This is a genomic window from Mesorhizobium sp. M8A.F.Ca.ET.057.01.1.1, assembly GCF_003952565.1.
In the GTDB taxonomy this organism is placed as follows: Bacteria; Pseudomonadota; Alphaproteobacteria; order Rhizobiales; family Rhizobiaceae; genus Mesorhizobium.
In genome coordinates, this window is record NZ_CP034454.1 from 5,177,491 (window position 1) to 5,233,593 (window position 56,103).

Annotated in this window: 54 protein-coding genes and 1 pseudogene (1 of these 55 only partly in view); 30 read left to right on the plus strand and 25 right to left on the minus strand. The window is 64.9% G+C overall.

Features of this window, described 5'->3' with window-relative positions; genetic code table 11:
- Positions 1–43: 43 nt before the first annotated feature.
- The 3 genes from EJ077_RS24670 to EJ077_RS24680 all read right to left on the minus strand — a co-directional run bounded on the left by EJ077_RS24670 (position 44) and on the right by EJ077_RS24680 (position 2,634).
- Positions 44–709 (minus strand): 5'-methylthioadenosine/S-adenosylhomocysteine nucleosidase, encoded by a 666-nt coding sequence (locus EJ077_RS24670; RefSeq protein WP_208697018.1) that lies wholly within the window; start codon positions 707–709, stop codon positions 44–46.
- Between the two features lie 4 nt (positions 710–713).
- Entirely contained in the window at positions 714–1,172 is a 459-nt protein-coding gene (locus EJ077_RS24675) for a PaaI family thioesterase (protein WP_023686843.1), read from the minus strand.
- Positions 1,173–1,344: 172 nt separating this feature from the next.
- A complete protein-coding gene (locus EJ077_RS24680; RefSeq protein WP_208697019.1) occupies positions 1,345–2,634 on the minus strand; it encodes an RsmB/NOP family class I SAM-dependent RNA methyltransferase in 1,290 nt (429 codons plus the stop codon).
- A gap of 322 nt (positions 2,635–2,956) precedes the next feature.
- Here EJ077_RS24680 and EJ077_RS24685 point away from each other — a divergent pair, with 322 nt between their 5' ends.
- A complete protein-coding gene (locus EJ077_RS24685) occupies positions 2,957–3,634 on the plus strand; it encodes an MIP family channel protein (RefSeq protein WP_208697020.1) in 678 nt (225 codons plus the stop codon).
- Between the two features lie 68 nt (positions 3,635–3,702).
- On the opposite strand, the gene katG is transcribed toward EJ077_RS24685, so the two are convergent.
- Positions 3,703–5,904, minus strand: a complete 2,202-nt coding sequence (katG, locus tag EJ077_RS24690) for a catalase/peroxidase HPI (RefSeq protein ID WP_208697021.1) — start codon at positions 5,902–5,904, stop codon at positions 3,703–3,705.
- Positions 5,905–6,083: 179 nt separating this feature from the next.
- On the opposite strand from katG, the gene EJ077_RS24695 reads away from it, so the two are divergent.
- Entirely contained in the window at positions 6,084–6,992 is a 909-nt protein-coding gene (locus EJ077_RS24695) for a hydrogen peroxide-inducible genes activator (protein WP_208697023.1), read from the plus strand.
- Between the two features lie 19 nt (positions 6,993–7,011).
- Here EJ077_RS24695 and EJ077_RS24700 read toward each other — a convergent pair whose 3' ends face one another.
- The 4 genes from EJ077_RS24700 to EJ077_RS24715 all read right to left on the minus strand — a co-directional run bounded on the left by EJ077_RS24700 (position 7,012) and on the right by EJ077_RS24715 (position 10,762).
- The gene (locus EJ077_RS24700) at positions 7,012–7,818 is read right to left on the minus strand and encodes an amino acid ABC transporter ATP-binding protein (RefSeq protein WP_281040181.1); all 807 of its coding nucleotides are present in this window, start codon (positions 7,816–7,818) and stop codon (positions 7,012–7,014) included.
- The gene (locus EJ077_RS24705) at positions 7,815–8,756 is read right to left on the minus strand and encodes an amino acid ABC transporter permease (RefSeq protein ID WP_208697024.1); all 942 of its coding nucleotides are present in this window, start codon (positions 8,754–8,756) and stop codon (positions 7,815–7,817) included. The genes EJ077_RS24700 and EJ077_RS24705 overlap by 4 nt, the downstream gene beginning before the upstream one ends.
- A gap of 56 nt (positions 8,757–8,812) precedes the next feature.
- A complete protein-coding gene (locus EJ077_RS24710) occupies positions 8,813–9,670 on the minus strand; it encodes an ABC transporter substrate-binding protein (protein ID WP_208697025.1) in 858 nt (285 codons plus the stop codon).
- A gap of 78 nt (positions 9,671–9,748) precedes the next feature.
- The gene (locus EJ077_RS24715) at positions 9,749–10,762 is read right to left on the minus strand and encodes an isopenicillin N synthase family dioxygenase (protein ID WP_208697026.1); all 1,014 of its coding nucleotides are present in this window, start codon (positions 10,760–10,762) and stop codon (positions 9,749–9,751) included.
- Positions 10,763–10,865: 103 nt separating this feature from the next.
- Between EJ077_RS24715 and EJ077_RS24720 the strand changes: the two genes are divergently transcribed.
- Both EJ077_RS24720 and EJ077_RS24725 read left to right on the plus strand, forming a co-directional pair.
- Entirely contained in the window at positions 10,866–11,810 is a 945-nt protein-coding gene (locus EJ077_RS24720) for a nucleoside hydrolase (RefSeq protein WP_208697027.1), read from the plus strand.
- Positions 11,811–11,913: 103 nt separating this feature from the next.
- Positions 11,914–12,588 (plus strand): TetR/AcrR family transcriptional regulator, encoded by a 675-nt coding sequence (locus tag EJ077_RS24725; protein ID WP_208697028.1) that lies wholly within the window; start codon positions 11,914–11,916, stop codon positions 12,586–12,588.
- A gap of 15 nt (positions 12,589–12,603) precedes the next feature.
- Here the strand turns inward: EJ077_RS24725 and EJ077_RS24730 are convergent, their stop codons facing one another.
- Entirely contained in the window at positions 12,604–13,245 is a 642-nt protein-coding gene (locus EJ077_RS24730; protein WP_208697029.1) for a class I SAM-dependent methyltransferase, read from the minus strand.
- A gap of 192 nt (positions 13,246–13,437) precedes the next feature.
- Between EJ077_RS24730 and EJ077_RS24735 the strand changes: the two genes are divergently transcribed.
- Positions 13,438–15,000, plus strand: coding sequence for an alpha/beta hydrolase (locus EJ077_RS24735; protein ID WP_245458543.1), 1,563 nt, complete (start codon positions 13,438–13,440; stop codon positions 14,998–15,000).
- A 7-nt stretch (positions 15,001–15,007) separates the two neighbouring features.
- Here EJ077_RS24735 and EJ077_RS24740 read toward each other — a convergent pair whose 3' ends face one another.
- The 4 genes from EJ077_RS24740 to hisS form a co-directional block, all read right to left on the minus strand.
- A complete protein-coding gene (locus EJ077_RS24740) occupies positions 15,008–16,780 on the minus strand; it encodes an AMP-binding protein (protein ID WP_208697030.1) in 1,773 nt (590 codons plus the stop codon).
- Positions 16,781–16,877: 97 nt separating this feature from the next.
- Positions 16,878–17,576: an ATP phosphoribosyltransferase gene (hisG, locus tag EJ077_RS24745; RefSeq protein WP_208697031.1), complete on the minus strand. Its 699-nt coding sequence runs from the start codon at positions 17,574–17,576 to the stop codon at positions 16,878–16,880.
- Positions 17,573–18,694 carry an ATP phosphoribosyltransferase regulatory subunit gene (locus EJ077_RS24750; RefSeq protein ID WP_208697033.1) on the minus strand — a complete coding sequence of 374 codons (1,122 nt, stop codon included), beginning with the start codon at positions 18,692–18,694 and terminating at the stop codon, positions 17,573–17,575. The genes hisG and EJ077_RS24750 overlap by 4 nt, the downstream gene beginning before the upstream one ends.
- A gap of 176 nt (positions 18,695–18,870) precedes the next feature.
- The gene (gene hisS, locus EJ077_RS24755; RefSeq protein ID WP_208697035.1) at positions 18,871–20,376 is read right to left on the minus strand and encodes a histidine--tRNA ligase; all 1,506 of its coding nucleotides are present in this window, start codon (positions 20,374–20,376) and stop codon (positions 18,871–18,873) included.
- 251 nt (positions 20,377–20,627) lie between these two features.
- On the opposite strand from hisS, the gene EJ077_RS24760 reads away from it, so the two are divergent.
- Positions 20,628–20,879 (plus strand): hypothetical protein, encoded by a 252-nt coding sequence (locus EJ077_RS24760; RefSeq protein ID WP_208697037.1) that lies wholly within the window; start codon positions 20,628–20,630, stop codon positions 20,877–20,879.
- A gap of 51 nt (positions 20,880–20,930) precedes the next feature.
- Positions 20,931–21,320 carry a hypothetical protein gene (locus EJ077_RS24765; RefSeq protein ID WP_208697040.1) on the plus strand — a complete coding sequence of 130 codons (390 nt, stop codon included), beginning with the start codon at positions 20,931–20,933 and terminating at the stop codon, positions 21,318–21,320.
- Positions 21,321–21,401: 81 nt separating this feature from the next.
- Here the strand turns inward: EJ077_RS24765 and EJ077_RS24770 are convergent, their stop codons facing one another.
- Complete coding sequence (locus EJ077_RS24770; RefSeq protein ID WP_208697042.1) at positions 21,402–22,040, minus strand: DNA-3-methyladenine glycosylase I; 639 nt, start codon at positions 22,038–22,040, stop codon at positions 21,402–21,404.
- Between the two features lie 213 nt (positions 22,041–22,253).
- Between EJ077_RS24770 and EJ077_RS24775 the strand changes: the two genes are divergently transcribed.
- Positions 22,254–22,979 carry a L,D-transpeptidase gene (locus EJ077_RS24775; RefSeq protein ID WP_208697044.1) on the plus strand — a complete coding sequence of 242 codons (726 nt, stop codon included), beginning with the start codon at positions 22,254–22,256 and terminating at the stop codon, positions 22,977–22,979.
- Between the two features lie 289 nt (positions 22,980–23,268).
- A complete protein-coding gene (locus tag EJ077_RS24780; protein WP_208697046.1) occupies positions 23,269–24,189 on the plus strand; it encodes a bifunctional 5,10-methylenetetrahydrofolate dehydrogenase/5,10-methenyltetrahydrofolate cyclohydrolase in 921 nt (306 codons plus the stop codon).
- Between the two features lie 15 nt (positions 24,190–24,204).
- Here EJ077_RS24780 and glcF read toward each other — a convergent pair whose 3' ends face one another.
- From glcF to EJ077_RS24800, 4 genes and pseudogenes are all read right to left on the minus strand, one after another.
- Positions 24,205–25,470: a glycolate oxidase subunit GlcF gene (gene glcF / locus EJ077_RS24785; RefSeq protein ID WP_208703122.1), complete on the minus strand. Its 1,266-nt coding sequence runs from the start codon at positions 25,468–25,470 to the stop codon at positions 24,205–24,207.
- Between the two features lie 69 nt (positions 25,471–25,539).
- The gene (locus EJ077_RS24790; protein ID WP_208697048.1) at positions 25,540–26,745 is read right to left on the minus strand and encodes an FAD-binding protein; all 1,206 of its coding nucleotides are present in this window, start codon (positions 26,743–26,745) and stop codon (positions 25,540–25,542) included.
- Positions 26,746–26,901: 156 nt separating this feature from the next.
- On the minus strand, positions 26,902–28,398 hold the full coding sequence (locus EJ077_RS24795) for an FAD-linked oxidase C-terminal domain-containing protein (protein WP_208697050.1): 1,497 nt from the start codon (positions 28,396–28,398) through the stop codon (positions 26,902–26,904).
- A gap of 156 nt (positions 28,399–28,554) precedes the next feature.
- A pseudogene (locus EJ077_RS24800) lies at positions 28,555–29,792 on the minus strand (DUF3422 family protein).
- Positions 29,793–30,019: 227 nt separating this feature from the next.
- Here EJ077_RS24800 and EJ077_RS24805 point away from each other — a divergent pair.
- The 3 genes from EJ077_RS24805 to EJ077_RS24815 are packed head-to-tail and all read left to right on the plus strand — an operon-like array spanning position 30,020 to position 32,814.
- On the plus strand, positions 30,020–30,844 hold the full coding sequence (locus tag EJ077_RS24805; protein ID WP_208703123.1) for a FadR/GntR family transcriptional regulator: 825 nt from the start codon (positions 30,020–30,022) through the stop codon (positions 30,842–30,844).
- Positions 30,845–30,869: 25 nt separating this feature from the next.
- Positions 30,870–32,006: an alpha-hydroxy acid oxidase gene (locus EJ077_RS24810; RefSeq protein ID WP_208697052.1), complete on the plus strand. Its 1,137-nt coding sequence runs from the start codon at positions 30,870–30,872 to the stop codon at positions 32,004–32,006.
- 34 nt (positions 32,007–32,040) lie between these two features.
- Complete coding sequence (locus EJ077_RS24815) at positions 32,041–32,814, plus strand: metallophosphoesterase (protein WP_208697054.1); 774 nt, start codon at positions 32,041–32,043, stop codon at positions 32,812–32,814.
- A gap of 79 nt (positions 32,815–32,893) precedes the next feature.
- Here the strand turns inward: EJ077_RS24815 and EJ077_RS24820 are convergent, their stop codons facing one another.
- Entirely contained in the window at positions 32,894–33,034 is a 141-nt protein-coding gene (locus EJ077_RS24820) for a hypothetical protein (protein WP_023782442.1), read from the minus strand.
- 278 nt (positions 33,035–33,312) lie between these two features.
- Positions 33,313–34,011, minus strand: coding sequence for a type 1 glutamine amidotransferase (locus tag EJ077_RS24825; protein WP_208697056.1), 699 nt, complete (start codon positions 34,009–34,011; stop codon positions 33,313–33,315).
- An 88-nt stretch (positions 34,012–34,099) separates the two neighbouring features.
- On the opposite strand from EJ077_RS24825, the gene EJ077_RS24830 reads away from it, so the two are divergent.
- From EJ077_RS24830 to EJ077_RS24845, 4 genes are all read left to right on the plus strand, one after another.
- Complete coding sequence (locus tag EJ077_RS24830; RefSeq protein ID WP_208697058.1) at positions 34,100–34,747, plus strand: hypothetical protein; 648 nt, start codon at positions 34,100–34,102, stop codon at positions 34,745–34,747.
- A gap of 31 nt (positions 34,748–34,778) precedes the next feature.
- On the plus strand, positions 34,779–35,513 hold the full coding sequence (locus tag EJ077_RS24835; RefSeq protein ID WP_208703124.1) for a 16S rRNA (uracil(1498)-N(3))-methyltransferase: 735 nt from the start codon (positions 34,779–34,781) through the stop codon (positions 35,511–35,513).
- Between the two features lie 144 nt (positions 35,514–35,657).
- Complete coding sequence (locus tag EJ077_RS24840) at positions 35,658–37,031, plus strand: glutamate--cysteine ligase (protein WP_208697060.1); 1,374 nt, start codon at positions 35,658–35,660, stop codon at positions 37,029–37,031.
- Positions 37,032–37,120: 89 nt separating this feature from the next.
- Positions 37,121–38,152, plus strand: coding sequence for a DUF937 domain-containing protein (locus EJ077_RS24845; protein WP_208697062.1), 1,032 nt, complete (start codon positions 37,121–37,123; stop codon positions 38,150–38,152).
- 170 nt (positions 38,153–38,322) lie between these two features.
- Here EJ077_RS24845 and EJ077_RS24850 read toward each other — a convergent pair whose 3' ends face one another.
- Entirely contained in the window at positions 38,323–38,613 is a 291-nt protein-coding gene (locus tag EJ077_RS24850; RefSeq protein WP_208697063.1) for a DUF1127 domain-containing protein, read from the minus strand.
- Positions 38,614–38,792: 179 nt separating this feature from the next.
- Between EJ077_RS24850 and EJ077_RS24855 the strand changes: the two genes are divergently transcribed.
- The 3 genes from EJ077_RS24855 to EJ077_RS24865 all read left to right on the plus strand — a co-directional run bounded on the left by EJ077_RS24855 (position 38,793) and on the right by EJ077_RS24865 (position 42,587).
- Positions 38,793–39,749: a LysR substrate-binding domain-containing protein gene (locus tag EJ077_RS24855; protein ID WP_208697065.1), complete on the plus strand. Its 957-nt coding sequence runs from the start codon at positions 38,793–38,795 to the stop codon at positions 39,747–39,749.
- Positions 39,750–39,832: 83 nt separating this feature from the next.
- On the plus strand, positions 39,833–41,464 hold the full coding sequence (gene xseA / locus EJ077_RS24860; RefSeq protein ID WP_208697068.1) for an exodeoxyribonuclease VII large subunit: 1,632 nt from the start codon (positions 39,833–39,835) through the stop codon (positions 41,462–41,464).
- 4 nt (positions 41,465–41,468) lie between these two features.
- Positions 41,469–42,587 (plus strand): P1 family peptidase, encoded by a 1,119-nt coding sequence (locus EJ077_RS24865; RefSeq protein WP_208697070.1) that lies wholly within the window; start codon positions 41,469–41,471, stop codon positions 42,585–42,587.
- Positions 42,588–42,642: 55 nt separating this feature from the next.
- Here EJ077_RS24865 and EJ077_RS24870 read toward each other — a convergent pair whose 3' ends face one another.
- The 4 genes from EJ077_RS24870 to EJ077_RS24885 all read right to left on the minus strand — a co-directional run bounded on the left by EJ077_RS24870 (position 42,643) and on the right by EJ077_RS24885 (position 45,288).
- Entirely contained in the window at positions 42,643–42,894 is a 252-nt protein-coding gene (locus EJ077_RS24870) for a DUF768 domain-containing protein (protein ID WP_208697073.1), read from the minus strand.
- A 400-nt stretch (positions 42,895–43,294) separates the two neighbouring features.
- Positions 43,295–43,984, minus strand: coding sequence for an SDR family NAD(P)-dependent oxidoreductase (locus EJ077_RS24875; protein ID WP_208697075.1), 690 nt, complete (start codon positions 43,982–43,984; stop codon positions 43,295–43,297).
- Positions 43,985–44,041: 57 nt separating this feature from the next.
- Positions 44,042–44,248, minus strand: coding sequence for a hypothetical protein (locus EJ077_RS24880; protein ID WP_208697077.1), 207 nt, complete (start codon positions 44,246–44,248; stop codon positions 44,042–44,044).
- Between the two features lie 20 nt (positions 44,249–44,268).
- Positions 44,269–45,288, minus strand: a complete 1,020-nt coding sequence (locus tag EJ077_RS24885; protein WP_208703125.1) for an isopenicillin N synthase family dioxygenase — start codon at positions 45,286–45,288, stop codon at positions 44,269–44,271.
- A gap of 536 nt (positions 45,289–45,824) precedes the next feature.
- Between EJ077_RS24885 and EJ077_RS24890 the strand changes: the two genes are divergently transcribed.
- The 11 genes from EJ077_RS24890 to EJ077_RS24940 form a co-directional block, all read left to right on the plus strand.
- Complete coding sequence (locus tag EJ077_RS24890; RefSeq protein ID WP_208697078.1) at positions 45,825–46,886, plus strand: hypothetical protein; 1,062 nt, start codon at positions 45,825–45,827, stop codon at positions 46,884–46,886.
- A 33-nt stretch (positions 46,887–46,919) separates the two neighbouring features.
- Positions 46,920–48,212 (plus strand): hypothetical protein, encoded by a 1,293-nt coding sequence (locus EJ077_RS24895; protein ID WP_135930437.1) that lies wholly within the window; start codon positions 46,920–46,922, stop codon positions 48,210–48,212.
- Positions 48,213–48,223: 11 nt separating this feature from the next.
- On the plus strand, positions 48,224–49,984 hold the full coding sequence (locus EJ077_RS24900) for a hypothetical protein (RefSeq protein ID WP_245458544.1): 1,761 nt from the start codon (positions 48,224–48,226) through the stop codon (positions 49,982–49,984).
- 23 nt (positions 49,985–50,007) lie between these two features.
- Complete coding sequence (locus tag EJ077_RS24905) at positions 50,008–50,682, plus strand: hypothetical protein (protein ID WP_208697080.1); 675 nt, start codon at positions 50,008–50,010, stop codon at positions 50,680–50,682.
- Positions 50,683–50,720: 38 nt separating this feature from the next.
- Positions 50,721–51,824: a hypothetical protein gene (locus EJ077_RS24910; protein WP_208697082.1), complete on the plus strand. Its 1,104-nt coding sequence runs from the start codon at positions 50,721–50,723 to the stop codon at positions 51,822–51,824.
- A gap of 73 nt (positions 51,825–51,897) precedes the next feature.
- Positions 51,898–52,731, plus strand: a complete 834-nt coding sequence (locus tag EJ077_RS24915) for a hypothetical protein (protein ID WP_208697084.1) — start codon at positions 51,898–51,900, stop codon at positions 52,729–52,731.
- A complete protein-coding gene (locus EJ077_RS24920) occupies positions 52,728–53,762 on the plus strand; it encodes a DUF4438 domain-containing protein (RefSeq protein WP_208697086.1) in 1,035 nt (344 codons plus the stop codon). The genes EJ077_RS24915 and EJ077_RS24920 overlap by 4 nt, the downstream gene beginning before the upstream one ends.
- 47 nt (positions 53,763–53,809) lie before the next feature.
- On the plus strand, positions 53,810–54,514 hold the full coding sequence (locus EJ077_RS24925) for a hypothetical protein (RefSeq protein WP_208697088.1): 705 nt from the start codon (positions 53,810–53,812) through the stop codon (positions 54,512–54,514).
- Between the two features lie 16 nt (positions 54,515–54,530).
- Positions 54,531–54,881, plus strand: a complete 351-nt coding sequence (locus EJ077_RS24930) for a hypothetical protein (RefSeq protein WP_208697089.1) — start codon at positions 54,531–54,533, stop codon at positions 54,879–54,881.
- Positions 54,878–55,693: a trypsin-like serine peptidase gene (locus EJ077_RS24935; RefSeq protein WP_208697090.1), complete on the plus strand. Its 816-nt coding sequence runs from the start codon at positions 54,878–54,880 to the stop codon at positions 55,691–55,693. Before EJ077_RS24930 ends, EJ077_RS24935 begins: the two co-directional genes overlap by 4 nt.
- A 178-nt stretch (positions 55,694–55,871) precedes the next feature.
- On the plus strand, positions 55,872–56,103 hold the start of the coding sequence (locus EJ077_RS24940; protein ID WP_208697091.1) for a helix-turn-helix transcriptional regulator. 257 nt of this gene lie beyond the right edge of the window; 232 of the gene's 489 nt are visible here — the first part of the coding sequence; its start codon is at positions 55,872–55,874; the stop codon falls past the right edge of the window.

The window sequence follows — 56,103 nt, forward strand, 5'->3', positions numbered from 1 at the left end:
GAGAAAGAAATGAGTCTGCGCAATGGGTTGCGTAGCCTGACTTTCAGACTGGTCTGGGCTGATCGTTGGATGAAGCCGCCCGCAGCAAACCCGAACCGATCGCCTGTTCAAGGCGCATGACAGCGTCGGCCAGCTTCTCGTCAATGACATGGAGATATTCGGTCCAGTCGCCGACGTGCCTCAGATCAGCCGCACCGTCGGAAATGCCGCGCAGCCCGATGAGAGGGATGTCGAAGAGCTGGCAGGCACGCAAGCAGGCGAAGGTCTCCATGTCGACCATATCGGCGGCGATGGCATCATAGGCCGCGCCGGTGATGATGGCGCCGCCGGTCGACAATGTCGCCTGCTTGACTTCGGGAATACGCAGCGGCAGCGGTACGGTCACCGGCAGGTCGAGGAACGGCGTGGCGCCCTTCTCGAAGCCCAGCGGCGAGGCATCGATGTCGCGATAGGCGACCGAGACCGCCTGGTAGATTTCCGTCTGTTCCAGGGTCCGGCTACCGGCCGAGCCGAGCGATACGACAAGGTCCGGCAACGCCTTCTCGGATTTCAACCAGGAGAGCTCGGCACCCAGCCGTACGCCGGCTTCGACCGGGCCGACACCCGTCATGAGCGGGGTGAACAGCCGCTGCAAATGCGGCCCGTATTCGGCCTTCGCCGCCATGACGAAGAGGACATCCTTGCCACCAATTCGCACGACGTTGCTCATCGGATCAGCCAGCTATCCCGTCACGCCCAACCACCGTCATCATCGTCCCGGTCATGGTTGCGATCAGCTTGGCCTCGCCGTCGGCGGCGAAGGCATAGGCCTGGCCGTCGGCAACGATGATGGTGCGGCCGGGTTTGGTCACCGAACCACGAAACAGAAAGCGTTCGCCCCGGCCTGGCGCCAAAAGATTGACCTTGAACTCGATGGTCAGCACGCCGGAATTTTCCGGCATCAGCGAGAACGCCGCATAGCCGCAGGCCGAGTCCAGCGCCGTCGAAATGACCCCCGCATGCAGGAAGCCATGCTGCTGGGTCAGCGCCGCCGAATAGGGCATCTCGATCTCGATGATGCCGGGTGTCACCAATGTCAGTTCGGCGCCGATCGTCGCCATCGCCTGCTGGCGCGCGAAAGACGCCCTGACGCGATCCTCATAGTCCGGAGCCGGTACGATCTTCGCTGCCATCGCCATTGCCTTCACGTTTGCCGGGAAAGCTTATCGCAGAGGCATGGGCGGCAGGCAAATGCTTTTGCTGCACTGCAACAAAACGACATCGAGGCGTGCAAGTATTAACCCCCCGTGGCGGCGAGATTCCGCGCACCTGCAACTGGAGCGTTGCCGGTCCCTGTCAACGGCGTCAGTTCGCCCGGCGCATGGCGCAGAAGTAAAATCCGTCAGTGCCACTCAGCGCCGGCGAGAGCGAAATGCCGCCTAGCGCACCGATCCGCATCGCGGCGGCATGGCCTGGAAAGTGGCTGTCCCAAAGCTGGCGATGATCGACCGGGGCAAAGCCGCCGTGTCGCTCGCGAAACGCGGCGACCTGTTCGCCATTTTCCTCGTCGAACACGGAGCAGGTGATGTAGACCAGCAGGCCGCCGGGTTTGACGTAGGTTCTGGCGGCATCGAGGATCGTCGACTGCTCGCCCTTGCGGGCGTCGAGCTGTCTCTGTGTCAGCCGCCATTTGGCGTCGGGACGCCGCCGCCAGGTGCCGCTGCCGGTGCAGGGCGCGTCGACCAGAACGATGTCCATATGATTGGCGAGCGGGGCAAGCTCGGCCGGCTTGGTGGCGACCTGCACATTGCGGTTTTCCGAGCGGCGGATGCGGTCGAAGATCGGCGCCAGCCGCGCCTTTTCGGCATCATGAGCAAAGATCTGACCGTGATTGCCCATCGCAGCCGACAGCGCCAGCGTCTTGCCGCCGGCGCCGGCGCAAAAGTCGAGCACCTGCATGCCAGCCGTCGCGCCGGCAAGCGCCGCCGCAATCTGCGACCCCTCGTCCTGGACCTCGAACCAGCCTTTCTGGAAGGCCGGCTCGGCCTGCACGTTCGGATGTCGGCCATCACCGTCGATCGGCGGGATGCGGATGCCGTAGGGTGCGATCCGTGCGGCGCTGGCACCCGTCTGCTCCAGTTCGGCCAAGACTTTGGCGCGATCGGTCTGCAGGGTGTTGACCCGGATGTCGAGCGGCGGACGCGTGGCCAGCGCGGCGCCCTCCTCGACCCACGTCCCACCAAAGGCCCGTTCGAATAGCGGTTCGCACCAATCGGGTATGTCGGCGCGAACCGCGAGCGGCGCGTCGGCAAGCCGGCGGTCTGCGATTGCCTGGAGTTCCGTTGCGCTCAGCAGCGGCGGCGCGAACTTGTCACCTTCGAGCGTAGCGTTGAGCGACTGCCCCGTCTGGCTCCATTCGAGCAGCAGCGCCCCGAAGCCGATGGCGCGCGGCGTGTCTTCGCCCAGCAACCAGCCGGCGGAGCGTTTGTGGCGCAGCGCGTCGTAGACGATGTTGCCGATCGCTGCGCGATCACCACCGCCGGCGAAGCGATGTGACAGGCCCCAATCCTTCAGCGCATCGGCCACCGGCCGGTGACGCCGACCAATGTCCTCCAGCACTTCGATGGCCGCAGCCAGCCGTCCGCCCAGTCGCATTCGTCATTCCATCAAATCGAGCACATGAATCCCAGAGCCTGCTCTTAGAGCCTTTCACGCCCGGATTGAACCCCGCTCCATCGCGCACCGCCGAGACACTGCTGATCACGCCCACGGATCAAGCCGACCAATAAATCTCCACGGTCCGCGAAAGCAGATCGATCAATAGATGAAAGGTCTCTAATGTTCGCAACTGGCGACTGCAAGCACGGCTTGTGGCGCAACCGCTCTGCTTTCCAAGTTTTTCGGTTGGGAATACTCTTGCCGCCATGATTCGCGGCGCGGAAACCGTGTACCGGCGGATCGTCACGAGGAGAGGGCAATGAAGACTTATCTGGCGGAAGTTCTAGGCACATTTCTGTTGGTGTTCATCGGTACGGCGTCCGTGGTGACGGGCGGCTTCGGCGGCGCGCTGCCGCTTGGTCAGGAGGGCATCGGCCTAGCATTCGGCATCGGCCTCATCGCGGCGGCCTATGCGATCGGCCCGATTTCGGGCGCGCACCTCAATCCGGCGGTGACGCTCGGCGTCTTCCTTGCCGGCCGGCTGCCCGCCAAGGACGTCATCCCTTATTGGATCGCGCAGATCATCGGCGCCATCATCGCCTCGCTGGCATTGTGGATCATCGTTTCCGGCCAGGCCGGCGGCCACACCGGCGGCTTCGGCGCCAATGGCTGGGACGAGACGAAATGGGTCATGAGTTCGGCGTTCCTGTGGGAACTGATCGGCACCTTCACCTTCGTCACTGTGATCCTCGGCGTCACCGCTGAAAGGCACTCGACGGCTTTTGCCGGTCTGGTCATCGGCCTGACGCTGGCTGGCATTCACTTCGCCATGATCCCGGTCACCGGCACCTCGGTCAATCCGGCGCGCTCCATCGGTCCGGCGCTGTTTACCGGCGGTGCCGCGCTCAGCCAGCTCTGGCTGTTCATCGTCGCGCCGTTGATCGGCGGCGCCATTGCCGGCGTCGTCGCCAAGGCGCGTGTCTTCGAGAAGGATTGATTTCCAAAGCCCGAATGCAAAAGGCGCGGGCCATGGCCCGCGCCTTTTTTGTAGGTCCTAAGTTCGGATCAGGCGGCGATATCGAAGCGATCGGCGTTCATCACCTTGGTCCATGCCGCAACGAAATCCCTGGCGAATTTCTGCCTGGCGTCCCCGGACCCATAGACTTCGGCCAATGCACGCAATTGTGCGTGCGAGCCGAAGATCAGATCGGCACGGGTGCCGGTCCACCTGACCGCCTTGGTCTTGCGGTCGCGCGCCTCGTAGACCTCTTCCGAGCCCGGCTCGGAGCCGGCGGCCGGATCCCACAGCGTGCTCATGCTGAGCAGGTTGACGAAGAAGTCGTTGGTGAGCGTACCCGGCCTGTCGGTGAACACGCCATGCTTTGACTGCCCAGTGTTGGCACCAAGCACCCTCAGACCGCCGACAAGCACCGTCAGCTCCGGCGCCGTCAGGCCCAGCAACTGCGCCCGGTCGACCAGCATGGCTTCGACCGACATGGGCTGCTTGCCCCTGACATAGTTGCGGAAGCCGTCGACTTTCGGCTCGAGCGCGGCAAAAGAATGGACGTCCGTCTGCTCCTGCGAGGCATCCATGCGGCCTGGCGTGAACGGCACCTTCACGTCGTTGCCGCCGTCCTTCGCGGCCTTCTCGACCGCGGCGACGCCACCGAGAACGATCAGGTCGGCCAGCGAGACCTTCTTGCCGCCGGTATTGAACTCCTTCTGGATGGCCTCGAGCTTGGCTAGCACCTTCGACAATTGGGCCGGCTCATTGACAGCCCAGTCCTTCTGCGGCGCCAACCGGATGCGGGCACCGTTGGCGCCGCCGCGCTTGTCGGAGTTGCGGAAGGTCGAAGCCGAGGCCCAGGCAGTCGAGACCAGTTCGGAAACCGACAGGCCGGAGGCCAGGATCTTGGCTTTCAGCGATGCGATGTCCTGGTCGCTGACCAGTTCATGATCGATCGCGGGGATCGGGTCCTGCCAGATCAGCTCTTCCTTCGGCACCAACGGGCCGAGATAGCGCACGACCGGGCCCATGTCGCGGTGGGTCAGCTTGAACCAGGCGCGGGCGAAGGCGTCGGCGAACTGATCCGGATGCTGGTGGAAACGCCGCGAGATCTTCTCGTAGGCCGGGTCTGCCCGCAGCGCGAGGTCGGTGGTCAGCATGGCCGGCGCGTGACGCTTCGAGGAATTGTGCGCATCCGGCACCGTGCCGGCACCGGCGCCGCCCTTCGGCGTCCACTGATGGGCGCCTGCCGGGCTCTTCGTCAGTTCCCATTCATAGTTGAACAGATTGTCGAAGAAGTTGTTGCTCCACTTGGTCGGCGTCGTCGTCCAGGTGACTTCGAGGCCCGACGTGATGGCGTCGCCGGCAATGCCCGAGGCATGCTTGCTCGACCAGCCAAGGCCCTGCGCCTCGATGCCGGCACCTTCCGGCTCCGCGCCCACCAGCGAGGCATCGCCGGCGCCATGGGTCTTGCCGAAAGTGTGGCCGCCGGCGATCAGCGCCACGGTTTCCTCGTCGTTCATGGCCATGCGCGCGAAGGTTTCCCGGATATCGCGGGCCGAGGCCAGCGGATCGGGCTTGCCGTTCGGCCCTTCAGGATTGACGTAGATCAGGCCCATCTGCACGGCGCCTAGATGGCCGCGAAGTTCACGGTCGCCCGAATAGCGCTCGTCGCCGAGCCATTTGGTTTCCGAACCCCAGTCCACGTCCTGCTCGGGCTCCCAGACGTCGGCGCGCCCGCCGGCGAAACCGAAGGTCTTGAAGCCCATCGATTCCAGCGCGACATTGCCGGTGAGGATCAGCAGGTCGGCCCAGGAGATCTTGCGGCCGTATTTCTGCTTGACTGGCCAAAGCAGGCGGCGCGCCTTGTCGAGATTGGCGTTGTCCGGCCAGCTGTTGAGCGGCGCGAAACGCTGCTGGCCCGCTCCGGCGCCGCCGCGGCCGTCGCCAATGCGGTAGGTGCCGGCGCTGTGCCAGGCCATGCGGATGAACAGCGGACCGTAGTGGCCGAAGTCGGCCGGCCACCAGTCCTGCGAGTCCGTCATCACCTGGTGCAGGTCCTTGATGACCGCATCGAGATCGAGGCTAGCGAATTCCTTGGCATAGTCGAAGTCCTCGCCCATCGGGTCGGACAGGTTCGACTGCTGATGGAGAACCCCGAGGTCGAGCTGGTTCGGCCACCAGTCACGGTTGGTCCGGCCGGCGGACCCATGCGCCACAGGGCATTTGCCCGCGCTGTTATCGTCGGTTTTCGCGTCCATCTCTCACTCCAATTTTGCCGAGGTTTGATTCTGCCGAGGTTGATTTTTGCCGAGATTTTGGGGGCGGCCAGCGGCCCGCGCCAATCTGGAACGGTTCCAGACTAGGCCACACTGACGATAAAAACAAATTGCCTTTCCTGTTTATTTCGATAGGATTTTCTTATGACAGGCTTGACTGCATGATCGGATTGACAGTTCGCCAGATGCACTATTTCGACGCGCTGGCGCAAACGCTGCATTTCGGGCGTGCGGCGAAACTTGCCGGCGTCAGCCAGCCCGCGCTGTCCTCCCAGATCGCCGAAATGGAGCAACGGCTGAACTGCCGGCTGTTCGAGCGCGGCGGCAGGTCGGTGCGCATGACGGACGAAGCGATCGCTCTGTTGCCCCGCATCGAGCGCATCCTGGCCGACATACGTGACGTGGAAACGACGGCCCGGCGCGGCCGCACGGCCATGGAAGGACGCTTCCGGCTGGGCATCATCCCTACCGTCGCGCCCTATCTTCTGCCGCGTGCCCTGCCCGAACTGAAGAAACATTTCCCGGCCTTGCTGCTCGAGTTGCGCGAGGCGGTCACCACCTCCCTGGTCGAGGACACCGCATCGCGAAAACTCGATGCCTTCATCGCGGCACTTCCGCTCGACCATCCCGGGCTGATCACCGAGGCGCTGTTTCCCGACCGGTTCTTCCTGGCCGTGCCATCAGCCGATCCGGCCTTTGCCTCGCCGCCGGTTCCACCCGAGAGCCCGGCGCTGGAAAGACTGATGTTGCTGGAAGAAGGCCATTGCCTGCGCGAACAGGCGCTGGCCGTCTGCGGCAATGTGCGACCGGTGGCGATGGCAAGCTACGGCGCCACCAGCCTGACCACGCTCCTGCAGATGGTCGCGCACGGGCTCGGCGTCACACTCATCCCCGAAATGGCGGCCGGCCCCGCCGGCACTATCCCCGACCTCAAGATCGTGCCGTTCCAGGAGCCGATGCCGCAGCGCATGATCTGCCTTGCGTGGCGGCGCAACAATGCGCGGCATGGCGAATGCGTCGAGCTGGCGAAGATTATCCGGGGCCTCGGCGCGGCGGTGCTGGCGGGCTGAGAGCGGGTCTAACCGGGCGCTACAGCACCCGCGACAGGAACTCCCGGGTGCGCGGCGATGTCGGATTGGCGATCATCTCGCGCGGCGCGCCGCGTTCGACGATCACGCCGCCGTCCATGAAAACGAGCTGGTCGCCGATCTCGCGGGCGAAGCCGATCTCGTGGGTGACGACGACCATCGTCATGCCGCTCTCGGCAAGGTCGCGCATGACCTGCAGAACTTCGCCGACCAGTTCCGGATCGAGCGCCGACGTCGGCTCGTCGAAGAGCAGCACCTTGGGCTTCATCGCCATGGCGCGCGCGATCGCGACACGCTGCTGCTGACCGCCGGACAATTCGCGCGGATAGCGGTCGACCTTGTCGGCAAGGCCGACACGCCGCAGCAGCACCTCCGCCTCGGCCTTTGCCTGGTCCAGCGGGATTCGCCGCACCTGCGTCGGCGCCTCGATCAGGTTCTCCATCACGGTCATGTGGGAGAACAGGTTGAACGACTGGAACAGCATGCCGATCTCGGCGCGGCGCCGGCACAGAAGATCGTCCTTCACCTCATAGAGCTTGTCGCCCTGGAGGTCGTAACCGACGAACTGGCTGTCGACGAGCAGGATGCCGCCGCTGAGCTTTTCCAAATGGTTGATGCAGCGTAGGAACGTGCTCTTGCCGGACCCCGACGGGCCGATGATACAGGCGACCGATCCCTCCGGCACATCGAGGTCGACGCCTTTGAGAACTTCAAGCTGGCCATAGGTCTTGCGTACGCCGCGCGCGAACACCATGGAGTTGGCCGGCACGCCGAAGCGGGCACGATTTTCGGATTTCACATCGCTCATCGGGCAATGCCGCTCAGGCTGATGGCGTTGCGCAAGGCGCGCATCGTCAGGGGATCGCGACGGATATCGCTGCGGCCGAAATGGCGCTCCAGGAAATGCTGCCCGACCGACATGATGCTGACCACGGCGAGATACCAGAACGCGACCACGATCAGCAGTGGGATCGTCTCGAAGGTTCGGGCGTAGATGCTTTGCGCCGTATAGAACAGGTCATCGACGGCGATGAACGTCACCAGCGAGGTCATCTTCAGGAGGTTGATCGCCTCATTCCCGGTCGGCGGCAGCACGAAGCGCATGGCTTGCGGCAAGGTGATGCGCTTCAGGATCATGCGATAGGGCATACCGAGCGCGCTCGCCGCTTCCGACTGGCCGGACGGCACCGACTTGATGCCGGCGCGGATGATCTCGGCCATGTAGCCGGCCTCGCACAGCGAAAGCGCCACCACGGCAGAAAAGAACGGGGTCATGAAATCATTGGTGCGCACTGAAAACAGCGTGCCGAGGAACGGCAGCGTCAGCGAGATCTCGCGCACCAACAGCGACAGGTTGAACCAGAAGATCAGCTGAATCAGGGCCGGGACACCCCGGAAGAACCAGACATAGACGCCGGAAAAGGCGCGCAGTACCGGGCTCGGCGACACCCGCATGATGGCGATGACGGTGCCGACCACGATCGCCAGCATCATGATGATGACGGTAAGCATCAGCGTGTTGCCCAGGCCGCGCATGATCGAGGGATGGAACAGGTAGCCGGCGGCTGTGCCCCAGGCAAAGGCCGGGTTGCTGGCGAAGGCGCGAATGATCAGGAAGGCCAGCAGCAGGGCGAACGCCGTGCCGATCCAGATGCCATAGCGGCGCTGCGGCACGACGATCAGCCGTGACACGGCGGCGGCGGCGCCCGGCTCGATGCCGATCTCGGTCGGGTGGGCCACGCCCATCGGATGTCTCCAGGTTGCGGGCCGGCGCCTGATGAAGCATCAGACGCCGGTAGTCTCTATTCGGCGCGAAGCGCGTCCATGGAGCCGACGAAATAGGGTTCCTTGATCGCGTAGGCACCCATGCCGTACTTCTCCAGGATAGCCTTGTACGTGCCGTTCTTGAACAGTTCGGCAAGTGCAGCCACCATCATGCCGGCGGTCTCCTTGTCGTCCTTGGCGATCGCCATGCCGAGTGGCGCGACTTCGTAGAGCGTCGGCAGGACCACCAGTTGCCCTTTGCTCGTCACCTCGAAATAGCTGGATGCCGTGGCATCGTCCATACGCGCGTCGACGCGGTCCGAAAGCACGGCCTGGACGATATCGGTGGAGGAATTGAACACCGACTTTTCGATCGCCTTCTGGCCTTTATCGGTGCATTCCTTGCCGAGCTTGTCGACCAGGAAATCCGAAGCACTGCCGGCCGAGACGCCGATGCGCTTGCCACAGAGCGGCGTGTCGCCGCTGAAGCTCGCCTTCTTGTCGGGTGACGTCGAGACGGCCAGGCCCGCCTTCAGGAACATGACGAAATCGACCTGCTTCAGGCGCTCCGGCGTGGCCGAGAAGGTCTCCCAGGCGATCTTGAAACGGCCGGCAGCGAGGCCCGGGATCATCGACGGAAACGGCGTGCGCTGGATATCGAGCTTGGCGTCGACGAGCTTGGCCACCTCGCCGGCGAGTTCGATGATGATGCCGGTCTGCTTGCCGTCGGCGTCGAGATATTCGAACGGCGCGAAGTCCAGCGTGTTGGCGACGGCGAGCGTTCCGCTCTGCTTCACCTCAGCGGATTTCGGCACATCGGCGGCTTTGGAAACCCCGCCCCAGACGGTGGCGGAGACCGCCAGCGCAAGGCTGGTCATTCGCAGGTATCTGTTCATTGCTGTTCCCCTTTCTTGTCCTGTTTACGGTCTTCACGGCAGAGCCCGGGCCGGTGGCCGGCACGGGCTCGGCATCCCTTACGAAGCGGCTGCTTCGGCCGCCTTCTTCTTGCGGTAGTGATAATTCTTGTCGATGCGCTCCATCAGGTAATCGCCATAGAGTACCGGCTCGTATTTCGGCTGTGTGCCGGCCGGCACGCAGACCGGAAGTGCGGCGATCGTTTCATCCATGGACGGATCGAAGAAGAAGGGCTGCGAATAGCGCTCGCGTCCGGAGCGGTTGATGACGCGGTGCGGCGTCGAGACGAACTGGTCGTTGGACCAGCGCGCCAGGATGTCGCCGACATTCATGACGAAGGAATCCGGGACCGGAGGCGCTGGAACCCAGTCGCCGGCCTTGTTCTTGACCTCGAGGCCGCCGACATTGTCCTGCGCCAACAGGGTGATGAAGCCATAGTCGGTGTGGGGAGCCGAGCCGAAGAGGCCCTCTTCCTGGGGTTGCGTCGGATAGTGCAGCAGCCGCAGGAAGGTCGTCGGCTGCTCGAAATAGCGGTCAAGGCTGTCGGAGGGCAGCCCGAGCGAGAGCGCGATGGCGCGCACCATCTTGCGGGCGAGCGTACCCATCGCCTGGACATAGCGCTCGATGGTCTCCCTGAAGCCGGCAAGAGCGGCCTCGTCAGGCCACTGGTTGGGACCTTGCAACGGCTTGCCGGCCAAAGCCCGGGGATCGTCGGCGCCGACCTCGTGCATGAAGAAGATCGATTCGCTCTGGTTCGGCTTGCTGACGGCCGCCACCGACGAGGTCACGATGGTCGAGCCGGCAAAGGGCAGGAAGCCGCGGAAATTCTTGTCGATCTTCAGCTTGGCCTTCTCCTCCTCGGGCAAGGCAAAGAAACGCTTGGAGGCCTCGCGGACCGCTTCGACATCGGCGCGCGGAATGGGGTGGCCGGTGACATAGAGGAAGCCGATCGTCTCGAGATAGCGGCGCAGTGTCGCCGCCGTTGCCCGGATCGCGGCTTCGTCGTCGCCATAGAGCGCCGAGACGTCGAGGATCGGAATTTCGGAAAAATCGCCGCGCTCTTGTGCATCCATTTTCGAACACCCTGTCTTGAACATAAGATACAGTACTGTATTTCTACACATCCGAACGGCCTCATCAATAGGCTTTCGATCGCAAAAAGAAGGACGCGGCATCATGGCACCACGCAAGATCATCATCGACACCGATCCGGGCCAGGACGACGCCTTTGCAATCCTCTTCGCGCTGGGGTCGCCCGATGAACTCGACGTGGTCGGCATCACCACGGTCGGCGGCAACGTGCCGCTTGCACTGACCTCGAAGAATGCGCTCAAGGTCGCCGAGCTTGCAGGGCGGCCGGATGTGCCTGTTTATGCCGGCTGTCCGGCTCCGATGGTGCGCAAGTTGATCACCGCCGAATATGTCCACGGCGAAACCGGCCTCGACGGCGCCGACCTTCCCGAGCCAGTGACGCCGCTGCAGGACGAACATGCGGTCAACTACATGGTGCGCGCGATCATGGACGCGCCTGAAGGCGAATTGACCGTCTGCACGCTCGGGCCGATGACCAATCTGGCCATGGCGATGACCATGGAGCCGAGGATCGCGCCTCGGCTGCGCGAAGTGGTGCTGATGGGCGGCGGCTTCTTCCAGGGCGGCAACGTCACGCCGGCCGCCGAGTTCAACATCTTCGTCGACCCGCACGCCGCGCACAAGGTGTTCGACAGCGGCGTGCCGGTGACCATGGCGGGCATCGACTGCACCTACACAGCGCTGATGACGCCCGAATGGCTGGACCGCCTGCGCGCCACCGGCAGCCGCGCCGCGATCGAGGCCGCGAACCTGGCCGACTTCTACCGCCAGTACGGCACCCACAAATTCGAAACGCCGGCGCGCCCGATCCACGATGCCTGCGTGACAGGTTATCTCCTGGCGCCGCAAATCTATGAACAGCGCCAGTGCGCGGTGACGGTCGACATCGTTTCGCCGGAGACGATCGGCATGACCGTCGTCGACTGGTGGCACGTCACCGGCCGGCGCAAGAACTGCAATGTGCTGCGGCGCATCGATCCGGCGCCGTTCTTCGAACTCATGCTGGAGCGGATAAGCGCATTGCCCTGAGTTGCGCCTTCCGCGATAGATGGACACTTGTTGAGTCGCCAAGCTCATAGGAGCCGGCAAACGGATTGCAGGCGTTGAGCATGGCGATGAAGGTCTTGACCACATGAGAGCCGACAGCGCCCCTGCCAGAGGCAAGAGACCGCCCAAAGCCGCCGCGCCCGCGAAGGCGGCGCGGCAGACGTTGAGCCGCGAGGCCTGGATATCGGCGGCGCGCAAGGTGCTGGAGAAGCACGGCATCGGCGAGGTCAAGATCGACCGCCTCGCCAAGCAGTTCAAGGTGACGCGCGGCAGCTTTTATTTCCATTTCACCAGCCTGGCCGATCTTCGCGACGGACTGCTGCAGGAATGGCGGGACATCAATTGCCAGCCCTTCTGGGCGATGCGCGAGCTACGCGACATAGACGGCCTGCAGTTCTTCACCGACATCGTGCATGTCTGGGTCGACGAGGCCCCGTTCAGTCCCCTGCTCGACCTCGCCGTGCGCGACTGGTCGCGAACCTCGAAAAAGCTGGCGCGGGAAGTCAAGGATATCGACGACCTGCGTATCGAGCTCCTGATCCGTTCCTTCCGCGCCATGGGTTATCCCGAGGACGAGAGCCTGGTCAGGGCTCGCATCACCTATTTCCACCAGATCGGCCAATACGCTCTGTCCTTCAAGGAAGACCCGGCGGTGCGCCGAAGCTACCAGCCGCTGTTCGGCGAAGTGCTGCTCGGCCCGCTGGTCCAGGAGCCGGGTTCGGCGCCGAGGCCGGTGGAAATACGCGGTGGGCGGCGATAGCTGGGCGAAGGCGCATCAGCCCGCTGGGGGTATCGCGATGCCGGCATGGTGGCTTCCCAACTGCCAGAAGGGTAGCCGGAACCGTTCACGCTCCGCTTCGACGACATGGAAGCCCGCCGCCCGGATCAGGTGCAATGGATCGCGGTTGAGGTGGCAGCCGCCGGCGAGTCGGCCCCAGGGCCGGTTCAGACGCTCCTGCCATTTGCGGCAGCGCGGCCCCTCGGCCTGGCCGTGCTCGATGAAGATCAGCCGGCCCGTGGGCTTCAGGATGCGCCGGATCTCGGTCAGCGCCGCCTCGGGGTCGGGAATGGTGCAGAAGGCGTAGGTGACGACAACCGTGTCGGCGAAGGTGTCGGTCAACGGCAGCCTTTCACCGCCGGCCCGGATACAGTCGACATTGAATGGCAAGGAACGGCTCTTCGGTTCGGCCAGGCCGAGCATCGTGCCGTCGGGATCGACGCCGACCAGCCGCTTCACCCTGCCGGCGTCGTAATAGGGAAGGTTCAGGCCGGACCCGAAACCGACCTCGACGACAACGCCGTCTGCCCGTGGGATCAGGCGCCGTCGCATATGCGTGAATGCGCGGGCTGAACAGCCGACATGGACGAAGTAGGGAGCCATGCAGCGCGCGTACCAGGAGAGACAGGATTGGCACATGTCTCAGCCTCCTTGCCCTGCGCCGGCAGCACCAACAGGCGCGCCACCGCCGGCAACAGGCCCTGCAGTGCAATGGTGGGTGGGAGTATTGACCAGTGACATTTCTCGCTCCAAGGGAGTCTCATGATCGGGCCCGATCGGTCCGATGTCGTCGAGATGGATAGAAGGCCGGCGTCCCCTCAGCGTCCCCGCATGGCCGTGGTCGGATCGATGGAGCGATTGGAATTCCGATTTCTGGGTTTTCCGGAGTTCCGCTTGAACGGCCGGCGGGTGGAACTTGCCTTGCGCAAAGCGGCAGCGCTCCTCATCTACCTGGCCGAGGCCGGTGGGCCGGTGGCGCGCGATGTGGTCGCCACGCTTCTGTGGCCCGAGACCGACGAACAGGCCGCTCGCGCCCGCCTTCGGCGGACCCTCTATAAAATCCGGATCGCGTTCGGCAGAGAGATCATCGCCGCCACAGGCGTCTCGCTGAGCCTGCACCCAGCCTTGTCCGCCGAGATCGACACCAGGGTTTTCGAGCAGGCCTGCAATTCCCGCTCTCTCGACGAGGCAGCCGACATCTACAACGACGATTATCTCGCTGGCTTCTCGCTGCCGGACAGTCCGGAATTCGAAGAATGGATCTTCTTCCGGCGAGAGACCTTGCGCGGCCGGCTGGTGCAGACGCTGGAGCGGCTCGTCGAAGCCAAGATCGCCGGCGGCGAGCCGCGCGGCGCGGTCGTTCATGCGACACGGCTGACGGCGCTCGACCCCTTGAGCGAAAGCGCGCACCGCCACTTGATCCGTGTCCACCTGGCCGCAGGGGACAGGGCGGCGGCCGAGCGCCAGATCGAGACGTGCATCCGGCTCTTGCGGGACGAACTCGGCGTCGCGCCGGACCCCGCCACGCTGGCCATGCTGCGCGAGCCGACTCAGGACGCTACCTTGGACGTGCCCAGGACGCGTTACGTCGCGGTGGACGGCATCCACATCGCGTACCAGATCGTCGGTGGCGGCCCGGCGGACATCGTGCTTGTTCCCGGCTTCATTTCGCATGTCGAGCGTATCTGGGAAGACCCGGGCTGCCGCGCCTGGCTGACCGCGGTTTCGCGCCTGGGTCGCCTGATCCTCTTCGACCGGCGCGGCATGGGGCTTTCAGACCGGGTCGGCGCCCGCCCCACGGTCGAGGCGACGGCTCAGGATATTCTGGCGGTCATGAACGCGGCCGGCAGCCGCCGGGCCTTGCTGGTCGGTGCGTCGGAGGGCGGGCCGGGCTGTATCCGCTTCGCGGTTGAGCATCCCGATCGGCTGAGCGGCCTTGTTCTCTGGGGTTCGCTCGCGAAAGGCAGCCGCGCACCCGACTATCCCCACGCATTGACCGCCGCGCAGTATGATCTGTGGAAGCACCGCCTGCTCGCGGGTTGGGGTGGCCCGGCGGAAATCGAAACCTTCGCCCCAAGCCTCGCTGGCGACCGTCAGGCGAGGACCTGGTGGGCCGGACTGCTCAGGGCAGCCTCCAGCCCGGGTGCGGTCGCGGGCCTGCTGGAGGCGCTGCGGGATACCGATGTCCGTCACCTCCTGGCAAAAGTCTCCGCCCCGACAATGGTCCTCCACCGTTCCGGCGACCGCGCCGTGCGCATCGAGGCCGGGCGTTTCCTCGCGGCCAGGATTCCCGGCGCGCGGTTCATCGAGGCCGACGGCGACGACCACTGGTTCTGGGTCGGCGACCGGCACTCGCTGCTCGACAGCATCAGTGCCTTTGTACGACGCGGCTGATTCCGCCTCACGCCGTCTTCTGTGCCAGCAGTCCCAACTCTTCCACCATCGCCTGACGCATCAGGAATTTCTGCGGCTTGCCGGTCACCGTCATCGGCAATTCGGTGCGGAAGCGAATGTGGCGCGGTACCTTGTAGTGGGCGATCTGGCCGGCACAGAAGGCCTTGATCTCCTGTTCGGTGGCGACCTGGCCGGGTTTGAGGACGATCCAGGCGCACAACTCCTCGCCATATTTGGCATCCGGGATGCCGAAGACCTGCACTTCCCGCACCTTGGGATGACGGTAGAGAAATTCCTCGACCTCCCTGGGATAGACGTTCTCGCCGCCGCGGATGACCATATCCTTGACGCGGCCGACAATGTTGCAATAGCCCTCGGCGTCGATGGTGGCGAGGTCGCCGGTATGCATCCAGCCGTCCGTGTCGATTGCCTCACGGGTCTTCTCGTCGTCGTCCCAATAGCCCTTCATCACCGAGTAGCCGCGCGTGCAAAGCTCGCCCGGCGCACCCACGGCAACGGTGGCGCCATCGGCATCGACCGCCTTGACCTCGACATGCGGATGGATGCGCCCGACCGTCGATACGCGCTTTTCCAGCGGATCGTCGGTGCTGCTCTGGAACGAGACCGGACTAGTCTCGGTCATGCCGTAGGCGATGGTCACCTCCGACATATGCATTAGCGACACCACCTTCTTCATCACCTCGATCGGGCATGGCGAACCCGCCATGATGCCGGTGCGCAGGCTGGAGAGATCGAAGGATGAGAAATCCGGATGGTCGAGCATGCCGACGAACATGGTCGGCACGCCGTAGAGGCCGGTGCAGCGCTCCTGCGCGATCGCCTTCAGCGTCAGGCCGGGATCAAAACCCTCGCAAGGGAAAACCATGGTCGCGCCCTTCGACACACAACCCATCGTGCCCATCGACATGCCGAAGCAATGATAGAGCGGCACCGGGATGCAGAGCCGGTCGTCGACGGTGAGCTTGATGGCCGAGGTGACAAAATTGCCGTTGTTGACGATGTTCAGATGGGTGAGCGTCGCCCCCTTGGGCGCTCCCGTCGTGCCTGAGGTGAACTGGATGTTGATCGCGTCGCCCGGCTTCAGACCCTCGGAGATGCGGTCAAGGCTGTCATGCTCGTCGCGGCCGGCCATGGCCAGCACGTCGCCGAAATTGAACATGCCTGGCGAGTTCTCCTCGCCCATGCGGATGACGATCCTCAGCGCCGGCAATTTCGCGGCCTTCAACTTGCCCGGCGTCGCCGTGGCGATCTCCGGCGCCAGCGTCTCGATCATGCCGAGATAGTCCGACGTCTTGAAGCTCGCCGCCGTCACCAGGGCCTTGCAGCCGACCTTGTTCAGCGCATATTCCAGCTCGGTCAGCCGGTAGGCCGGATTGATGTTGACCAGGATCAGGCCGATGCGGGCGGTGGCGAATTGCGTCGCCAGCCATTCCCAGCGGTTGGGCGACCAGATGCCGACGCGATCGCCCTTGCGCAGGCCGAGCGCCAGGAAGCCGGCGGCCAACGCATCGACGGTGTCCGACAGTTCGCTCCAGGTGAAGCGCTTGTCCTGGCCGACGAAGATTGCGGCATCGAGCGTGCCGTATTTGCTGACGGTATCGGAGAAAAGGGCTGGAATGGTCTCCTCCAGCAAGGGCACCTTGCGCTCGCCCGAAACATGCGCCTTGCCGTCGACGGGCGCGACAAAGACAATGCCGGAGCGCGCGCCGCGTCCGCGCAGATTGGTGGCGTTCTTCAGCTCGTCGAGATTGACCGGCATCGCTCTCTCCTCCCCAGCACGGACCGAGCCTATCAGCCTGCCGGGACGGTGGAAATCCCGCCAATGGTCGTGGAACTCTCCCGCGAGGGAAGGCAGGCTATCCAACCGCCGCCGTCATTCTCGCGGCTATATCCCGCAAGACGGCCTCGTCCGCGGCGGAGCGATCTTTCCTCGACGCCACCAGGCAGGCCTGCGACTTCAGCACGAGGCCATCGCCCAGCACCTTGAGATGGTTGGCGCGCAGCGTCGAGCCCGTGGTGGTGATGTCGACGATGACGTCGGCGAGGCCGGCCGCCGGCGCGCCTTCGGTGGCCCCGAGGCTCTCGACGATTCGATAGACCTGGATGCCGTGCTTGAGCGAAAAGAATTGCTGCGTCAGGCGCCAGTATTTGGTGGCGATCCGGAGCCGCCGGCCATGGCGCTGGCGGAAATCGGCTGCAACATCATCGAGATCGGCCATGGTGTCGACATCGAGCCAAATCTCGGGGACCGCGACCACGACATCGGCATGGCCGAAGCCGAGACGGGCGACGATTTCGGCCCGCGCTTCCCAGTCGGCGAGATTTTCCCGCACCAGGTCCTCGCCGGTGATGCCGAGATCGACCGCGCCCTGGCCTATCTCGCCCGATATTTCGGAGGCCGACAGGAAGACCACTTCGACATTGTCCAGGCCCTCCACGCGGGCGTGATATTTGCGCTCGTCGCCGGGCAGGCTGACGCCAAGGCCCGCCTTGGCCAGCACCTCCAGCGCCTGCTCCTTGAGCCGGCCTTTCGACGGGATCGCCAGCGTGATCATGGTGCCGTCTCCCGCAGCGCCTCGATGCGGTCGAGCCACACAGAGAAACCGACACCGGGGATCGCCGTCTTGGCGCCGAGCAGCGTCAGCAACCTGTCATAGCGGCCGCCACCGGCGAGGGGACGCTCGCCATTGGCGGCCGTGATTTCGAAGACCATGCCGGTGTAATAATCGAGCGGACGGCCGAAGGCCGCGTCGTAGCGGATTTTTCCCGACGGCAAGCCATGCGCCTCGATCGCCTTGGCGCGGGCCGCGAATTTTTCCAGTGCCGCGCCCAACGAAAGCCCGGCGCCAGTGGCGAAGGAATCCAGCGCCTGCGCCGCGCCGTCGAGCGCCACGTCGATCGCCAGAAAACCCTTCAGCGCCGCGAAAGCCTCGTTCGACAGCCGCACGCTGCGCAACTCGGCCTTCTCGATCAGCCGCCGCGCGATGTCCGACGGTGAACGGCCGGCCGATGCCGACAGGCCGGCCTGCTCCATGCCGCCGGCAATGTGCTGGGAAAGACCGTCCAGATCGCCGTCGAGGACAAGCGCTGCGACCGGGCCGGAGAGCTGGCCGTTGCGCGGGGGATTAGCGAGATCGGCCAGTGCCGCCTCCAGCATCGGCGCCGAGCCGAAGGCGCGCGCCAGCCGCATGCGCCAGCCGCGCGGCAGGCCAAGCGCCGCCAGCACCGCCTCGAAGATGCCCTGATCACCGAGCGTGACCACCAGCGGCCGGCCGGGCAGCACCAGCGAAAGCAGTGCGTGCGCGTCAGCGACAGAGCGGGCATCGGCTTCAGCCGTGTCGCGATCGCCGAGATCCTCGATGCCGGCCTGGAAGAACTCATTGCCGCCCTCGCGGCGCTGGCGAAACACCTCGCCCAGATAGGAATAGCGGCGCGGCGTTCCGGCCTGGCTGGTTATGTGGTCGAGGCAGACCGGAATGGTGAATTCGGGCCGCAGGCACAATGTCTGCCCGGTCTCGCTCTCCGTAAGGAAGATGCGTCGGCGCAGATCCTCGCCGGCCATGTCTAGGAACGGATCGGCCGGCTGCAGTACCGCGACTTCGACCGCATGCGTGTTGCGGGTTGCGAAGAGCGCGATGATGTCGGACGAGATGGCGGGGTAGCGGGAGGTCATGGATAGGTTGGGCGCGAGGCCCCCCTCTCTGTCCTGCCGGACATCTCCCCCTCAAGGGGGAGATTGGATGCCGCGAATGCTTTCGCCAATCCTCTACGTTGCAGAAAGAACGCCGCACTTGAAGCTGCTGATCTCCCCCTTGAGGGGGAGATGGCCTGCAGGCCAGAGAGGGGGGCTCAAGCGCCACCCTTCGTGCGGTCTGCCGCCTGCGCCGCCAAGATCTTCCTGACCTCGGGAACCAGCTCACTCTCCGCAACCGTCACCTGCGCCGGCCTTGCCGCGCGCCATTCGGCATTGTCGGTGATTTCGGCGGACATGCGCGCGCCTTCGATCAGGTCCTTGATCTGCAGCTCACCCTTGGCGCGCTCGTCGCCGCCCTGGATGATGGCGACCGGACAGCCGCGACGGTCGGCATATTTGAGCTGCGCCTTCATGCCGGCGCCGCCGAGATACATTTCGGAGCGGATGCCGGCGGCGCGCAGTTCCGCCACCATCTTCTGGTAGCGGCCGAGGCTTTCCGTGTCCTTGTCCATGACCAGCACGACAACCGGCGCGATCACGGCGGCGCTGTCGAGCTTGCCGAGGTTCTTCAGCGCCGTCATCAGCCTGCTAACGCCGATGGAAAAGCCCGTCGCCGGCACCGGCTCACCGCGAAAGCGGGAGACCAGTCCATCATAACGGCCGCCACCGCCGACCGAGCCGAAGCGGACGATCTGGCCGTCCTCGTTGGGGATTTCGGCCAGAAGTTCGGCCTCGAAGACGGGGCCTGTGTAATATTCAAGGCCGCGAACGACGGAACGGTCCATGGCGATGCGGTCCTCGCCGTATCCGGCGGCCCTGACCAGGGCTTCGATCGTTGCGAGTTCGCCAACGCCCTCCTGGTAGACCGCGTTCCCGCTGACGCTGGCATCCTGGCCGGCCTGCGCATTGCGCGCCGTCGCCAGAAGAACGGCCTCGGCTTGCGTATCGTTCAGCCCGGCGCCCTTGGCGAAGTCACCCTCGCCTTCCTTGCCGCCGTCCCAGCGCCCTGGGCCAAGCAGAAGCCGGACACCTTCCGCACCCAGCTTGTCCAGCTTATCGATGGCGCGCAGCACGGTCAGCCGACGACCGGCATTCTCCTCGCCGCCAAGGCCGATCGCTTCAAGCACGCCGTCCAGCACCTTGCGGTTGTTGACGCGGATGACGTAGTCGCCGCGCTTGATGCCGAGCGCCTCCATGACGTCGGCCATCATCATCGCCATCTCGGCATCCGCCGCAACGCCCGGCGTGCCGATCGTATCTGCGTCGAACTGCATGAACTGGCGGAAGCGGCCGGGACCGGGCTTCTCGTTGCGGAACACCCAGCCGGACCGGTAGCTGCGGTATGGCTTGGGCAGGCGTTCAAAATTCTCGGCGACGAAGCGCGCGGTGGGCGCTGTCAGGTCGTAGCGCAGCGACAGCCACTGGTCGTCATCGTCCTGGAAAGAGAACACGCCTTCGTTCGGGCGGTCCTGGTCGGGCAGGAATTTGCCGAGCGCATCGGTGTATTCGATCAGCGGCTGGTCGGCCGGCTCGAAGCCATAAAGCTCGTAGACCGAGCGGATCGTCGCCATCATCTTCTCGACGGCTCGGATGTCATCAGCGCCGCGGTCGGCAAACCCGCGCGGCAGCCGCGCTTTCGTCTTTTCCGATTTGTCGGCCATAATCTGGGCACCCGATGGTTCATGACTTCGTGGCGCGGTAAATCTACCGCGTTCCACAGCGCGCGTTTCCTAACCGATGAAGCCGGGAGCGGCAAGGGTTGGCGCCCCGCGGCGCACCCGATGAGATCAGGAAGAATCGAAACCCTCTGAAACAAAAACACACCAGTAATGAAACAATGCCGCCATGAGCGCGGCATTGTGCCGACACAATCGCGGCCGATATAGCGCATCGAAACGAAGGGGTTCGGGACATGACCAGCGCAACGGAATTCCAGGCCAATGGCAAGGCAGGCGAACTGCCGGCACGCCTGCGCCCGGCAGGCACCCATGCACCGAAAATGGCTGGCCAGGCGGCCGGGCCGTTCGATGTACCCGCCGACACCGGCAAGGGATCTTCCCTGCGCGACGCCCTGGTGACCGGCCTGCTGGTGATCTATCCGACAGTGGCCACCGTGGCGGCAATCGTCGCCGGGCTGTTCCTGGCCGGCGCCAACGGCACCTGAAACCACCCGCTTCGCTGGAAGCGATTTTCATTCTTGATCGGGGGATTGAGCATGCAACTGAGCTACGCATACGCGCTTGGCTGCGCGTTTTTACTTGGGGCGGCCAATCCGGCCAGCGCCGCCGGCTGCAAGCCGGGCGACGGGGGCCTTGCCGGCCATTACTACCTGCGCGGCGTCATGGAGGTCGGCTCCGAACTGCTGCTGAAGAAGGATGGCAGCTTCGAATTCATGCTCGCCTATGGCGCCAACGACCAGTACGGCAAGGGCTGCTGGTTGAAGAAGGGCTCGACTGTCGAGGTCATCCCCGCCGGACGCAGTTCGGCATCGACGCATCATACGCCCGACGACAGCGGTTTCAGCGGCCTGGTGCTGAGCATTTCAGGCCGCAGCCTGGTGTGGGACATCAATGGCAGCGGGCACAAGGGACGGTTCGAGAAGTGATGGCAGCGCGAGCATTTGAAGGTTCGCGCCGCCCCTCGCCTACCTGCGAGCACGTTCTCCCCGTGAACGGGGAAAAGGCAGCTATTTCGGCCGCTTGAAAGCCTTCCGCTGCTTCTCGACTTCCTTGCGGCATACACAGCCTTCGAGATGGTCGTTGACCAAGCCCATGGCCTGCATGAAGGCGTAGACCGTGGTCGGGCCGACGAAGGTCCAGCCGCGCTTCTTCAGGTCCTTCGAAATCCGCACGGAAACCGCGGTGGTCGGGTTGGCGCGCAGATGGGCGAGGTCGACGGTTTGCGGCCGCTCCTCACTGCCGGGTTCGAACCTCCAGAACCAGGCGGCCAGCGAGCCGAACTCGTCGACCATTTCGCGGGCGCGTTTGGCGTTGTTGATGGTCGAGACGATCTTGCCGCGATGGCGGATGATGCCGGCATTGCCGAGCAGGCGTTCCACATCCTTGTCGGTGAAGGCGGCGACCTTGTCGAAGTCGAAGCCCGCGAAGGCCTCGCGAAAATTCTCCCGCTTGCGCAAAATGGTCAGCCACGACAGCCCCGACTGAAACCCTTCGAGGCAGATCTTCTCGAACAGCCTGCGGTCGTCGGCCACCGGCCGGCCCCATTCATGGTCGTGATAGTGCAGATAGTCGGGCAGATTGCCATGCCAGAAGCAGCGCACGACACCGTCAGGACCGGCAAGCAGGCCGGTGTTTTCATTGCTCATCTCAAGAGATCCATCCGTTAACGCGCTTCCGCGCTGCTTTTACCGTGGCTTTACCAGATTCCTGAACCCGGCGGTAACCACACCAAAAGGTTTACTGACAGAACCGCATTTTACGCGTTCCGATTCATGTTTCGGTTGCTGCTCGCCGCCAATGATCGCGCAAACCGGGAGCGTTCTCGCCCGGCGTGTCAGGCTATCAAGGTGCGTTCCCCGATGAAATTCCTGCTTCCGTTGTTCAGCGCGGCGGTGCTTGCCGCAGGCGCCATGCCCTCCCTTGCCGACGACCGCTATACCGACAGGCCGCCGGTGATGGTGAGCCCCGACCTTTCCGCGCCCTGGGTGCTGCAGCTTGGCCATGCGCCGGGCATCGTGCGGCAGAACCGACAGGCCGCGCAGCCGCGTCAGGGCACCGCGCAGCCCGACCGTGTGCAGACGGCGGGCGTGCAGGCGCCGGCCAAGCGCATGGTCATGCGCCCACAGATCAACCCGGTCTACCTGCCGCAGGAAGTCGCTTATGATGGAGGCCAAAAGCCAGGCACCATCGTCATCGATACCACGCAGAATTTCCTCTATCTGGTCGAGAAGAACGGCAAGGCGCGGCGTTACGGCGTCGGCACCGGCAAACCCGGCTTCGAATGGTCGGGCACGCACAAGATCACCAACAAGCGCGTCTGGCCGGACTGGCGGCCGCCTGCGGAGATGATCAAGCGCGAGGCGGCCAAGGGCCGCTACCTCCCGACCTATCTGGCCGGCGGCATGGAAAACCCGCTCGGCGCGCGCGCACTCTATATCGGCACGACGGAGTACCGCATCCACGGCACCAACCAGCCCTGGACGATCGGCGGCGCGGTGTCGTCGGGCTGCATCCGCATGCGCAACGAGGACGTGGTCGACCTTTATGAGCGGGTCAATGTCGGAACCACGGTCGAGGTGATATAGTGATAGCGAATCAGCCGGTTAAGCAGTGCTGAGTAGGTTTTTGCGCGCTGTTGCCCTCAAGCCATAGCGCGCTTTTCGAAGACGTGCTTAGACTGGCAGCGAGTTAACGGGGGACGGGCCGTGTGGGGATACGGCCAGTCACGAGAGGGCAGCACGGGTAACCGGGCTGCCCTTTTCGTTTCACGGTGCGACAGGTCGCCCCGGAGGCACGGTGTTTCGCTTTCAGGGCTGATTTCCGGGCCATGCTCTGCTATTGCAGTGCACAATCTTCCCACCAAAGGTTCGAGCTATGTCCCTCTCCGACGACAGCCGCTATCTCAAGGGCGGCCCGGTCGCCCAGCGCATCATCGCCGCCGTGCGCGAGGACGCGGCCATTGCCAAGGCCGAGGGTTTCCCGCCCAAGCTGATCTCGATCACCGTCGGCGATACCGACGCTGTCGATGTCTATGTGCGGAACCAGCGCGCCAAGGCTCAGCTCGCCGGCATCGATTTCGAGGAGCGGCGCTTTCCCGCCACCATCACCTCGGGTGAACTCGAAGCAGCCATCCACGGGCTGAACGCCGATCCGCGCGTCACCGGCATCATCATCCAGCGGCCGGTTCCCGCGCATATCCCGGTCAAGACGCTGCAGGCGGCCGTGCATCCGCTGAAGGATGTCGAGGGCATGCACCCGGCCTCGATCGGCAACATCGTGTACAACCAGCTCGACCTGGCGCCCTGCACGGCCGCGGCTTCGGTCGAGTTGCTCAAGGAAACCGGTCTCGACCTCAAGGGGCTGGAAGTGGTCATCGTCGGCCATTCGGAAATCGTCGGCAAGCCGATCGCTTTCCTGTTGATGAGCGAAGGGGCGACGGTCACTGTCTGTCATCACATGACGCGGTCGGTCGCCGCCCATGCGCGACGCGCCGACGCGCTGTTCGTCGCCGTCGGCAAGCCAAGGCTGATCAAGGCCGACATGGTGAAGCCAGGTGCGGCCGTCATCGACATCGGCATCAATTCCGAAATCGGGCCTGACGGAACCAGCCGCATCGTCGGCGACGTCGACACCGACAGCGTCAAGCACGTGGCCTCCTGGATCACCCCGGTTCCAGGCGGCGTCGGCCCGATCACGGTGGCCATCCTGCTGCGCAACACGATGGTCGCGCTCAGCCGCCAGCGCGCGCTCTATGAGGCGACCTATGGGACCGCCGACAGGCTCGCGGCTGAGTAGCACCGGAACGGACGCCTATTCGGCTGCGATCAGGCTGTCTTCCGCCACGCCTTCCGGTTTCGGCCCGCCATAGGCCCAGTCGAGCAATTTGATCGTGTGCACCACCGGCATCCTGGCAGCGGACGCGATCTGCGTGATGCAGCCGATATTGCCCGTGGCGACGATCGCGGCGCCCGTCGCTTCAATGTTTTTCACCTTGCGGTCGCGCAGCCTGGCCGAAATCTCGGACTGCAGGATGTTGTAGGTGCCAGCCGACCCGCAGCACAGGTGGCCCTCGCGCGGCTCGCGCACGATGAAACCGGCTTTGGCGAGCAGTTCCTTCGGCTGGCGGATGATCTTCTGACCATGCTGCATCGAGCAGGCAGAGTGATAGGCGACGACCGTGCCTGGCCTGCGCACCGGTTCCGGCAGGTCGATCGCGGACAGATACTCGGTGATGTCCTTGGCCAGCGCCGACACGCGTGCGGCCTTGTCGGCATAGGCCGGATCGAGCCGCAGCATGAAGCCATAATCCTTGATCGTCGTGCCGCAGCCCGACGCGGTGATGATGATGGCGTCGAGCCCGCCTTGCTCGACTGCGCGCGTCCAGGCATCGACATTTTGCCTGGCCGAGGCAAGCGCTGCTTCCTCCCGTCCCATGTGATGAACCAGGGCGCCGCAGCAGCCTTCGCCCGGCGGCACGACGACCTCGACACCGAGCCGTGTCAGCAGCGAGATGGTCGTATCGTTGATGCCGGGATCCAGCACCGACTGCGCGCAGCCGGTCAGGATGGCCACGCGTCCTCTTTTCGCTCCCTGAACGGCATGGATGCCCGGCAAGGCCATTGGCGAGGCCGTCGGGATCGATGCCGGCGCGAGCTTGAGCATGGCACTGAGCGGTTTCAGTGCCGGAATTTTTTCGAACAGGCCGATGAACGGCTTGCCGAGCTTCGCCAGTTTGAGCGCCGCCCGGAAGCGACGGGGATAGGGCAGCACGAACGCCAGCATGGCGCGGGTCAACCGGTCGAGCAGCGGCCGCTCGTACGTTTCCTGAATATGGGCACGCGCATGGTCGACCAGATGCATGTAGTTGACGCCCGACGGGCAGGTGGTCATGCAGGCGAGGCACGACAGGCAGCGGTCGATATGGGTGACGATTTCCTTGTCGGCGGGACGGCCGTTCTCCAGCATGTCCTTGATCAGATAGATGCGCCCGCGCGGCGAATCGAGCTCGTTGCCAAGCGTCACATAGGTCGGGCAGGTGGCGGTGCAGAAGCCGCAATGTACGCATTTGCGCAGGATCTTTTCGGACTCGGCGACATGCGGATCGGCTAGCTGTGCGGGCGAAAATTGGTCTGCATCTCTGGTGTCCTAGGCCATGCGGCCGGGATTGAGGATGTTCTTCGGATCGAATTCCTGCTTCAGCCGCTGGCTCAGCGCCGCCAGCGCCGGCGGCTGCGGCTCGAACACCGGCAGCGCGGCGCGGTGGGCGGGCGCGGCGCGCACCAGCGTTGCATGGCCGCCACCATGTTTGCGCAACAGCCCGCGCAGCAGGGCGGCTTCCGGGTCGCCCTCCTCCATGCGCAGCCACACCAATCCGCCCTGCCAGTCATAGAAGGCGCTGACGGCGGCCTGCATGCGTAGCGTCAGGACCATCTGGTGTCCCTGGGCAGGCGTCATCGAGACCCGCCAGACCGGCTTCCCGCTGCCGTCGGCGAAGGGCCTGATATCCCTGATATCGCGCCAGAGTGCCTTGGAGGTCTCACCGGCAATCTCCTCGAGCGGCCCAGCCTTGCCGAGCAGCGTCTTCAGCGTGGCAATGCGATAGGCGACGGACGGGCCGAAGCCTTCGACGCGCAGCAGCGTGGCGGCTTCGGTGCCGAGCGCTCCGCCGGCGACGCGCGCGGCAATGCGCTCCGGCAAATGGGCGGCACTCGACACTTCGGCGCTGGAGCCGAGCGCCAGGGCCATGGCGGCGCAGGCGGCATCGTCGAGCAGGCCACGGACGGCGAGCGTGACTTCGGTCTCGGCAGCTGGCAGCACCTTGAAGGTGACGTCGGTGAAGACGGCCAATGTACCCCAGCTGTTGGCCATCAGTTTCGACAGATCGTAGCCGGTGACGTTCTTGACCACGCGGCCACCCGACTTGAAGGCTTCGCCCCGGCCGGAGACGACATTGATGCCCAATATGTGGTCGCGCGCCGCGCCCGCCTTCAGCCGGCGCGGACCGGACAGGTTGGCGCCGAGGACGCCGCCAATTGTGCCTTTGCCTGGCTCGCCGCCAAGCAGCGGACCATAGTCCATCGGCTCGAAAGCGAACTGCTGACCGTTGTCCGCCAGCAGCCTTTCGATATCGGCCAGCGGCGTGCCGGCCTTTGCCGAAAGCACCAGTTCGGCGGGTTCGTAGAGGGTCACGCCGGAGAGTTTCGACAGGTCGAGTGTATGCTCGGTCTGCAACGGACGGCCGATGCCGCCCTTGGAGTCGTGGCCGAGGATTTCGAGCGATGTTTCCTCCGCCGCCGCCCAGGCAACGGTCGAGAGGACTTCGGCTGGGGTAAGTGGGGTGAAGGTGGTCATATTCGCACCTGGTTCCTCGCCCCCGCAGAGCGGGGGCGATCCTTTCCGGCGAACGTCGGCTTGGCTGATCGGGCGTCCCCCTCTCCGTCTCGGGCTTCGCCCGAGCCGCCTCTCCCCCGCTCGGCGGGGGCGAGGAACTTTTGTCCCACGCCCCCATCAAAACCTCGGAATATCCGGAAATGCGACCTGCCCGCGATGCACATGCATCCTTCCCAGTTCCGCGCAGCGGCGAAGTTGCGGAAATACCTTTCCGGGATTGAGCAGATGGTTGGGGTCGAAGGCGCATTTGACGCGCATTTGCTGGTCGAGGTCGACCTGGTTGAACATTTCCGGCATCAGGTCGCGCTTCTCGACCCCGACGCCATGCTCGCCGGTGAGCACGCCACCGACCTTGACGCAGAGCCGCAAAATGTCGGCGCCTAAGCTTTCGGCCTTGTCGAGTTCGCCCGGCACGTTGGCATCGTAGAGAATGAGCGGATGCAGATTGCCGTCGCCGGCGTGGAAAACGTTGGCGACGCCGAGACCGTATTTTTCCGACAGCTCGCGCATGCCGGCCAGCACGCGCGGCAGTTCCTTGCGCGGAATGGTGCCGTCCATGCAGTAGTAATCTGGCGAGATGCGGCCAACGGCGGGGAAGGCCGCCTTGCGGCCGGCCCAGAAACCCAGCCGCTCCTGCTCGGACTGCGAGATGCGGCATGTGGTCGAGCCGTTGGCGATGGCGATCGCCTCGACCGCCGTGATGAGATGATCGACCTCGACACCGGGGCCATCGAGTTCGACGATCAGCAGCGCCTCGACATCCAGGGGATAGCCGGCATGGACGAAATCCTCGGCGGCATGGATCGCCGGCCGGTCCATCATTTCCATGCCGCCCGGAATGATGCCGGCGCCGATGATGTCGGCGACGCACTGGCCGCCCTGCTCGCTGGTCGGAAAGCCGATCAGCAGGGCGCGCGCCGTCTCCGGCTTCTTCAGGATGCGCACGGTGACCTCGGTGACGACGCCGAGCAGACCTTCCGAGCCGGTCATGACGCCGAGCAGGTCATAGCCCTCCGCGTCGAGGTGACCGCCGCCGAGCCGCACCACCTCGCCATTCATCAGAACCATCTCGATGCCGAGCACATTGTTGGCGGTGAGGCCGTATTTCAGGCAGTGCACGCCGCCGGAGTTCTCCGCCACGTTGCCGCCGATCGAGCAGGCGATCTGGGAGGATGGATCGGGGGCATAGTAAAACCCCTCCTGCTCGACGGCTGACGTGATGCCGAGATTGGTGACGCCGGGTTGGGCCACGACGATGCGGTTGGGAAAATCGATCTCGAGGATGCGATTGAAACGGCTCATCACCAAAAGCACCGCGTCTTCGAGCGGCAGGGCGCCGCCCGACAGCGAGGTGCCGGATCCGCGCGGCACGACGCGGATGTTGCGGTCGTTGCAGTATTTCAGCACGCGCGAAACCTGCGCCACCGTCTCTGGCAGCACCACGACCAGCGGCACTTGCCGGTAGGCGGTCAGGCCATCGCTTTCGAAGGCACGCATTTCATTGGCCGCGTCGACCACGCCTTCGCCCGGCACGATGATGCGCATGTCGGCGACGATTTCGCTGCGCCGGCGCAGCGTCTCGGCGTCTGGCTTGGGCATGGCAAGGCCGGACATCGGCGCTTCCTCCACTCGACTGGTAAAAATGATTTACCAGCTAGCGGCTTTGGTTGCAAATCTTGCTTTGGTGGCGTCGAGGCGGCGGACGCAGGCAAAGCTTCCGCAGCGGCAATCTGCCGCTGCGCATCCGTCGCGTCCGAAGCATAGCGCGGACTATTCGCCCGGGTGTTTCGCGGGCTCGGAATGCATCCGTCGCACGCGGCGCACGCCCCACCAGACCAGAAGGATGGCGAACGGCACCGAGGCGGCGGTGACGACCTCGGGCGCGAAGGCGTGGCCAAAGACCGACGCGCCCTTGGCCACATAGCCGATGAGGCCGACAACGTAATAGGAGACGGCGGCGACCGAAAGGCCTTCGACGGTTTGCTGCAGGCGCAGTTGCAGGCGGGCGCGGTTGTTCATCGAGGCGAGCAGGTCGCGATTCTGCTTCTCGACCTCGACGTCGACCCAGGTCCGCAGCAGCGTGGTGGCACGGGTCAGCTTACGTGACAGATTGGCCTGGCGCTCCTCGACCGATCGGCAAGTGCGCATGGCTGGCGCCATGCGCCGCAGCAGAAAGCCCGCCCAGGTGTCGTAGCCCTGCACAGGCTCCTCATCCAGCGCCTCCAGCCTTTCCGTGACGATGCCGTCATAGGCACGGCTGGCGCCGAAGCGGTAGAGGCTGGAAGCGGCATCGGCCTCCAGTTCGGCGGCAAGCTCCGTCAGGCCGGCGAGCAGCGTCTGGTTGTCGCGCGTCTCGGCGACCTTCATTTCCAGCGTCGTCTGTGCCAAGCGGTCCTCGATGCGGCGGGCGCGGCCGGACAAGGTGAGCGCCAGCGGCAGGCCGAGCATGGCAAGCGTGCGGTAGGTCTCGATGTCGATCAGCCGCTGCGACAGCGCGCCGGTGCTGGCCGGGGTCAGGCCACGGTCGAGGACCAGCATGCGGGTCATGCCGTCGCCGTCCTGGCGGAAGTCGGTAACGATGGCCGCGCTGCCACGCTCGACAAGCGAGTAACACAGGCTGGTCGGGTCGAAGCCGGCGACCTGCCTCTCGCTCGCCTGCGTCCCGAGATGACGGTTCCCGGCGGCGAAAGCCATTGCCGAAGGCGAATCTTCTTGCCCCGGCCATTCTCGGCCAGCGGCCCTTCCCAGAGATAGGTCGAGAATTCCGTGTGCCGCTCCCAGCGCAGCGTGCCCTTGCCCCATTTCATGGCGTGGTGGCGGGCATGACGCTCGGGAGCGGCGATGCCAAGACGGCGCGACAGTTCCGAAAGCACGGCATGGTCGACCGCGGATCCGCCTTCAGTCATGAAGGAGAGTTGGACGAGCACGCGCGGCTTCTCGACCAGCGGATGGGGGCGGGCGTGAACCTCGCCGAGCGCGCCGGGCCGCCTTCGTGCGCCGGAAGCCATGACGCTGCCCTGGCTGCGCGGCTGGAATTCAGATGGACGTCTCGTCCGACACGTCTGTCCCCTGTTTCGACCTTCGTGCAATGGTGTCGTCTTGCGGCAATCGCAAGGACGTAAACAGCAAAATTTAGCGCGAGCGATATGCCGGCGCGGCGCGAAATCGACCGTACGAACGAATTGGATAAATAATTTGACCAGTTGGCGACAGAGGCTCTAATCTGCGCGACATCATTCCCTCTCCAGGCGCTTCCCTTGAGCGACATTTCTCCAGGATCGAGCATTCGCGCACCGCCGACGAGGTGGTGCAGCAGATCGAAAGCCTCATCCTCGAAGGCGTGCTGCGCACCGGCGACCGGCTGCCGGGCGAGCGCGAACTGGCACGCCAGTTCGATGTGTCTCGGCCCATCCTGCGCGATGCGCTGAAGGCGCTCGAAGCGCGCGGCCTGCTGTCGACCCGTCCGGGCGGCGGCACGCACGTCGCCGACATTATCGGCCAGTTGTTCACCAAGCCGGTGGCGGACCTGATCTCGACGCATCGCAAGGCGGTGGCCGATTATCTGGAATATCGCCGCGAGATCGAAGGCGTAGCGGCCGAATACGCGGCGCGGCGCGCCACACCGGAGGACCTTGCTCTGCTCGATCGCATCATGGCGCGCATGGACGAGGCGCATCGTACCGGCGACTTCGACGACGAGGCCGAAATCGACGTCGAATTCCATCATGCGATCTGCGAATGCGCGCACAACATCCTGCTTCTGCACACGCTGCGCTCCTGCTACCGGCTGCTGTCGGAAGGCGTGTTCCAGAACCGACTCCTCGTGTTCACCGTGCCCGGCGCGCGCGAGGCGCTGCTGGCGCAGCACCGGGCGATCCACACCGCGGTCAAGGCCGGCGATCCGGCCGGCGCCCGCCAGGCGGCGATGGACCACATGACCTATGTCGAGCGTTCGATGGCGGAAGCCGAACGCAGCGGCGACTGGCAACGGGTGTCGCGGCTGAGGCTGAGGCAGCGTTCGGAAGCCGGCGACGGCGAACCAGCGCGCAGACGCTCCTAATCAATTCGATCAAGCGGGGACCATCATGAGCGACATTCTGACCATCGCAGACCTCAAGGATCTCGCGCGCCGGCGCGTGCCCAAGATGTTCTTCGACTATGCCGACTCGGGCGCCTGGACCGAGAGCACCTACCGCGCGAACGAGGAAGACTTTCAGACGATCAAGTTCCGCCAGCGCGTGCTGGTCGACATGAGCAACCGCTCGCTTGAATCGACCATGATCGGCCAGAAAGTGTCGATGCCGGTGGCGCTGGCGCCGACCGGCCTGACCGGCATGCAGCATGCCGACGGCGAGATGCTGGCGGCGCAGGCGGCAGAGGAATTCGGCGTGCCGTTCACGCTCTCGACGATGAGCATCTGCTCGATCGAGGACGTCGCCTTGGTGACGAAGAAACCGTTCTGGTTCCAGCTCTATGTGCTGCGCGACAAGGATTTCGTGCTCGATTTGATCGACCGGGCAAAGGCGGCGAAGTGCTCGGCGCTGGTGCTGACGCTCGACCTGCAGGTCCTCGGCCAGCGCCACAAGGATGTCCGCAACGGGCTTTCGGCGCCCCCCAAAATGACGTTGGCCAACATCATCGACCTGGCCAGCAAGCCGCGCTGGTGCCTGGGTATAGCCGGCACCAAGCGCCGCACCTTCCGCAACATCGTGGGCCACGCCAAGGGCGTCGGCGACGTCTCCTCGCTGTCGTCCTGGACCACGGAGCAGTTCGATCCGCAGCTGTCGTGGAAGGATGTCGACTGGATCAAGGAACGGTGGGGCGGCAAGCTGATCCTGAAAGGCATCCTCGACAAGGAAGACGCGCTGATGGCGGCCAAGACCGGCGCCGATGCCATCATCGTTTCCAACCATGGCGGGCGCCAGCTCGATGGCGCGTCGTCGTCGATCATGGCGCTGGAGGAGATTGCGGACGCGGTCGGGGACAGAATAGAAGTGCATATGGACGGCGGCATCCGCTCCGGCCAGGACGTGTTGAAAGCACTCTGCCTGGGCGCCAAGGGCACCTATATCGGCCGGCCATTTCTTTACGGCCTTGGCGCGCTCGGCAAGGAAGGGGTTACCAAAGCGTTGGAAATCATCCGCAAGGAGATGGACATCACGTTGGCGCTGTGCGGAAAGCGTCTGGTCACCGACATGGGCAAGGAGCAGCTCCGACGCTAAGTCAGTGACATCTGACCACGGAGATACCCAGACCTTGGCGGAACCCGGCATCCATTTCCTCGACGCACACGGGCCGGACGGCGTGCGTCTCTACGCGATCGGCGACGTGCATGGCCGGGTCGACCTGCTGGCCGCCATGCATGGTCAGATCGAGGCCGAGATCGCGAGGGACAGGGTTGCGGACTGGCGCGTCATCCATCTTGGCGACTATGTCGATCGCGGACCGGACTCCAAGGGCGTCATCGACTTCCTGATCGAGGCGCGCGAACGCGATCCGCGAAACCTGATGCTGGCCGGCAATCACGACATCGGCTTTCTCGACTTTCTCAAGACACCCGACCCGGAAGGGCTCTTCATCCGTTTTGGCGGCATCCAGACCGCGCAATCCTACGGAGTGACGATCAACAGCGGCAACGGCGCCTGGTTCGGCAAGGCGGAATCAGCCATGCGCAAGGGTCATCAAGCCCTGCTCGAAGCCGTGCCGCAAAGCCATGTCGACTTCCTGCGGTCGCTGCCACTCTCGGTGACATTAGGCGACTTCTTCTTCTGCCATGCAGGCATCAGGCCGGGTGTTCCCCTGGAGAAGCAAAGCCCGCAGGACCTGATCTGGATCCGTGACGTTTTCCACGATCACACCGGCCTCTTCCCGAAGATCGTGGTCCACGGCCACACACCGGTCCCCGAGGCGGAAGTGATGGCCAACCGCGTCAACGTCGACACGCTAGCCTGGCAGTCAGGCATGCTTACCGCGCTCGTCGTGGACGGCGCGGACAAACGCATCCTAGAAATGTCGATAAAGGAGCCTTGAACGCCCCAGCGCCCAAGGGCGCGAGGGATCCGGGCGCGGGGGATGCCCTGGCTTAGCGCAGGGAGGCTGTGACGCCGGCTTAGCGCAGGGAGGCTGTGACGCCGTAGCCGTCAACCGCATTGTGGTTGTTGGCGGCATCGGCGGCATAAATACCAAGACCGCAGAGCACGATGGCGGACAGCATGGCAAAGGACAGAAGCGCTGCTTTCACGGAGGTCATCTCTTGTTGAGCTTCCTGCATCTGTGCACGAGGCGGTTACCAATGCGTTGAAACGGAAAATACGTGTCAAAGTTTCGACGATTTCGCGCTTCTAGGTGTGTTCTGTATCGATGGTGTGTCGCACGGGTCACACAAAAGGTTCATCCCGGTTGCACAGCCGACATAGGGCGCGCGCCTTCTAGGATGGCGGGCGGACACAAGCCAAGGATGAAAGGGGTTTTCCCCAAACGGTTTCACGGCCGCGTGCCAATTATGTCACGCGGAGCATGAACGGACGTTTAGATCGTCGCCACCCAGGCACGGGCGATGGCCAGACCAGCGGCATCGGCGTCAGGGCCGTTGCGGGCCATTTCACCGTCGAGCTTGCCGGCCCAGTCGGGATGGCGCGCGGCGATGGTCGGCGCGAAGGAGGAGCTCCAGTCCTTCACCATCGGCCGGTCGGCCTCGAAATGGAACTGGAAGCCGTAAACGGCGCGGCCGACGCGAAACGCCTGGTTTTCGGCGACATCGTTGCCGGCGAGCCGCACGGCGTCCTCCGGCAGCTCGAACGTGTCGTCGTGCCACTGGAAGATCGGGAACTTTTCCGGCAGCTCAGCCAGCACCGGATCGGCCTTGGCGTCCGGCGTCAGCGACACGCCGCGCCAGCCGAATTCGTTGGCGCCGCCAATGCGGTTCGCGCCGCCAAAGGCGCGGGCGACGAGTTGGCTGCCGAGGCATATGCCGAGCACGGCGCGGTCCTTGCCGGCGAAATCACGTGTCAGTTCGAGCAGCGCCGGGAAATAGGGATATTCTTCGTCGGCCAGCGCATTCTGGCCGCCGCCGAGCACCACCATGGCATCGTGGCCGGTTGCGTCCCGTGGCAGAGCATCACCCTTATAGGGAAGCCGCACATCGAGATCGGCACCCGCTTCGGCCAGTGCCGCACCGACCTGGCCGAGGCCGGTATTGTCGTAGTTCTGGACTACCAGCACCCGCATCGAAAAACCCTGCTGACATGAAAATGCTGTCGCGAGCGATATCATGGCGTCGGCGTTTCAGCCAAGATGCGTATCCCAGGAGAAAACTATGCCACTGCAGAACCGGGTCGATCCGTTCGGCGCCATTCACGCCGTGCCGGAGCGCGGCCTGTTCACCGGCAATCGCGGCATCATCCACGACCCCGCGACAAAGACCCTTCTGAAAAAGCGCTGGGCGCTTCAGGCCTGGATTATCTGCGTGTGCCAATTCCGCAATGTGCAGCGCGAGCCGATGGGCCGCAACCGGCCCGGGGGCAAGGCCGGCTGGACCGAATTGTTCTTTCTTGACGAGGTGACGGCGCTCGCCGCCGGGCATCGCCCCTGCTTCTTTTGCCAGCGTGAACGGGCCAAGGATTTTGTCGGTCGCTTCGGCCACGCCTTCGGTATTGCCGAGCCGCGCGCGCCGCAGGTCGACAAGCGACTGCATAAGGAGCGGCTGGCGGCGGGCGGCAAGCGGTCTGCAGTCGCGATGGATGCGCTTGCCGGCTTGCCTAACGGCGCGTTGGTCGCAGCTGGCGGCAGTGCCTATGCCTTGCGGCAAGGCAAGATATTGCCATGGACTTTTGCCGGATACGGCCCGCCAACCAGCCTTGACCGGTTCGAGGACGAGACGCCTGTGCTGCTGACCCCGGAAACGACGCTTGCCGTCCTGCGCCGTGGCTTTCAACCGGTGTGGCATCCTTCCGCCAAGGCTTGACGGCGGCCGTCGCCTCGCCCATTCCTCGGCCATGCGCGCCAACTACAAGATGCAACGTCTGTTCGTGCCCGACGACCTCGGACCAGACATCGAGTTCGAAACCGGCCAGCAGCAGAGCCATTATCTCCTGCATGTGCTGCGGCTCGCCGAAGGCGCCGAGATCCTTGTCTTCAATGGCCGCGACGGCGAGTGGTCGGCGGCGATATCAGCGAAATCCAAGCGGTCGGTGCGGCTGAAAGTACTGGCGCCGCAAAGACCGCAGCCGCCCTTGCCCGACCTCGTCTACTGTTTCGCGCCGCTGAAGCAGGGCCGGCTCGACTATCTCGTGCAGAAGGCGGTGGAGATGGGCGCCGGCATCCTGCAACCGGTCATCACCCAGCACACGCAGGTGGCAAAGCCTTCCATCGATCGCCTGCGCGCCAATGTCGTCGAGGCCGCCGAGCAATGCGGCATCCTGGCCGTGCCGGAAGTTCGCGAGACGGAAAAATTCGAGCGCCTGCTGACCGGCTGGGAGAAGGAAAGGCGGCTGATCTTCTGCGACGAGGACGCCGCGACCAACAACCCGCTGCCTGCCTTGCAGGCGGTAAAGGAGAAGAAGCTCGCTTTGCTGGTCGGGCCCGAGGGCGGCTTTTCCGACGAGGAGCGCAAGATGCTCCGCGCCCTCCCCTTCGTGACCGCCATTCCGCTCGGGCCGCGTATCCTGCGCGCAGACACGGCGGCCGTGGCGGCGCTCGCGGCGATACAGGCGACAATTGGCGACTGGTAGCGGTTTCTTCCTCCCCCTGTGGGAGAAGGAAGAAGCAGTTCAATTCCTCTTGACCTGTGGCTCAGGATTTTTCGCTTGATCGGCTACTGACATTTCGTCCATTTAGCGCCGGCGGTGGGTCCAACCGCCTTTGAGGGCTTGAAAATGGCGCGCGACACAACCGATTTCCGGCCCATCGAAGGCGTAGACGAGCTTGTCGAGCATCTGGCCGAAGGCAACAAGCCGCGCGAAAAATGGCGCATCGGCACCGAGCACGAGAAATTCCCGTTCTATGTCGATGGCAATGCGCCGGTGCCTTACGGCGGCGAGCGCGGCATCCGCGCCATCCTTGAAGGCATGCAGAACAAGCTGGGCTGGGATCCCATCATCGATGACGGCCGCATCATCGGCCTGGTCGAGCCGACGGGCCAGGGCGCGATCTCGCTTGAGCCCGGCGGTCAGTTCGAGCTGTCCGGCGCGCCGCTGGAAACGATCCACCAGACCTGCCGCGAAGGCAACGCCCATCTGGCGCAGGTGCGCGAGATCGCCGAGCCGATGGGCATCCGCTTCCTCGGCCTCGGCGGCAGCCCGAAATGGTCGCTGGCCGAAACGCCGAAAATGCCGAAGTCGCGCTATGAGATCATGACGCGCTACATGCCCAAGGTCGGGACCAAGGGCCTCGACATGATGTACCGCACCTGCACCATTCAGGTGAACCTCGACTTCGAGAGCGAGGTCGACATGCGCCGCAAGATGCAGGTGTCGCTGAAGCTGCAGCCGCTGTCGACGGCGCTGTTCGCCAACTCGCCCTTCACCGACAGCAGGCCGAACGGGCTGCAGAGCTGGCGCGGGGACATCTGGCGCGACACCGACAACCAGCGCTCGGGCCTGCTCGAATTCTGCTTCTCGCCGGATTTCGGCTTCGCCGACTATGTCGAATGGGCGCTCGACGTGCCGATGTATTTCGTCATCCGCGACGGCCACTATCACGACATGACGCACATCACCTTCCGCCAGTTCATGGCCGGCGCCGCGCGCAACGAAGTGCCGGACGGGCTGCCGACGATGGGCGACTGGGCAAACCACCTGTCGACCTTGTTCCCCGACGTACGGCTGAAGCGTTTCCTGGAAATGCGCGGCGCCGATGGCGGCCCCTGGCGGCGCATCTGCGCGCTGCCGGCCTTCTGGGTCGGGCTGCTTTATGACGAGGCAGCACTCGGTGCCGCCGAGGCGTTGACGTCGAGCTGGACCTACGAGGAAGTGCTGGCGATGCGCAACGCCGTGCCTGAACTCGGCATTTCCGCGCCCTTCCGCAACACCACGCTGCGCGAGGTCGCCCGCGACGTCATGGCCATTTCGCGCACCGGGCTGAAGAACCGCGGCAAGAAAAACCGCGACGGCTACGACGAAACCTCGTTCCTGAACACGCTCGATGAAGTCGTGGCGCGCGGCACCACCAGCGCCGAGGAGATGCTGTCGGCCTATCACACGCGCTGGGGCGGCTCGATCGAGCCTGTATTCATGGAATATGCCTATTGACCCCGCGCGCTGACGGGCGGCAAAAGCCGCTTCAATCGGGCGTTGAAACGAATTAGGCTCTCTTCGAGGATTTCCCGGAGGAGAAGCCGATGCCTACCTTGTTCGACATGCTGACGCAGGCCCAGAACGGCAACGGCATGCAGGCGCTAGCCCAACAATACGGGCTTTCGCTGCAGCAGACACAGGCGGCGGTCGCCGCACTGCTGCCGGCCTTTTCACAAGGATTGCAGCGCAACACCGCCGATCCCTATGGGCTCGGCGCCTTCATGACGGCGATGGCAAGCGGCCAGCACGCCAAGTATTTCGAGGACGCGACGCGCGCTTTCTCACCGCAAGGCGTCGATGAGGGCAACGGCATTCTGGGCCATCTGTTCGGTTCGAAGGATTTGTCGCGCGCCGTGGCCAGCCAGGCGGCGCAGGCGAGCGGCGTCAGCCAGCAGGTGCTGCAGCAGATGCTGCCCGCGATCGCCTCGATGGTAATGGGCGGGCTGTTCAAGCAGACGACAAGCCAGATGCAGGCAGCGGCTGGTCTTGGTGGCGGCGGCAACAATCCACTGGGCGAGATCATCGAGCAGATGATGCGGCAAGGCGGCATGCAGGCGCCGGCGCCACAACAGCGCCAGGCACCCCCGCCTCAGAATCCCATGGACAACCCGCTCGGCAAGATCTTGCAGGACATGTTCGGCGGCGGCTCACCGCAACCACAAAGCCAGCCCCGGCCGGCGCCGAATCCCTATGGCGACAATCCGCTCGGCAAGGTGCTGCAGGACATGTTCGGCGGCGGCGCGGCGCAGCAACCACAAAGCCGACCCCAGCCCCAGCAAACACAGAGCCCCTACGGCGACAACCCGCTGGGGAAAATCTTCGAGGAGATGCTGCGGCAAGGCGGAGGCGGCGGCTTCGGGATGCCCGGCGGGCAGCCGACGCCGCAACCTCAAGCGCCGCAGCCGCAGCCGCGCCAGGCACCACAGCCGCAGGCCAATCCGAGCGGCCGGCCAAGGAACCCGTTCGACGACATTTTCGGCAAGATGTTCGAGACCGGCGCCCAGCAGCGTGACGACTACCAGAAGGGCGTGGAAACGATCTTCGACCAGTTCAAGCGGGATATGGACCGGCGATAGGCGTCAGGCCAACGCTATTTCCCGGCAAGCTAGAAAAGAAAAGCCCGGTCCTTGGGAGGACCGGGCAGCGTGCAGGCAGGCCGGCGGGGAACCGGCAGGGAGTGGGGAGCCTGCATGAACCTTGGTCGCGCTGAACCGCAAAAGGTTCAACAAGACCCAAACTGAACCAATCACGCTACCTTGCGGGCGATATCCTCGATCGTTTCCACGCGGTCGCTGGCGATCTCACGCAGGATTGCCGTCGGATCGCGGCCGAACGGCACGTCGATCGCGACATGCAGGTCGGCGCGCGTCAGGCCGATATCGGCGAGTTCGGCATCCGACATCTCGCCCAGGCGGTAGAAGGCACGGCGGTTTTTCCAGGCGCGGTAGATATTGAAGGCGGCGTTGGCCACGCGCATCGCAACGGCCGGACGCGAGGTGATGCGCGAGGTCTCGGTGGCGAAATCGATCGTGGTCATGTCAGTCTCTCCTTCGGAGTCGAGCGGACGAAACCGGGCGATCGGCGCTGGCGACAGCAGCCGTTCCGGCCTCGATTCACATGCCTTCATGTGGACAATGCCAATTTGCCATCGACCGATTGATTAATCCAACGAATGTTTTTAATCTTTGGCATCAACACTAGTGATGGATCATGTCGATGAAAGCGCCGCTCGATCTCGATCAATTGCAGACCTTCATCTCGATCGCCGATACCGGCAGCTTCACGCGCGCAGCGGAAGAAGTGCACCGGACCCAGTCGGCGGTGTCGATGCAGATGCGCCGACTGGAGGAGCGGATCGGCAAGCCGCTGTTCGAGAAGGAGGGGCGCACCAACAGGCTGACGGAGGAAGGCGACAAGCTGCTCTCCTACGCAAGGCGGCTGCTTTATCTCAATCGCGAGACGCTCGCCGCCTTCGACGACCAGCGGCTCGAAGGCACGATCCGCATCGGCACGCCGGACGACTATGCAGATCGTTTCCTGCCGGAAATCATGGCACGTTTCACCCGCTCCAATCCGCGCGTCGAACTGACCGTCATCTGCGAGCCGACGCCGGGACTGGTCGAACACATCAAGCGCGGCAATCTCGACCTGGCGCTGGTGACGCACAATGATGTGCGCGGCCAGTCGGAAGTCGTGCGACGTGAGCCGCTGCTGTGGGTATCCTCAGCCAACCACGCAACGCACGAGCAGGAAACGCTGCCGATGGCCTTCGGCCGGCCGAACTGCATCTGGCGGCGCGCCGCCGTCGACGTGCTGGATCAGCAGAACCGCGACTACCGCATCCTGTTCACCAGCTTCTCGGCGACCGTGATCACCGCCGCCGTGCTGTCCGGCCTGGCGGTCTCGGTGCTGCCGGAATGCGCGCTCAGGCCTGGCATGCGGGTGCTGGGCGAGGCCGACGGCTTCGGCACCCTGCCCGATTGCCGCATCGGCATCATGCGCGGCCAGACCTCGCGGCCCGAGATCGTCGATGCGCTTGCCCGCCACATCTCGGAAAGCCTGGACAACATCTCGGTGCCGCTCGTCGAAGAGGCCGGGACGTTCGATTTCGCGGCACTAGCCTACGCCAAGATCAGGCGGACCAAGGCGAACCAGATCCTGCCGGGCTGGTGAGAGGATCGGGCGAATGCTGACCACGAGCGCCGGTCCCGTCACGACGCCTTGACGTCGACGGCCAACCAGCCCCCAATCGGCCAATGAGCGAAGCAGCATCCGAATCACGCACCAACGCCACCGAATACACGGTGAGCGAGATTTCCGGCGCGCTGAAGCGCACGGTGGAAGACGTCTTCGGCAATGTGCGGGTGCGCGGCGAAATCTCCGGCTATCGCGGGCCGCATTCCTCTGGTCATGCCTATTTCGCGCTGAAGGACGATCGCGCCCGGCTCGACGCCGTGGTGTGGAAAGGCACGATGAGCCGGCTGAAATTCCGCCCCGAGGAAGGGATGGAGGTGATCGCCACCGGCAAGCTCACCACCTATCCCGGCAAGTCCAACTACCAGATCGTCATCGACAATCTGGAACCGGCCGGCGCCGGGGCGCTGATGGCGCTGCTCGAGGAGCGCAAGCGCCGGCTGCAGGCGGAAGGGCTTTTCGATGCGGGCCGCAAACGCCGGCTGCCCTTCATGCCCCGCGTCATCGGCGTCGTCACCTCGCCGACCGGCTCGGTCATCCGTGACATCATCCACCGCATCAAGGACCGCTTTCCGCTGCATGTGCTGGTCTGGCCGGTGCGCGTGCAGGGCGACACGGCGAGTGCGGAAGTGACCAATGCCGTTACCGGCTTCAACGCGCTGGCATGGGACAGCCCTATCCAGCGTCCCGATCTCTTGATCGTCGCGCGCGGTGGCGGCAGCCTGGAAGATCTGTGGGGCTTCAACGACGAGGCACTCGCCCGCGCCGTCGCCGCCTCAGACATTCCGGTGATTTCGGCCGTCGGGCACGAAACCGACTGGACGCTGATCGACCTTGTCGCCGATGTGCGGGCGCCGACACCGACCGGCGCCGCCGAAATCGCGGTGCCGGTGAAGGCGGACCTCGAAGCGACGCTGGCGAGCCTCGGCGCGCGGCTCAAGGCCGCCGTGCTGCGCAATTTCGAGCGCAAGCGGCAAGCGGCCCGTGCGGCCGCGCGGGCACTGCCCTCGCCCGATCAATTGCTGGCGCTGCCGCGCCGGCGCCTCGATGACGCAACATCGAGGCTCGGCCGCGGCCTCATGGTCTCCACCGAACGAAAACGGGCGCGTTTCTTCGCGGTGAAGTTGAACCCGGCGATGCTGTCGCAGAGGATCGCCGAGGCACGGCGCCACAACGACCGCAACCTTTTGCGGGCGCAGGCGGGGCTACGCGGGCTGGCCAGAGCCCGGCGCGCGGAACTGAACCGCGCGGCCGATCAGTTGCCAAAATGCGCGAAGGCATCGCTTCATCGACACAGGCAACAACTGGTCCTCCTGCAAAGCCGCATCACGATCGAGCCGACCGCGCGGCGCCAGCGCGTACAAAGGGATTTGCTGACGGCCTTGACGCGACGTGGCGGCCAAGCGGTGCTGATCAGGCTGGAACGTTTGCGCAGCCGTATTGGTCAGGCCGACAGGCTGATGGCGACGCTGTCACACAAGGCCGTGCTGGCGCGCGGCTTCGCGCTGGTGAAGGACGCCGACGGTGGCGTCGTCAAGCAGGCGGCCGACGTGGCGTCAGGCATGGCGCTTTCGCTGGAGTTCGCCGATGGTACGGCGGATGCGGTGGCAACCAGTGGCGCGGCGCGGCCAAAGTCGGTCACCAGGCCAGCGGCAAAGGCCAAGGAACCCGGCAATCAGGGATCCCTGTTCTAACGACATGACCGACAATCCACACCATCTGGCAACACCATCGGGCAAGCCGCGCGCACGAAGCTTCGCCATCCGTTTCGACGGAAAGCCGGGGCCGTTCAATGCGATCACCGACGTGCACGGCGTCGCCGTCGGCTATGCGACGCTGATTTCAGGCGATGGTCCGCTTGTCGTCGGCCGGGGACCGGTGCGCACCGGCGTCACCGCCATCCTGCCCAGGCCTCGCGCCGAGCTGGCGACGCCGGTCTTCGCCGGCATCTTCAGCCAGAACGGCAATGGCGAGCTGACCGGCTCGCACATCATTGAGGAAACCGGCGCTTTCAACTTCCCGATCACCATCACCAACACGCATTCCTGCGGTGTTTCGCGTGACGGCACGCTGCGCTGGATGAACCGGGTGCTGCCGGCCGCGATCGACAGCGCCTGGGGTTTGCCGGTGGCGGCGGAGACCTATGACGGGTTTCTCAACGACATCAACGGCCACCATCTGACATCGGAGCATGTCGCCGAGGCGCTCGACGGCGCAGCCGGCGGACCGATCGAGGAAGGCAGCGTCGGCGGCGGCACCGGCATGATCACCTTCGGCTTCAAGGCAGGTTCGGGCACGGCATCGCGCATCGTCGCATGGCAGGGACGCACCTACACGGTCGGCGCTTTCGTGCAGTCGAATTTCGGCAAGCGGCACAATTTCACCATTCGTGGCTGGCGCGCCGATCTCGAACTCACCGAACCGGCGATCCGCGAAGCCACGTCGCGCGCGGAAAAGGGCTCGATCATCGCCGTCATCGCCACCGACGCGCCGTTCCTGCCGCACCAGATGAGGCGGCTGGCACGGCGTGTGCCGCTCGGCGTCGCCATGACCGGCGGCTTCGGCTATCACAGTTCGGGCGACATCTTCCTCGCCTTCTCGACAGCCAATCCCGCCGCGGCGCTGGCGCCGTCAGGCCACATCGCCAGCGCCGATTTCATTCCCGACGCGGACATCGACCCGTTCTTCGACGCGGTGATCCAGGCGGTGGAGGAATCGATCCTCAACGCCCTGGTCGCCAATGACGACATGACCGGCCGCGACGGCAATTTCGTGCCGGCGCTGCCAAAGGCGTGGCTGAAAGAAAAGTTCGGCTGAGACGAAAACGCGGGCCGAACGGCCCGCGCTTTCAGACAGGGTTGTCCCTGAAAATCTATTCCGCGGCCTTGCTGGGGGCCTGCTGGTTTTCGTCCGCCTCGGCCGCTTCCTCGAGCCGGGAAGCGATCAATTCCTGAATGTCGCCAACTTCCTCCTGGATGTCCTCCAGCGGTATACCGACCTCGGCCGCTTTGGCGGCACATTCGCGGGCCAATGTCTCAGCCTGCTTCTCTATCCTCGCATGGGACTGGCAATGGACCTTTTCACCGATCCATCCCCGCAAGAACTCGATCGCATGTTCACTCATACTGCTTTTCCCTGGCGGCAAAGCCGGTTGGTAATCATAAACGTCGGCATCCCGCAAAGGATGCATGCTCCCATTCCAGCCGAGTCGCGGCCAGCCGGCAAGTCAATGCCGTCCAGGGTCCACAGAGCCGAAGGAAATCGAGGGGTGAAGAACATTTTCTGATTCTGAGGGACTGTACCGTTGGCGGGATCTGCCCGCTCCGAGCTATTGCTTCTACCTGTTACGGCTTCCAGTCCGTTTCGTATCTCAATGGCTGTCGCTGCAGCCGCCTTATGACGTTACGCTTCAAGGCGCGAGCCATCGAAGCCGCCGCTATATAGTGACATCCTCATGCGATGTCGACTCTCCTCAAGGCCTGTGCACACGAGCCATGCAAAGGTCGCATGGATCGCTGATGCGGTCAGAAGTTTTCGATCCATGGCCTGAGCTCCATTTCCCAGGTCCAGGCGCTGCGGTGCTGGCGGTGGATGGAGAGATAGGCCGCGGCGATCGCATCCGGCGACAGCCGGCGGTCCTGCGGCCCGGGCTCCTGTCCGGACGCGGCCGAGGCGATGGCCCCATCGATGATGAAATGCGCGACGTGAATGTTCTTGGGCGCCAGTTCACGGGCCATGGATTGCGCCAGCCCGCGCAATCCGAATTTGGGCATCGCAAAGCCGGCAGACCCGGCGAACCCCTTCACGCTTGCCGTCGCGCCGGTGAAAAGGATCGACCCCGAGCCCAAGGCCAGCATCCGGCGGGCCGCCTGCTGAGCCACCAAGAACCCACCATAGGCCCCGACCAGGAGCGCCTGACGGACCGCCTCGGGATCAAGCTCTGCTATCGGGCCGCGAGCGCGGCCGCTGGCGTTGAAAACCACGAGGGAAAGCGGACCAGCCTTGTCGGCGACATCAAACAGCTGCTCCACCGAGGCCGGATCCGAGACATCCGTCGCCACCGCTTGCGCGCCGGTTTGCGCCTGCAATGCACCGAGCTTCTCGATATTTCGGGCGGCCAGGACGATTTGGAATCCTTCCCTGCCGAGAAGACGCGCGAGCGATGCGCTCAATCCCGAGCCCGCCCCGGCAATGACGGCGACACTGGATGTCATGAGACCTCTCCTTCTTCCACTGATTGCAACGGTTGGCGCATGCCGAAGTCTGCCGGATCAATGCCGCACCGGCAACGCGCAAAGCGGAAAGAAAAATGGCCGGGCGCGAAACGGCCCGGCCAAAAGAAGGTCATAACCTTCAGAGGGAACACCGTTCAGCGAAATGGGAGGAAAACACCGAACGGATTTTTCTCTTTTGAACCGATCTTCACGCGGATACGACGAACGATTTTCCAAAATCAGCCAGGACTGCGAAAAATCCATTCGTTCCTGTGTCAACTGGCTCAACCCGCTCCGGTTTCCGGCTCAAGCAGGTCGGCATAATGCCGGCGCGCGACGTCAGGGTACGAGCGCAGCCGGCTTTTCAGCACATTGGTTCCGACATCGCGAAACAGCGGATTGTCCGGATCGCTGGCCGGCCCGCGCGCCTGCGTCGCCAATTCCTCGGGGAGTTCGAGCAGCGGTATCGTCGCATCGAGTTTGGCGCTGAAGAAGAACGGCACCGAAATGCGTTCAATGCCGGCGGGCGGCGTCACGACGCGATGCACGGTCGCACGCAAATAGCCGTTCGAGGCCAGCTCGAGCAATTCACCGATGTTGACGACGAGCGTGCCGGGAATGGGGTCCACGTCCACCCAGCTGCCATCATAGTCGACCTGCAGCCCCTTATTGTCATCCTGAAGCAACAGCGTCAGGAAACCGCCATCCTTGTGCGCGCCGACACCTTGATCACCGCCGGTCGCCTCACGGCCCGGATAGCGCACGATCTTCATGCGGTGGTTTGGCTGCTCACGGTAGATCGGGTCGAAGGCATCCTCTGGCTGATCGAGCGACAGCGCGAAGGCTTTCAAGAGCCTGATGGCCACCCCTGTTGCCTTGGCCTGCCATGCCAGCAAGACGGGTTTGAGTTCTGGCAACGCAGCCGGCCACTGGTTCGGCCCCTGCAGCCGCGTCCAGGCGGGAATTCCGGGGCCTTGCGCTATGGGCTGGCGCTCGACGCCGATATCGAGCTGTTCGCGCCAGTCGGCCTTGCCCTTGGTCAGCTCGCCGCCGGCGCGCGTATAGCCGCGGAACTGCGAGGACTTGACCATCTCGATCGCGAGCTTGTCGGCCTCGGCCAAGGCAAAGAAGCGGCGGGACGCGGTGAGCACCTCGCTGATCTCGGCCCAGGAGATCCCGTGTCCGGCCAGGTAGAAAAAGCCGATGTCGCGCGAGGCGGAGCGGAGATCCGCCAGAAATGTCCTTCGTTCCGATGCGCCTTGCTCAAACCGGCTCAAATCGAGCACGGGTACTATTCTGGGCATATCAGGCTCCTTACCGGTTTCTTTCCGCCGCCAATGCCTACAAGTCTCATCGACTCCCCCTTGCGGGAAAGAAACGATTGGCCCTTCAAAAGCCATCGCGACGAATAATTTTCCACGCCGCGCAGGCGACATGATGATGATCGTGATCACGGCAGGAGATATGGCCGAACTGAGAAGCATGTTGCGTTGCCGTAAAGACGAGGAAGACTTCCCAACCTTATGGCGAGCCTGGCCGGCGACGGCGGCTTTCAGCATGCCGCGAAGTATTTATGGGCCTTTCTCCAATTTTTGGCGCTTCACGTCAGATATCATCCGTAAATCCGGTTATAATAAATTATAGTAAAATAATACTCGCAATATATTTGTTTTAAGCACAAAATTCCGTACCTGAATAGTCGCCGATACTGACGACCATCTTCGGGCTACCCAGTCCTGCCGACTTGAGGGCGATCACTTCAGGGGGACTATCCCCACCGGCGTTAATCGCTTTGGTCCCGCTCTCCTGAGGGGCCGATCGCTCAAGAGGAGATCTCGAGATGGACGGGTATGACGAATCGATGTTCGACGACCTAGCCTTTGATGAAGCGGAAGGCCCCGCCGACAGCTATGACGAATTCGACGAAATGGACGAAGGCGACGGCTTCGAAGGTGCCGATGAAGGCGACGAGGGCGACGAGTATGACGCGGGCGACGAGTACGAGGCTTCGAGCTTCGACGAGATGGACGCCGGCGACGAATTCGATGAAGGCGACGACTTCGACGAGAGCGACGATTTCGACGAGGGCGACGATGACGGCTGGGACCAGGCGCTGGGCTTCGCGCTCGCGGCTGAAGACAGCGACGAGTTCTTCCGGCGCATCGCCCGCGGCATACGCGGCGCCGTGCGCACCGTGCGGCGTGCCGCTCCCACCATCGGCCGCATCGCCCGCGCCGTGGCGCCGGTTGCCAGCCTCATCCCAGGCTACGGCACGGCAATTGGCGGCGTCGCCAATGTCATCGGCCAGTTGATGGCGGACGAAGCCTCCGAGGACGAAGCGCTCGATGCCTTCGCCGAGCTCGCCGTGCGCAATCGCGCCGCCATCCCGCTGGTCGCGGGGCTCGCCGCCAGACGCGTGCTCGGCCCCGCCGCCGCCCGCATGCCGGCGGCCGCCCGCATCCAGGCGGTGCGCACCGTGCGCCGCGCCGCCACCCAGCTCGTCAACCGTGGCGGGCCGGCCGCGATCCGCGCCTTGCCGCGCATCGCCAACAGCGTGCGCCGCACAGCGGTCACCCGCCGCACCCCGGCTTCCGTGCGGCCAATGGTGCTGGCGCGCACCGCGCGCCGTGTCGCGGCACGCGGGCATGGCTTGCGCCGGCAGCTGACGCAGCCCTTGCAGAGAGGCCGGCGAATCGTGCGCCGCACGGCCGCGGCGGTCCGCTCCGGCATGGCTCCGGCACGCATCCTGGCGCGCGCCGCCGGGCGGGCGCTCGGGGGAATGGGCGGCATTGGCGGTTGGACCGGTGGGTATGCACCGGGCTATGGCCAGGGCCAGGGTTCCGGGCGCCGGCGGCGCATCGTCATCCGCGGTCCGGTCAGCATCACCATCCGGCCCAACTGAAACCCTCTCGGTGCAACCAGAAGGATCGTGGCGATGCGCACGGGTTCTTCGACCAGGCGGTTCCTGGACACCAAGTTGCGGGCGCTGAAGGCGCGCGCGCAGCGCCTGAACCGGCTGACGCCGCGGCGCATCGGGCTGCGTCCCGAAGACCTGCCCTATGCGCCGTCGCGAGCCCATTTCCACGCCGCCAACCGGCGGCTGGCCGCCATCGGCAACGCCATCAATCGGCAGATCGCCGTGATCGAACGCGGCTGGCCGCCGGCAACGGCGCAGGCGGCACTCACCCAGATGGCGTTGCTCGACCGCAGCATCGACCGGCTGCGCCGCAGCTTCGGCATGTTCTTCGAGGTGATGTCGCAGCGCGGTTCGGGTTTCGCGCCGGCGCTCGCCGCCCATGACGCGATCGCGATGGACTGTTATACCGTCGTCCGCGCGGCCTTGCCCGGCGTCTTCGCCGGCCCGCTGCTGAAGCCGCTGACCTACATGGAACACGGCTATTCGCCGGCAACGCAGCGTCGTGGCGTGGCGCTGGCACGGCTCCTCGGCGACAGCAATCCGTTCCCTGTGATCCGCGTCCCTTGGGACCGCGACAATCCCTGGCAATCAGTGTTCCTGCATGAGGTCGCGCATAATCTGCAGGCCGATATGGGCTTGTGGCAGGAGAACGCGCAGGCGGTCGGCAACCGGCTAGCCTCGATGCGCTTCGATCCGCTCGTGGTGACCATCCTGCGCCGCTGGCACAAGGAGATTTTCGCCGATCTGGCGGCGCTGCTGCTCGGCGGCACGGCGTCGGTCTGGGGCATGATGGAGTTCCTCGCCCATCCCGGCGCGCGCGCCTTGACCTATCGCCCCGGCGGCGCCCATCCGACCGGCTGGATCCGGGTCCTGATCCTGACCGAAATGCTGCGCCGCATGGGCTTCGCGGCCGAGGCGGCGCGCGCGGAACGCGTCTGGCGCGCGCTCTACAATCCGTCGCGCGGCCACAGGCTGCCTCCGGTGCTGCTTGCGTCGGTGCCGCGCCTCATCCCGGCGGTGGTCGACGAGATCGCCTACCAGCCTCGGCGGGGGCTGGGCCAGCACGCGCTGGCCGATGCCATTCCATTCACGCGCGCCGACGAAGCCCGCATCCGGCGCGGCGGAATCCAGATCGCGGCGGGGCGAGTACCCGACCTGCCGCCACGCTTTCTTGTGTCGGCCAGCCGTTTCGCGCTGGAGGCCGGCGCCGAACCGGACGCCATTGCCAAGCTCGTCATCAGGAACCTGGCCCAGCGCCAGGCAAACCGACGACCCGCCGCGCAACCGTCCCCAGCCGCACTCGTTGCATGAGGTGAGATGTCATGGCCGACCTGTTTACAACCGCCGCCAGCCCGGTCTCGAAATTTCGGTCGCCCGCCACGGTCGCCGTCGACAATCTGCTGCGCAAGACGCTGCGCGTCAGTGATCCGCGCGATCCCGACCAGATGGCCAACGCGCTGCTGAACTTCTACCCGCAGGAAGCGGACAGGGACCGCCGCGAACGCGCCGGCCTGCCCTATTCAAGCGTGCCCGATTATGTGCCGCAGGTGCGGAACACGGGCCCGTCCTCGGTCGAAATGGCCCAGGCGCAGGACGATCTCGAGCGCGACCTGCAGACGCTTTCGACCTCCTCGCCGCTGAAGGACATCCGCATCGAGATGATTGGCTGGGGCCGCTCGATCCGGCAGCTCGCCAATGACGGGCTGGCCGCCGCGCGCCTTTCGCTGGATTCGGTCAACCACGACCGCGCCATGTCGGCGCGCCGCCAGCTCGGCGAGTATTCGCGCCTGGCGCGCTATGTCGGCACGCTGACCGATGGCAGCGCCATCCTGTTCCGGCGCTTTGCCCAGAGCTGCGACGTGCTGGCCGGGCTGATCCTCGTCGCCATCGGCGAGGGGCTAGCGTCCAACGGCATCACACGCAGCACCTCGATCATGCGTTCGGCGGCCGGTGAACTGCAGGCGCGCCGCAACGCCGTCATCATGGCGCTGCGCAGCCTGACCGGCTCGGTCGAAAGCGCGCTTGGCCAGGAGGACTGGCCGCGCGGCATCGAAGCCTACCGCAATCTGGTCCTGCAACTGGAAGCCGGCGGCCAGGCGGACCTGCGTGCCCTTCTGGAAGAGAACGCGCTGTCGCAGGCGATGGACGACCTGGTCGACCTCTCGACCGGGGCAAGCGTCGAGAGCCTGCGTGAACTGTCGACCGCGTCGGCGATGCTGGTTCACCGCTTCCAGCGCCTGATCCAGTTCGGCCAGAGCATTCCGGTTCCGATCGACGTGCCGATCACATCGGGACCACCGGAATCGCCGCCGCTGGTGGCGTTCGTCTCCAGCCTGCAGCTCTTCGTCGATGCCTTCGTCGCCAAGGGCAGCTCGCGGCTGCTCTATGTCGCGCGCCCGCCAATCATCGTCTACGGCCTCTATGGCGCCGGCGGCCCCGACCAGGGCGCCGTCCGGCTGATGAACCTGACCATCGCGCGCGGTTTCCTGCTCGAGCAGGTCGACTGCTTCGCCGGCTGCGGCTGCGACGACGACGAGATCAGCTGCCAGGTGCTCCTGGATTACATGCTGTTCCTGCTCGACCGGGCGATCGATCTCTATGCGGTCGGCATCGATCCGGACGGCCTCGGTGAACAGGAGAGACGGGCGACCGCCGTCGGCCTCGCCGTCGGCGCGGTGCTGGACCTGACCGACCAGGTGGCGAACCCCGGCGTGCTGCTGTGTGAATTCAGCGACAAGCTGAAGACCAAGCTCGCCACCATCTCCGGCGAGTTGCTCGACCCGTTCGGTGGCGCTGGCGCCTGGGACCCCGGTCTCAAGGCCCTTATGGTGCGTGAGCTGCGCACCTTCTACCAGGCCGAGGAGCAGACCGAGCGCCTGGTGCGATCGCTGACCCAGCAATGCGATTTCAACGTCTTCAACTTCCGCAACAACCAGTCGCTGATCCGCTGGATGATCCGCACGATCCTGCAGAACACGTTCAACCAGGGTACCAACCTGCCGAGCCCGGTCCAGATGCCGTCGCCGATCGCGAGCTCGATGGCAAGCATGGGTCAGAACCGTCCCGACTACTGGTCGGCCTGAGCAGGCATGAGAGGAGCAGGACAATGGCTGCGAAAATTCCGTTTCCCTATCATCCGGCCAACAAGTTCCACGCCGGGGTCAAGGCTCGCTTCGAAGTGGAGTCCCAGACGCCGCAATCGATCGACCTGTTGACCAAACAGGTCGATACCGGCAGCCAGGAAACCCAAAAGGCCATCGTCGACGTTGCCAAGGCGATCAGGAGATATCCCGACGGAGACCAGTCGAAGACCTTCGAACGGCTGACCGCCGCGATGGAGACCATCGCCACCGCGCTGCAGAACCAGCCCAAGGGTAGCGAGATCGACAAGAAGCTTGGCGACATCGGCAAGGCGATCGACAGGTTTGACGAAACGGTGCGGTCGTTTGGCCTGCGCGACAGGGATAATGTCACGGCACTCTACGCGGCTGCAGTCGACACGACGGGCGACATCGTTGGTCGCACCAATGCGGGCCAATGGCTCATCCGGGCGGAATTCCCGTCGCTGCAGGCTATCGTCAAGTTTCAGAAGACCAAGCCGCAGGACGAACGGCGCAGCGAGTTCGTCAAGCGCGTGCGCGCTGTCGAGCCCGTCCCACCAGGCCTTCCCGCGACGATCACCGACAGCGAGCTGGCGCGCTTCTTCGACCTGGTGCCGGCCGTGATGAGCGCCATCAATGCCAGTCAGGACGCTGGCTCCAGCGAGCCGCCCAAAGCCTGAAACCGTGAGCCGCCAATTCGAGCAACATGAGGTCTGTTATGGCTAGCGAATCCAATGAGGTCATCCAAAGGCTGTTCCAGCGCTTCTTCAGGGACGAGCTGCCCGGATTGTCGCCGGCGGACCGCGCCGCTTTCGAGAGCGAGTTCGAGGGCCGCTACGGTGAACTGCTCGATCGCTCGTCCAGTGCGACGACAACGAGCTTTGCGGATCTGGTGGGCTTCGGCGACGGGCCGCTCAAGCCGTTCGACGCGCTGCAGATGCCGTTGCTGCGCAACGACTTCGACGAATCCATCATTCCGCCGCAGCTGCAGGCCTCGGCAGAACTCTATTACATCTACCAGATGGACCGCATGAAGCTGTTCCAGGTCGTCGATGTGCTGCGCCGGCTGTTCCAGAACGGCCAGATCCGCATCCAGCGCGGCCCCGGCGCACGCGGGCTCTACATCCTCGAGAAGTGGCGGCCGATTCGTTACAAGCGCCGCGACCGGCTGATCGCCTATCGCCGCGTCTTCAACTATGGCCGCGCGCCGGTGCCTTCGGGCGCGATCGTCAACCGCAGCTTCCACTTCATGTTGGTCGCCTTCATGAACGCGATGTCGCAATATTTCCAGGATCTGACCATCGGCCAGGTCATCCGCGGCAGCTCGTCCATCAATGACCGGCCGTTCGCGGCGCTCGCAACGGTGCAGCGTGTCGGTACCGACCTGCGCTACCATCTCGACCGTTCGAGCTATGGCAACATCCTGGCGCTGACCCGTGAAACCGGCCAGTACGTGCAGCAAATCTTCGAACTGTTCGACGCGCCCGACATCAAGAAGTCCTTCGACGCCAACACCAAATGGGACGTCATCGAAGCCGTCGCCAACCGGCACTTGGGCGGCGCGGCCGAGATGTCGCAGCGCGCCAAGATGGCGGATGCGGGGCGCAGGACGCTGCAATACATCGCCGAGAACGATTTCCGCACGACGATCACGCCGGCCGAGTTCGACGCCGACGCCAAGAAGATGGGCTCGCAGGCCGACGCGTGGCTCGCCGCCTACCGGCTGACGCGCGAAGGGCGCCGCTTCCCCGGCCTCGATGGCGATCGTGTGCACTGGTCGTACGGGCTCAACCGCAACACCGCCTCGCGCATCGCCGCCTAAACCGTTGCAGCTGTTCAGCATCCGGTAGAGTCGCCGGACAGCTACAACTCTTTGTTTCTGAAGGGTGTCCGCGATGGACCACCATCTGGCTCTTTCCGGGCGCTTTTCGCCCAAGCCCCCGAACATCGTCATCGATGCGCCGCTGGCGCTGTCGCCGATGGGGCTGCTGGTCACGGTGACGCTGTCGCAGTCGGCGCGGGTGTGGCTGCCGCGCGGCTTCTACACCTTGCTCGACAATGACGAGTACTACCGCCACCGGCCGGACCAGATGGGTGGCGGCTGGCTGCATCCCGATGCGCGGGACGCGACGCTCAGGGAAATGGTGCTTGAGCTCGAGCCGTGGCGCCGCGCCTGGCAGAACGGCCGGCTGTCGTCACGCGTGCACTGGGTCGGCGACGCGCAATATGAGAGCGCGCTGCCCGAGCGCGAAGGCACTGCCCTGATGCCGCGCTTCGAAGGCTGTTGTGCCGCGCTTGAAGCGCGGCTTGGCGACCTCGCCGGCACCGCAGCACCGCTCGACGAATGCGCGCGCGACGTCATTGCCCTGTCGGCCGCGCTGCAGCCCGAGAGCACCTACATCCTCACCATCGCCGGCAGCGCCGGTGCCCGGCCGCCGCTATGCGACTATCTGGAGCGGCTCGCGTTTCCGGCCACACGTCATCCGGGCGCGATCCCGGGTTGGTCTGGTCCGGCCTTCTGGCCCGCCGCCGCCCCGATCGCCGCGAGCGGCCGCAGCGCCGCCATCGTGCAGGTCGTCGCGCCGGTCATCCTGGCGCTGCCGGACGGCTGGAGCGAAACGGACTGGGCGCTGGAGGATCCAGCCGACCATGACGAGACGCCGGACGATCCCTGGCGCAATGCCTGCGCGCTCTGGTACGAGCTGGCACCAGTGGAGGCGGCGGCATGAAACCGGCCCGCCTCCACCCGGTCCACGGCCTGCGCACCAATGCGCGCGACCTGGTGATGATCAGCGTCGCGGGGCAAGTGGCTTCGCCGACAGAGAAGGGAACGCCGTGGCGCATCGGCTACGACGGCAGGCCGCGCTCGCTGCCGGGCACCGGCGGCATCGTGCTCAACCATCGCGTCGGCGACCCTTGCGTCGGGCTCGCCGGCGATCATGTCGAACCGGCGGTGTCGATCCGCAACGAGGCGCGCGCGGCAGGCGGCAGCCCTGATGCCGCCAACCAGGCGCTGCAGAGCTATTCCTGCGTCGGCAATCACGCCATCGTCACGACGGGCCGCGCCGCCGGCGCGCGCGGCGTGGTGACCGGCAAGCATGGCGGCGTCGACACGGTGCTGATCGACTTTCCGCTGCCGGCGATGCGGCAGATGGCGATCGGCGACCGCATCCAGGTCTGGGCCTATGGACTTGGCCTGCGCCTGACCGACTATCCCGACGTTGCGATCTGGAACTGCTCGCCACGGCTGCTCGCGCGCTGGCGGCCGGTGGAGCGCAACGGCCGGATCCACGTCAAGGTGACGCACCGCATTCCCGCCCGCGTCATGGGCTCTGGGCTGGGCCGCAACAATGTGCTGCGCGGCGACTACGACATCCAGATGTCCGATCCGGGCATGGTGCGCCGCTACAAGCTCGGCTCGCTGCGTTTCGGCGACATTGTCGGCATCATGGACGCCGACAACCGCTATGGTCGCTCGCGGCTGGGCGGGCATGTTTCGGTGGGTGTTATCGTGCACTCGGACAGCACCGTGGCGGGTCATGGCCCGGGTGTCGTCTCGCTGCTTTCGGCACCGGCTTCGCTATTGCAGCTTGAGCTCGATGCGAGCGCCAACATCGCCAGCTATCTCGATATCAGGCCGCCACGGCCGGCGCGGCCTTCCTTTCCGCTGCCGACGGTCGAACAGCGGGAGAGGACCGTGGCGCGGCTGCGCCGGCGGGCGACGGCGGCAGACGCAAAGGTGGATGCCGGTCCGGGTTAGCTCCGGCGGGCAAGCGGCATTGAACACAACGTAGAAAGGGAGCCGACATGTCCTATTTCGACGAACAACTTGACGCGCTGGTCGACGAGGCCGCGCAAACGGTCGGCCACCGCCGGCCGTGCGGCTGCGCGCGCTGCCGCCAACAACAGGGTTTTCGTGCCGTCGAGGTCAGGCGCCGGCATTTTCCAAGCGGCGGCTGCGGCTGCGGTTGCGGCGGCGACGCCGCCTTCGGCGAGGCAGCCGTGCGGCGCGGGCGAGCCCCGCGGCCGGCGCGCGGCCAGACCTCGGCACGGGCGCGTGGCTCGCAATTGCCGGGCTGGCGCGGCTGGACGCCGCCGGTGTCGCTGGCCGCCATCGATGCGGCGCGCGCCGCCTCCGGCAGGGGCCAAGCCGTCGATCCATTGCTGCGGCCGTTCCTGGCGCCGGGACCGCAGGTCTATCGCATCACCCGCGCCGGCATCGATCGCGACCGTCCGCTCAGCATTGGCATGACCAAAGGGACCAATTCGATCGCGCAGAGGATTATCGAACATTACCGGCAGCCGAGCCGCGCCGACCCCCGGGTCAACACCGCGATCCGCAACCTGCAACCGGGCCAAGTCCTGGTCCAGGCGGCTCGCCTGACCCGACAGGCCATGCACCCGCGCCGGGCCCGCAACTATGAGGGCTGGCTGCAGGACCGGGAGCGGCCACTGCTCTACGACCCCAACAGCACCACATTCGACGAAGCGGGGCTGATTTACGCCAACTGAACCAAGGGAGATCCCGATGCACGGGCAAGTCGCACCTCATGCAAGGTCGGTATGGGCCGACCTCGACGCCATCGTTCTTCAGGAGGTCAAGGCGCTGCGCTCAGTCCCGCCGCGCCCAATCGAGGCGTCGTTCAGCTCCGATGAGGAATTCATGGATCGCGCCACGGCCTATCTCGAGAGCCGCGGCGAGGAGGCCCATCTTCTGGTGGACCGCCTGCGCGGCATGCTCGGCCCGGCAGCGGTCGCGGACATGGCCCCGGCCGACGTGCCACGGGAGGCGGCAAACGGAGGCGGGATCTACGATGTGGCTCCGCCGGATGTCGCGCCGCCGCAAGCCGAGCCACCACAAGCCGAGCAAGACACATGACGCTGTCCTCGCCAGCGCCCTTCGAACTCGACCGTCTGGCCGACGAAGCGGATTATGCGGTGGTGGGGCCGACCGACGGCCGCGCCAGAGTCGCGCACACCAACCGCTTTCCGCACAGCGCGGTCTGCCATATCGAGCGCGACTTCGGCGACGGCAGGCTGACCGGCTGCACCGCTTTCCTGATCTCGCCGACGCGTCTGCTGACCGCCGCGCACTGCATCACCAGCCCGATCCGGCAGCGGCTTGGCCTGCCCAACCTTGCCGTGCGCATCCGGGTCACGCCGGGCCGTGCGTCCCGCGACGCGCGCCCCTTCGGCTGGCAATGGGCGAAACGCTGGCACGTCAATCCGCCCTACCGCCGTCGGCCGTCGGCGCTGCACGATGTCGGGCTGATCGAGCTTGAGCGGCCGTTCTCGCCGGCGCCGGGTTTTTTCAGGCTATGGTCGCCGAGCCGGCAGGATCTCGACAGGCTCCGGGCCTCGCGTCTGCTGCACATTTCAGGCTATCCGGCCGACAAGCCCGAGGGCACGCAGTGGGAGCATGCCGAGCGCCTCGACCGGATCACCGAGCGGCAGCTTTTCTACAGCGTCGACACCTGCCCGGGGCACAGCGGCGCGCCCGTCTGGATCCAGCGCCAGCAAGCCGGCCCGCCGGTCATCATCGCCGTTCACACCGCCGGTCCGCGCCCGCATTCGGGCGGCGCCTGGGGCTGCCGGCCGGGTGTGCCGCTGGCGCCGGCCGGGCTGTTCAACCGCGGTGTCAGGATAACGCCGGACCTGTTGCGCTCTATCAACTCCGGGTTCACAACCTGACCTGAAAATTGATGGCCCCAAATGATTTTGGGAATGCTAATATTCCGGGAAGTGTTATAGTTCGGGCCATCAATGCAGCATTCATACGGGTTGCGCCGTGGTCCGGTGGCGTGGCCGTTTGTTAAGGCGCCAGGGCTTGTGATTGTAATGAGTTTCCTGCCAACTAAGGCGTTCGGTCATGATTGGGCATGCCGAGAACTTGCAGAGGCTTTCGGAGTTCGCTGAAGAACTCTCCGCGTCACGGAATGAGCGGAACACCGATACGGACACGTCGAGCTTTGTGGTGAACGGCCATTCGCTGGTCGCCATCCGGCACCTCGAAGACGACGAGCCTGGCGGCCCGAGCGGCCATGGCGATCAGCGCCCCGTGGGCCGCATCGTATGCGCCGGAACTCACTATCTGATCTATG

Bases quoted from the DNA above. Each gene is read 5' to 3' on its own strand.
- EJ077_RS24670 (WP_208697018.1), bottom strand. From the start codon at position 709: ATGAGCAACGTCGTGCGAATTGGTGGCAAGGATGTCCTCTTCGTCATG.
- EJ077_RS24675 (WP_023686843.1), bottom strand. From the start codon at position 1,172: ATGGCAGCGAAGATCGTACCGGCTCCGGACTATGAGGATCGCGTCAGG.
- EJ077_RS24680 (WP_208697019.1), bottom strand. From the start codon at position 2,634: ATGCGACTGGGCGGACGGCTGGCTGCGGCCATCGAAGTGCTGGAGGAC.
- EJ077_RS24685 (WP_208697020.1), top strand. From the start codon at position 2,957: ATGAAGACTTATCTGGCGGAAGTTCTAGGCACATTTCTGTTGGTGTTC.
- katG (WP_208697021.1), bottom strand. From the start codon at position 5,904: ATGGACGCGAAAACCGACGATAACAGCGCGGGCAAATGCCCTGTGGCG.
- EJ077_RS24695 (WP_208697023.1), top strand. From the start codon at position 6,084: ATGATCGGATTGACAGTTCGCCAGATGCACTATTTCGACGCGCTGGCG.
- EJ077_RS24700 (WP_281040181.1), bottom strand. From the start codon at position 7,818: ATGAGCGATGTGAAATCCGAAAATCGTGCCCGCTTCGGCGTGCCGGCC.
- EJ077_RS24705 (WP_208697024.1), bottom strand. From the start codon at position 8,756: ATGGGCGTGGCCCACCCGACCGAGATCGGCATCGAGCCGGGCGCCGCC.
- EJ077_RS24710 (WP_208697025.1), bottom strand. From the start codon at position 9,670: ATGAACAGATACCTGCGAATGACCAGCCTTGCGCTGGCGGTCTCCGCC.
- EJ077_RS24715 (WP_208697026.1), bottom strand. From the start codon at position 10,762: ATGGATGCACAAGAGCGCGGCGATTTTTCCGAAATTCCGATCCTCGAC.
- EJ077_RS24720 (WP_208697027.1), top strand. From the start codon at position 10,866: ATGGCACCACGCAAGATCATCATCGACACCGATCCGGGCCAGGACGAC.
- EJ077_RS24725 (WP_208697028.1), top strand. From the start codon at position 11,914: ATGAGAGCCGACAGCGCCCCTGCCAGAGGCAAGAGACCGCCCAAAGCC.
- EJ077_RS24730 (WP_208697029.1), bottom strand. From the start codon at position 13,245: ATGTGCCAATCCTGTCTCTCCTGGTACGCGCGCTGCATGGCTCCCTAC.
- EJ077_RS24735 (WP_245458543.1), top strand. From the start codon at position 13,438: ATGGCCGTGGTCGGATCGATGGAGCGATTGGAATTCCGATTTCTGGGT.
- EJ077_RS24740 (WP_208697030.1), bottom strand. From the start codon at position 16,780: ATGCCGGTCAATCTCGACGAGCTGAAGAACGCCACCAATCTGCGCGGA.
- hisG (WP_208697031.1), bottom strand. From the start codon at position 17,576: ATGATCACGCTGGCGATCCCGTCGAAAGGCCGGCTCAAGGAGCAGGCG.
- EJ077_RS24750 (WP_208697033.1), bottom strand. From the start codon at position 18,694: ATGACCTCCCGCTACCCCGCCATCTCGTCCGACATCATCGCGCTCTTC.
- hisS (WP_208697035.1), bottom strand. From the start codon at position 20,376: ATGGCCGACAAATCGGAAAAGACGAAAGCGCGGCTGCCGCGCGGGTTT.
- EJ077_RS24760 (WP_208697037.1), top strand. From the start codon at position 20,628: ATGACCAGCGCAACGGAATTCCAGGCCAATGGCAAGGCAGGCGAACTG.
- EJ077_RS24765 (WP_208697040.1), top strand. From the start codon at position 20,931: ATGCAACTGAGCTACGCATACGCGCTTGGCTGCGCGTTTTTACTTGGG.
- EJ077_RS24770 (WP_208697042.1), bottom strand. From the start codon at position 22,040: ATGAGCAATGAAAACACCGGCCTGCTTGCCGGTCCTGACGGTGTCGTG.
- EJ077_RS24775 (WP_208697044.1), top strand. From the start codon at position 22,254: ATGAAATTCCTGCTTCCGTTGTTCAGCGCGGCGGTGCTTGCCGCAGGC.
- EJ077_RS24780 (WP_208697046.1), top strand. From the start codon at position 23,269: ATGTCCCTCTCCGACGACAGCCGCTATCTCAAGGGCGGCCCGGTCGCC.
- EJ077_RS24790 (WP_208697048.1), bottom strand. From the start codon at position 26,745: ATGACCACCTTCACCCCACTTACCCCAGCCGAAGTCCTCTCGACCGTT.
- EJ077_RS24795 (WP_208697050.1), bottom strand. From the start codon at position 28,398: ATGTCCGGCCTTGCCATGCCCAAGCCAGACGCCGAGACGCTGCGCCGG.
- EJ077_RS24810 (WP_208697052.1), top strand. From the start codon at position 30,870: ATGAGCGACATTCTGACCATCGCAGACCTCAAGGATCTCGCGCGCCGG.
- EJ077_RS24820 (WP_023782442.1), bottom strand. From the start codon at position 33,034: ATGACCTCCGTGAAAGCAGCGCTTCTGTCCTTTGCCATGCTGTCCGCC.
- EJ077_RS24825 (WP_208697056.1), bottom strand. From the start codon at position 34,011: ATGCGGGTGCTGGTAGTCCAGAACTACGACAATACCGGCCTCGGCCAG.
- EJ077_RS24830 (WP_208697058.1), top strand. From the start codon at position 34,100: ATGCCACTGCAGAACCGGGTCGATCCGTTCGGCGCCATTCACGCCGTG.
- EJ077_RS24835 (WP_208703124.1), top strand. From the start codon at position 34,779: ATGCGCGCCAACTACAAGATGCAACGTCTGTTCGTGCCCGACGACCTC.
- EJ077_RS24840 (WP_208697060.1), top strand. From the start codon at position 35,658: ATGGCGCGCGACACAACCGATTTCCGGCCCATCGAAGGCGTAGACGAG.
- EJ077_RS24845 (WP_208697062.1), top strand. From the start codon at position 37,121: ATGCCTACCTTGTTCGACATGCTGACGCAGGCCCAGAACGGCAACGGC.
- EJ077_RS24850 (WP_208697063.1), bottom strand. From the start codon at position 38,613: ATGACCACGATCGATTTCGCCACCGAGACCTCGCGCATCACCTCGCGT.
- EJ077_RS24855 (WP_208697065.1), top strand. From the start codon at position 38,793: ATGAAAGCGCCGCTCGATCTCGATCAATTGCAGACCTTCATCTCGATC.
- xseA (WP_208697068.1), top strand. From the start codon at position 39,833: ATGAGCGAAGCAGCATCCGAATCACGCACCAACGCCACCGAATACACG.
- EJ077_RS24865 (WP_208697070.1), top strand. From the start codon at position 41,469: ATGACCGACAATCCACACCATCTGGCAACACCATCGGGCAAGCCGCGC.
- EJ077_RS24870 (WP_208697073.1), bottom strand. From the start codon at position 42,894: ATGAGTGAACATGCGATCGAGTTCTTGCGGGGATGGATCGGTGAAAAG.
- EJ077_RS24875 (WP_208697075.1), bottom strand. From the start codon at position 43,984: ATGACATCCAGTGTCGCCGTCATTGCCGGGGCGGGCTCGGGATTGAGC.
- EJ077_RS24880 (WP_208697077.1), bottom strand. From the start codon at position 44,248: ATGGATTTTTCGCAGTCCTGGCTGATTTTGGAAAATCGTTCGTCGTAT.
- EJ077_RS24885 (WP_208703125.1), bottom strand. From the start codon at position 45,288: ATGCCCAGAATAGTACCCGTGCTCGATTTGAGCCGGTTTGAGCAAGGC.
- EJ077_RS24890 (WP_208697078.1), top strand. From the start codon at position 45,825: ATGGACGGGTATGACGAATCGATGTTCGACGACCTAGCCTTTGATGAA.
- EJ077_RS24895 (WP_135930437.1), top strand. From the start codon at position 46,920: ATGCGCACGGGTTCTTCGACCAGGCGGTTCCTGGACACCAAGTTGCGG.
- EJ077_RS24900 (WP_245458544.1), top strand. From the start codon at position 48,224: ATGGCCGACCTGTTTACAACCGCCGCCAGCCCGGTCTCGAAATTTCGG.
- EJ077_RS24905 (WP_208697080.1), top strand. From the start codon at position 50,008: ATGGCTGCGAAAATTCCGTTTCCCTATCATCCGGCCAACAAGTTCCAC.
- EJ077_RS24910 (WP_208697082.1), top strand. From the start codon at position 50,721: ATGGCTAGCGAATCCAATGAGGTCATCCAAAGGCTGTTCCAGCGCTTC.
- EJ077_RS24915 (WP_208697084.1), top strand. From the start codon at position 51,898: ATGGACCACCATCTGGCTCTTTCCGGGCGCTTTTCGCCCAAGCCCCCG.
- EJ077_RS24920 (WP_208697086.1), top strand. From the start codon at position 52,728: ATGAAACCGGCCCGCCTCCACCCGGTCCACGGCCTGCGCACCAATGCG.
- EJ077_RS24925 (WP_208697088.1), top strand. From the start codon at position 53,810: ATGTCCTATTTCGACGAACAACTTGACGCGCTGGTCGACGAGGCCGCG.
- EJ077_RS24930 (WP_208697089.1), top strand. From the start codon at position 54,531: ATGCACGGGCAAGTCGCACCTCATGCAAGGTCGGTATGGGCCGACCTC.
- EJ077_RS24935 (WP_208697090.1), top strand. From the start codon at position 54,878: ATGACGCTGTCCTCGCCAGCGCCCTTCGAACTCGACCGTCTGGCCGAC.